At 65.2% G+C, this 55,965-nt stretch carries 49 protein-coding genes, 8 tRNA genes and 1 pseudogene (2 of these 58 cut by a window edge); 22 read left to right on the top strand and 36 right to left on the bottom strand.

What is annotated here, in order from left to right; translation table 11 throughout:
- The 3 genes from rpsF to rnr all read right to left on the bottom strand — a co-directional run.
- A protein-coding gene (gene rpsF / locus HOP52_RS07955; RefSeq protein WP_238976842.1) for a 30S ribosomal protein S6 crosses the window boundary here: on the bottom strand, window positions 1-275 show its 5' portion. The gene continues 106 nt to the left of window position 1, outside the view; only the first 275 of its 381 coding nucleotides appear in the window; its start codon is at window positions 273-275; its stop codon lies off the left edge, out of view.
- Window positions 276-427: 152 nt separating this feature from the next.
- Window positions 428-1,267 (bottom strand): 23S rRNA (guanosine(2251)-2'-O)-methyltransferase RlmB, encoded by an 840-nt coding sequence (gene rlmB, locus HOP52_RS07950; protein ID WP_275298108.1) that lies wholly within the window; start codon window positions 1,265-1,267, stop codon window positions 428-430.
- A complete protein-coding gene (gene rnr, locus HOP52_RS07945) occupies window positions 1,267-3,657 on the bottom strand; it encodes a ribonuclease R (RefSeq protein ID WP_238976841.1) in 2,391 nt (796 codons plus the stop codon). Before rnr ends, rlmB begins: the two co-directional genes overlap by 1 nt.
- Before the next feature lie 242 nt (window positions 3,658-3,899).
- Between rnr and HOP52_RS07940 the strand changes: the two genes are divergently transcribed.
- The 3 genes from HOP52_RS07940 to HOP52_RS07930 all read left to right on the top strand — a co-directional run bounded on the left by HOP52_RS07940 (window position 3,900) and on the right by HOP52_RS07930 (window position 4,268).
- Window positions 3,900-3,986 (top strand) — tRNA-Leu (locus tag HOP52_RS07940).
- A gap of 49 nt (window positions 3,987-4,035) precedes the next feature.
- Window positions 4,036-4,122: transfer RNA gene (locus HOP52_RS07935), tRNA-Leu, on the top strand.
- A gap of 59 nt (window positions 4,123-4,181) precedes the next feature.
- A tRNA-Leu gene (locus HOP52_RS07930) sits at window positions 4,182-4,268 on the top strand.
- 84 nt (window positions 4,269-4,352) lie between these two features.
- On the opposite strand, the gene HOP52_RS07925 is transcribed toward HOP52_RS07930, so the two are convergent.
- From HOP52_RS07925 to HOP52_RS07865, 13 genes are all read right to left on the bottom strand, one after another.
- Window positions 4,353-5,222, bottom strand: a complete 870-nt coding sequence (locus tag HOP52_RS07925) for a DNA/RNA non-specific endonuclease (protein ID WP_238976840.1) — start codon at window positions 5,220-5,222, stop codon at window positions 4,353-4,355.
- A gap of 95 nt (window positions 5,223-5,317) precedes the next feature.
- Window positions 5,318-5,593: an Lrp/AsnC family transcriptional regulator gene (locus tag HOP52_RS07920; protein WP_043510462.1), complete on the bottom strand. Its 276-nt coding sequence runs from the start codon at window positions 5,591-5,593 to the stop codon at window positions 5,318-5,320.
- Between the two features lie 148 nt (window positions 5,594-5,741).
- Entirely contained in the window at window positions 5,742-7,457 is a 1,716-nt protein-coding gene (locus HOP52_RS07915; protein ID WP_238976839.1) for a Na(+)/H(+) antiporter subunit D, read from the bottom strand.
- Window positions 7,458-7,469: 12 nt separating this feature from the next.
- Window positions 7,470-7,778: a hypothetical protein gene (locus HOP52_RS07910; RefSeq protein ID WP_238976838.1), complete on the bottom strand. Its 309-nt coding sequence runs from the start codon at window positions 7,776-7,778 to the stop codon at window positions 7,470-7,472.
- 25 nt (window positions 7,779-7,803) lie between these two features.
- On the bottom strand, window positions 7,804-9,282 hold the full coding sequence (locus HOP52_RS07905; protein WP_238976837.1) for a monovalent cation/H+ antiporter subunit D family protein: 1,479 nt from the start codon (window positions 9,280-9,282) through the stop codon (window positions 7,804-7,806).
- A complete protein-coding gene (locus HOP52_RS07900) occupies window positions 9,279-10,766 on the bottom strand; it encodes a monovalent cation/H+ antiporter subunit D family protein (RefSeq protein WP_238976836.1) in 1,488 nt (495 codons plus the stop codon). Before HOP52_RS07900 ends, HOP52_RS07905 begins: the two co-directional genes overlap by 4 nt.
- The gene (locus tag HOP52_RS07895) at window positions 10,766-11,119 is read right to left on the bottom strand and encodes a cation:proton antiporter subunit C (RefSeq protein ID WP_238976835.1); all 354 of its coding nucleotides are present in this window, start codon (window positions 11,117-11,119) and stop codon (window positions 10,766-10,768) included. Before HOP52_RS07895 ends, HOP52_RS07900 begins: the two co-directional genes overlap by 1 nt.
- On the bottom strand, window positions 11,119-11,538 hold the full coding sequence (locus HOP52_RS07890; protein WP_238976834.1) for a Na(+)/H(+) antiporter subunit B: 420 nt from the start codon (window positions 11,536-11,538) through the stop codon (window positions 11,119-11,121). Before HOP52_RS07890 ends, HOP52_RS07895 begins: the two co-directional genes overlap by 1 nt.
- On the bottom strand, window positions 11,535-12,077 hold the full coding sequence (locus HOP52_RS07885) for a DUF4040 domain-containing protein (protein ID WP_238976833.1): 543 nt from the start codon (window positions 12,075-12,077) through the stop codon (window positions 11,535-11,537). Before HOP52_RS07885 ends, HOP52_RS07890 begins: the two co-directional genes overlap by 4 nt.
- Before the next feature lie 23 nt (window positions 12,078-12,100).
- A complete protein-coding gene (mnhG, locus tag HOP52_RS07880) occupies window positions 12,101-12,430 on the bottom strand; it encodes a monovalent cation/H(+) antiporter subunit G (RefSeq protein WP_238976832.1) in 330 nt (109 codons plus the stop codon).
- On the bottom strand, window positions 12,427-12,714 hold the full coding sequence (locus tag HOP52_RS07875; RefSeq protein ID WP_238976831.1) for an MrpF/PhaF family protein: 288 nt from the start codon (window positions 12,712-12,714) through the stop codon (window positions 12,427-12,429). The genes mnhG and HOP52_RS07875 overlap by 4 nt, the downstream gene beginning before the upstream one ends.
- Entirely contained in the window at window positions 12,714-13,196 is a 483-nt protein-coding gene (locus HOP52_RS07870) for a Na+/H+ antiporter subunit E (RefSeq protein WP_238976830.1), read from the bottom strand. Before HOP52_RS07870 ends, HOP52_RS07875 begins: the two co-directional genes overlap by 1 nt.
- A gap of 359 nt (window positions 13,197-13,555) precedes the next feature.
- On the bottom strand, window positions 13,556-14,035 hold the full coding sequence (locus tag HOP52_RS07865) for a methylated-DNA--[protein]-cysteine S-methyltransferase (protein ID WP_238976829.1): 480 nt from the start codon (window positions 14,033-14,035) through the stop codon (window positions 13,556-13,558).
- Between the two features lie 209 nt (window positions 14,036-14,244).
- On the opposite strand from HOP52_RS07865, the gene HOP52_RS07860 reads away from it, so the two are divergent.
- Window positions 14,245-14,559 carry a high-potential iron-sulfur protein gene (locus tag HOP52_RS07860; protein WP_238976828.1) on the top strand — a complete coding sequence of 105 codons (315 nt, stop codon included), beginning with the start codon at window positions 14,245-14,247 and terminating at the stop codon, window positions 14,557-14,559.
- Window positions 14,560-14,681: 122 nt separating this feature from the next.
- On the opposite strand, the gene HOP52_RS07855 is transcribed toward HOP52_RS07860, so the two are convergent.
- From HOP52_RS07855 to HOP52_RS07825, 7 genes are all read right to left on the bottom strand, one after another.
- Window positions 14,682-16,238, bottom strand: a complete 1,557-nt coding sequence (locus HOP52_RS07855; protein WP_238976827.1) for a SpoVR family protein — start codon at window positions 16,236-16,238, stop codon at window positions 14,682-14,684.
- Window positions 16,239-16,256: 18 nt separating this feature from the next.
- On the bottom strand, window positions 16,257-17,540 hold the full coding sequence (locus HOP52_RS07850; protein ID WP_238976826.1) for a YeaH/YhbH family protein: 1,284 nt from the start codon (window positions 17,538-17,540) through the stop codon (window positions 16,257-16,259).
- 24 nt (window positions 17,541-17,564) lie between these two features.
- A complete protein-coding gene (locus HOP52_RS07845) occupies window positions 17,565-19,487 on the bottom strand; it encodes a PrkA family serine protein kinase (RefSeq protein ID WP_238976825.1) in 1,923 nt (640 codons plus the stop codon).
- Between the two features lie 284 nt (window positions 19,488-19,771).
- Window positions 19,772-20,404, bottom strand: a complete 633-nt coding sequence (locus HOP52_RS07840) for a hypothetical protein (protein WP_238976824.1) — start codon at window positions 20,402-20,404, stop codon at window positions 19,772-19,774.
- Between the two features lie 144 nt (window positions 20,405-20,548).
- Entirely contained in the window at window positions 20,549-21,535 is a 987-nt protein-coding gene (locus HOP52_RS07835) for a hypothetical protein (protein WP_238976823.1), read from the bottom strand.
- 109 nt (window positions 21,536-21,644) lie between these two features.
- Window positions 21,645-22,712, bottom strand: a complete 1,068-nt coding sequence (locus tag HOP52_RS07830) for a WD40 repeat domain-containing protein (protein ID WP_238976822.1) — start codon at window positions 22,710-22,712, stop codon at window positions 21,645-21,647.
- 12 nt (window positions 22,713-22,724) lie between these two features.
- Window positions 22,725-23,750 carry a hypothetical protein gene (locus HOP52_RS07825; RefSeq protein ID WP_238976821.1) on the bottom strand — a complete coding sequence of 342 codons (1,026 nt, stop codon included), beginning with the start codon at window positions 23,748-23,750 and terminating at the stop codon, window positions 22,725-22,727.
- A gap of 273 nt (window positions 23,751-24,023) precedes the next feature.
- On the opposite strand from HOP52_RS07825, the gene HOP52_RS07820 reads away from it, so the two are divergent.
- From HOP52_RS07820 to HOP52_RS07810, 3 genes are read left to right on the top strand one after another with little or no spacing between them, the layout of a single operon-like run.
- Window positions 24,024-24,557 carry a putative pterin-binding protein gene (locus tag HOP52_RS07820; RefSeq protein WP_238976820.1) on the top strand — a complete coding sequence of 178 codons (534 nt, stop codon included), beginning with the start codon at window positions 24,024-24,026 and terminating at the stop codon, window positions 24,555-24,557.
- Entirely contained in the window at window positions 24,554-25,897 is a 1,344-nt protein-coding gene (locus HOP52_RS07815; RefSeq protein ID WP_238976819.1) for a sensor histidine kinase, read from the top strand. Before HOP52_RS07820 ends, HOP52_RS07815 begins: the two co-directional genes overlap by 4 nt.
- Window positions 25,894-26,970, top strand: coding sequence for a response regulator (locus tag HOP52_RS07810; RefSeq protein WP_238976818.1), 1,077 nt, complete (start codon window positions 25,894-25,896; stop codon window positions 26,968-26,970). Before HOP52_RS07815 ends, HOP52_RS07810 begins: the two co-directional genes overlap by 4 nt.
- 7 nt (window positions 26,971-26,977) lie before the next feature.
- On the opposite strand, the gene HOP52_RS07805 is transcribed toward HOP52_RS07810, so the two are convergent.
- The 7 genes and pseudogenes from HOP52_RS07805 to HOP52_RS07775 all read right to left on the bottom strand — a co-directional run bounded on the left by HOP52_RS07805 (window position 26,978) and on the right by HOP52_RS07775 (window position 30,348).
- Complete coding sequence (locus HOP52_RS07805) at window positions 26,978-28,921, bottom strand: FAD-dependent oxidoreductase (protein WP_459076823.1); 1,944 nt, start codon at window positions 28,919-28,921, stop codon at window positions 26,978-26,980.
- A gap of 327 nt (window positions 28,922-29,248) precedes the next feature.
- Window positions 29,249-29,325: transfer RNA gene (locus HOP52_RS07800), tRNA-Asp, on the bottom strand.
- A 3-nt stretch (window positions 29,326-29,328) separates the two neighbouring features.
- A tRNA-Val gene (locus HOP52_RS07795) sits at window positions 29,329-29,405 on the bottom strand.
- A gap of 61 nt (window positions 29,406-29,466) precedes the next feature.
- A tRNA-Asp gene (locus tag HOP52_RS07790) sits at window positions 29,467-29,543 on the bottom strand.
- Window positions 29,544-29,571: 28 nt separating this feature from the next.
- Window positions 29,572-29,648: transfer RNA gene (locus tag HOP52_RS07785), tRNA-Asp, on the bottom strand.
- A gap of 40 nt (window positions 29,649-29,688) precedes the next feature.
- A tRNA-Val gene (locus HOP52_RS07780) sits at window positions 29,689-29,764 on the bottom strand.
- A gap of 42 nt (window positions 29,765-29,806) precedes the next feature.
- Window positions 29,807-30,348, bottom strand: a pseudogene (locus HOP52_RS07775) (alpha/beta family hydrolase).
- A 350-nt stretch (window positions 30,349-30,698) separates the two neighbouring features.
- On the opposite strand from HOP52_RS07775, the gene ccoN reads away from it, so the two are divergent.
- From ccoN to fnr, 11 genes are all read left to right on the top strand, one after another.
- The gene (gene ccoN / locus HOP52_RS07770; protein WP_238976816.1) at window positions 30,699-32,123 is read left to right on the top strand and encodes a cytochrome-c oxidase, cbb3-type subunit I; all 1,425 of its coding nucleotides are present in this window, start codon (window positions 30,699-30,701) and stop codon (window positions 32,121-32,123) included.
- A gap of 22 nt (window positions 32,124-32,145) precedes the next feature.
- Window positions 32,146-32,754, top strand: a complete 609-nt coding sequence (gene ccoO / locus HOP52_RS07765) for a cytochrome-c oxidase, cbb3-type subunit II (RefSeq protein ID WP_238976815.1) — start codon at window positions 32,146-32,148, stop codon at window positions 32,752-32,754.
- Window positions 32,755-32,756: 2 nt separating this feature from the next.
- Window positions 32,757-32,999, top strand: a complete 243-nt coding sequence (locus tag HOP52_RS07760; protein ID WP_238976814.1) for a cbb3-type cytochrome oxidase subunit 3 — start codon at window positions 32,757-32,759, stop codon at window positions 32,997-32,999.
- Complete coding sequence (gene ccoP, locus HOP52_RS07755; protein WP_238976813.1) at window positions 32,996-33,925, top strand: cytochrome-c oxidase, cbb3-type subunit III; 930 nt, start codon at window positions 32,996-32,998, stop codon at window positions 33,923-33,925. The genes HOP52_RS07760 and ccoP overlap by 4 nt, the downstream gene beginning before the upstream one ends.
- A 131-nt stretch (window positions 33,926-34,056) precedes the next feature.
- Entirely contained in the window at window positions 34,057-35,496 is a 1,440-nt protein-coding gene (gene ccoG, locus HOP52_RS07750; protein WP_238976812.1) for a cytochrome c oxidase accessory protein CcoG, read from the top strand.
- A gap of 2 nt (window positions 35,497-35,498) precedes the next feature.
- Window positions 35,499-36,014, top strand: coding sequence for a FixH family protein (locus HOP52_RS07745; RefSeq protein WP_238976811.1), 516 nt, complete (start codon window positions 35,499-35,501; stop codon window positions 36,012-36,014).
- Between the two features lie 28 nt (window positions 36,015-36,042).
- Window positions 36,043-38,544, top strand: coding sequence for a heavy metal translocating P-type ATPase (locus HOP52_RS07740; RefSeq protein WP_238976810.1), 2,502 nt, complete (start codon window positions 36,043-36,045; stop codon window positions 38,542-38,544).
- On the top strand, window positions 38,541-38,786 hold the full coding sequence (gene ccoS / locus HOP52_RS07735) for a cbb3-type cytochrome oxidase assembly protein CcoS (RefSeq protein ID WP_238976809.1): 246 nt from the start codon (window positions 38,541-38,543) through the stop codon (window positions 38,784-38,786). The genes HOP52_RS07740 and ccoS overlap by 4 nt, the downstream gene beginning before the upstream one ends.
- Window positions 38,786-39,484: a sulfite exporter TauE/SafE family protein gene (locus tag HOP52_RS07730; protein ID WP_238976808.1), complete on the top strand. Its 699-nt coding sequence runs from the start codon at window positions 38,786-38,788 to the stop codon at window positions 39,482-39,484. The genes ccoS and HOP52_RS07730 overlap by 1 nt, the downstream gene beginning before the upstream one ends.
- Window positions 39,485-39,586: 102 nt before the next feature.
- Window positions 39,587-41,002: an oxygen-independent coproporphyrinogen III oxidase gene (hemN, locus tag HOP52_RS07725; protein ID WP_238976807.1), complete on the top strand. Its 1,416-nt coding sequence runs from the start codon at window positions 39,587-39,589 to the stop codon at window positions 41,000-41,002.
- 150 nt (window positions 41,003-41,152) lie between these two features.
- Window positions 41,153-41,899, top strand: coding sequence for a fumarate/nitrate reduction transcriptional regulator Fnr (fnr, locus tag HOP52_RS07720; protein ID WP_238976806.1), 747 nt, complete (start codon window positions 41,153-41,155; stop codon window positions 41,897-41,899).
- Between the two features lie 103 nt (window positions 41,900-42,002).
- On the opposite strand, the gene ttcA is transcribed toward fnr, so the two are convergent.
- The 3 genes from ttcA to HOP52_RS07705 form a co-directional block, all read right to left on the bottom strand.
- Entirely contained in the window at window positions 42,003-42,941 is a 939-nt protein-coding gene (gene ttcA, locus HOP52_RS07715; RefSeq protein WP_238976805.1) for a tRNA 2-thiocytidine(32) synthetase TtcA, read from the bottom strand.
- Window positions 42,942-43,036: 95 nt separating this feature from the next.
- The gene (locus tag HOP52_RS07710; RefSeq protein ID WP_238976804.1) at window positions 43,037-43,663 is read right to left on the bottom strand and encodes a 3'-5' exonuclease; all 627 of its coding nucleotides are present in this window, start codon (window positions 43,661-43,663) and stop codon (window positions 43,037-43,039) included.
- 83 nt (window positions 43,664-43,746) lie between these two features.
- Entirely contained in the window at window positions 43,747-45,567 is a 1,821-nt protein-coding gene (locus HOP52_RS07705; protein WP_238976803.1) for a putative nucleotidyltransferase substrate binding domain-containing protein, read from the bottom strand.
- 650 nt (window positions 45,568-46,217) lie between these two features.
- Here HOP52_RS07705 and HOP52_RS07700 point away from each other — a divergent pair.
- The 4 genes from HOP52_RS07700 to HOP52_RS07685 all read left to right on the top strand — a co-directional run bounded on the left by HOP52_RS07700 (window position 46,218) and on the right by HOP52_RS07685 (window position 52,903).
- Window positions 46,218-46,478, top strand: a complete 261-nt coding sequence (locus tag HOP52_RS07700) for a DUF4212 domain-containing protein (protein ID WP_238976802.1) — start codon at window positions 46,218-46,220, stop codon at window positions 46,476-46,478.
- 6 nt (window positions 46,479-46,484) lie between these two features.
- Window positions 46,485-48,281, top strand: coding sequence for a sodium:solute symporter family protein (locus HOP52_RS07695; RefSeq protein ID WP_238976801.1), 1,797 nt, complete (start codon window positions 46,485-46,487; stop codon window positions 48,279-48,281).
- 97 nt (window positions 48,282-48,378) lie between these two features.
- The gene (locus HOP52_RS07690) at window positions 48,379-48,897 is read left to right on the top strand and encodes a hypothetical protein (protein ID WP_238976800.1); all 519 of its coding nucleotides are present in this window, start codon (window positions 48,379-48,381) and stop codon (window positions 48,895-48,897) included.
- A 61-nt stretch (window positions 48,898-48,958) separates the two neighbouring features.
- Window positions 48,959-52,903 (top strand): hybrid sensor histidine kinase/response regulator, encoded by a 3,945-nt coding sequence (locus HOP52_RS07685; RefSeq protein ID WP_238976799.1) that lies wholly within the window; start codon window positions 48,959-48,961, stop codon window positions 52,901-52,903.
- 51 nt (window positions 52,904-52,954) lie between these two features.
- Here the strand turns inward: HOP52_RS07685 and HOP52_RS07680 are convergent, their stop codons facing one another.
- The 3 genes from HOP52_RS07680 to HOP52_RS07670 all read right to left on the bottom strand — a co-directional run.
- A complete protein-coding gene (locus HOP52_RS07680) occupies window positions 52,955-53,617 on the bottom strand; it encodes a LuxR C-terminal-related transcriptional regulator (RefSeq protein WP_238976798.1) in 663 nt (220 codons plus the stop codon).
- A gap of 203 nt (window positions 53,618-53,820) precedes the next feature.
- Window positions 53,821-55,770, bottom strand: coding sequence for an acetate--CoA ligase (gene acs, locus HOP52_RS07675; protein ID WP_238976797.1), 1,950 nt, complete (start codon window positions 55,768-55,770; stop codon window positions 53,821-53,823).
- Between the two features lie 171 nt (window positions 55,771-55,941).
- Window positions 55,942-55,965, bottom strand: partial view of a SprT family zinc-dependent metalloprotease gene (locus HOP52_RS07670; RefSeq protein ID WP_238976796.1) — the 3' end only. 525 nt of this gene lie beyond the right edge of the window; the window shows 24 of its 549 coding nt (coding positions 526-549); the start codon falls outside the window, past its right edge; its stop codon occupies window positions 55,942-55,944.

Here is a 55,965-nt window from a genome sequence, read left to right as displayed (position 1 = left end):
CAGCGCACGACCAGGCTGCGGATGATGGCGTCGTTGAAGCGGAAGATGTTCTCGATTTCATCGAGGGTCTCGCCGCCGCACTCGACATTCATCAGCACATAGTGGGCCTTGTGGATCTTGTTGATCGGGTAGGCCAGGTGACGACGGCCCCAGTCTTCCAGGCGATGCACGGTGCCACCGCTATCGGTGACGATGCTGGAGTAGCGCTCGACCATGGACGGCACTTGCTCGCTCTGGTCCGGGTGGACCATGAACACGATTTCGTAATGACGCATGGGATCTCCTTGCGGGTTGGCAGCTTCCTCGTGAGAACCGCAGTCGCTCAGGGGAAGCAAGGAGGTGATAGTCAAAATGCAAACGCCCGCTCACGCAGGAACGGGCGCATGCATTGTAGTGAGGCGCGGCACCAGTTGCAAGAACAGCGCCGTCAGCCGTCGCTCGCGGGGGAGCCGGTGCGGCGCTGGCGCACCGCCTCGAACAGCGCAACGCCCGTGGCCACCGAGACGTTGAGGCTCGATACCGCGCCCGCCATGGGCAGCTTGACCAGGCTGTCGCAGGCCTCGCGGGTCAGCCGCCGCAGCCCCTTGCCCTCGGCGCCCATCACCAGCGCCACGGGGCCGGTGAAGTCGGCCTCATAGACCAGGATCTCGGCCTCGCCGGCGGTACCGATGACCCAGACGCCCAGCGCCTTGAGCTTGGCCAGGGCGCGGGCCAGGTTGGTGACCTGATAGACCGGCACGCTCTCGGCGGCGCCGCAGGCCACCTTGCGCACCGTGGCATTGAGCGGCGCAGCCTTGTCCTTGGGCACGATGACACCCTGCACGCCGGCGGCGTCGGCGCTGCGCAGGCAGGCCCCGAAATTGTGCACGTCGGTGACGCCATCCAGCACCAGCAGCAGCGGCGGCGCCGCCAGCGACCAGGCCTCCAGCCGGAACCACAGCGCCGCCTCGCTCTCGGCGGACAACGGCGGACACAGCGCCACCACGCCCTGATGGGCGGCCCCCTGGGCCAGGCGGTCGAGGTCATCGCGGGGCCGCGACTGGACCCTGGCGCCCAGCCGCCGGGCGGCCTCGACCAGCTCGGCGAGGCGCCGGCCGGCATCGCCCTCTTGCACCCAGAGCTCGCGCGGGGCCTCGCCGCGCTCGATCAGGGCACGCACCGCATGCACCCCGAACACGGCATCGAGCCCGCCGGGCACCCCGGAAGGCGGGCGCTGGGCACCCCGCCGGCCGGGCTCGCCACGCCGCCCCCGGGGCCCCGCCGCCATCAGCTGCGCCTCGGCTTGCGCGGCCCACGACGGCGCTTGCCGCCTTTCGGGCGCGGGTCGCCGGACTTGTCACCCGCGGCGGGCGTCGACGCAGCGGCCCCCTGCGCACTGCCGGCGCGACGCTTGCGCGGGGCCCGCTTGGGCCGTGGCTTGTCGTCGGCCAAAGCGAAGTCGATCTTGCGATCGTCCAGGTCGACCCTAGCCACCTGCACGGTGACGCCGTCGCCGAGCCGATAGCTCATGCCGGTGCGCTCACCCTTGAGGCGATGCTTCTCCGCCTCGTAGTGGTAGTAGTCCGAGGGCAGCGAGGTGACGTGCACCAGGCCCTCGACGTACACCTCATCGAGGCGCACGAAGATGCCAAACTGGGTCACCGAGGCGATAGTGCCGTCGTACACCTCGCCGAGCTTGTCGGACATGAACTCGCACTTGAGCCAGTCCTCGACGTCGCGGGTGGCGTCGTCGGCGCGCCGCTCGGTCATCGAGCAGTGCTCGCCGAGTTCGAGCATCTGCTCGAAGGTGTAGGGACACCACTTGCTGGGCGGCTCCACCTTGCCCCCCTCGGCCCGCAGCACGGTATTGGTCTGGCGCGGCCCACGAATCACCGAGCGGATGGCGCGATGCACCAGCAGGTCGGGATAGCGGCGGATCGGCGAAGTAAAGTGGGCATAGGCCGGATAGGCCAGGCCGAAGTGGCCCTCATTGTGAGGCGAATAGACCGCCCGGCTCATGGAGCGCAGCATCACGGTCTGGATCACGTCGAAATCGGGACGGTCCTTGATCACCTCGGCCAGATCGCGGTAATCCTCGGGGCTCGGATTATCACCGCCGCCCAGCGACAGCCCGAGCTCATTGAGGAACAGGCGCAGCTTGTCCAGGCGCTCCGGCGAGGGCTTCTCGTGGATGCGGTACAGCGCCGGCAGATCATGCTTGTCGAGGAAGCGGGCGGTGGCCACGTTGGCCGCCAGCATGCACTCCTCGATGATCTTGTGGGCATCGTTGCGGGAGCGCGGCACGATCTTCTCGATCTTGCGCTCCTCGTTGAAGAGAATCGCCGTCTCGGTGGTCTCGAAATCGATGGCCCCGCGGGCCTCGCGGGCCTCGCGGAGCAGCCGATAGAGCGAATGCAGGTTCTGTAACGAAGGTACCAGGGCGCGGTACTCCTCGCGCAGGGCGTCGCCCTCGGGATCGTCCTCGTCGAGGATCGCCGCGACCTTGTTGTAGGTCAGCCGCGCATGCGACTGAAAGACCGCCTCGTAGAAGCGGTAGCGGCTGATGGCGCCGGACTGGGAAATATTCATCTCGCAGACCAGTGCCAGCCGGTCGACGCTAGGATTCAGCGAGCAGAGGCCGTTGGAGAGCAGCTCCGGCAGCATGGGCACCACCTGCCCCGGGAAGTAGACCGAGTTGCCGCGGGTGATCGCCTCCTGATCCAGGGCGCTGCCGGGGCGCACGTAATGAGACACGTCGGCGATCGCCACCAGCAGCTTCCAACTGCCCGATTTGGTCTTCCAGGCGCAGACAGCGTCATCGAAGTCCTTGGCACTCTCGTCGTCGATGGTCACCAGCGGCACGTCGCGCAGGTCGATGCGCTGCGCCTTGTCCCCCTCGACCACCTCGGCGGACATGCCGGCGATCTGATCGTGCACCTCCGGGGGAAACTCAGCGGGAATCTCGTAGCTGCGGATGGCAATGTCGATCTCCATCCCCGGGTCCATGCGCTCGCCGAGCACCTCGACCACCTCGCCCACCGGCTGCACCCGGGTCTCGGGCTGCTGCACGATCCGCGCCGAGATCACCTGGCCGTCCTTGGCCCCGCCGCAGGCGCTATGGGGGATGATCACCTCCTGGGTGATGCGCGGATTCTCGGGGATCAGCACACCGAACTCGGGAGTGTTCTCGCGGTAGACGCCGACCATGGTCTGGGTATTGCGGGCCAGCACCTCGGCGACGGTGGCCTCGTCACGGCCTCGGCGGTCGCGCCCGCTGACACGCACCAGCACGTAGTCGCCATGAAAGACGCGACGCATCTGGCGCGGCGGCAGCACCAGGTCGGACTTCTTGCCGTCGTCACGCAGCACGAAGCCGAAGCCGTCGCGATGGCCGAGCACCTTGCCCTTGATCAGGTCGAGCTTGTCGATCAGCGCATAGGCCCCGGCGCGGTTGCGCAGGACCTGGCCGTCGCGCTCCATGGCCGCCAGGCGTCGCCGCACCGCCTCCTGGAGGTCCTCGTCCTCGAGGCCTAGCATGCGGCTCATGGCCTCATGGGTGATCGGCTTGCCGTACTCCTCCAGTCGCGCGAGCAGGTATTCGCGGCTGGGCGCCGGGTTGTCGTACTTGTGGGCCTCGCGGCTCGCGTGCGGGTCGTCGCTGAGCGTCCAGTGGGTCATGCGTCAGGCATCCTTGGCAACGTCGGAGAGAGCGTTCTCGGTAAGGCCGATGGGGCGCGGGCGATACGCCACGGGGGTGGGAACTTGCAATTCGGGTCTATTGTCATGACCGTAGTATAGCGCCGGCGAAGGCACGACCCAACCTTGGTCGTTGACACGCCCCTTCGGCAGCGGTTTTTTTCGCTCCACGGCGCTGCGCGGCCTTGCATTGAACGCGAAATTGGGTAATATACGCCTCGCCTGCCCAGATGGCGGAATTGGTAGACGCGCTAGCTTCAGGTGCTAGTGTCCTTACGGACGTGGAGGTTCAAGTCCTCTTCTGGGCACCATCGAACCCAGCCGACATGGTCGGGTCGAATCAAGGCATCGCTCGTGTTCGCCCAGGTGGCGGAATTGGTAGACGCGCTAGCTTCAGGTGCTAGTGTCCTTACGGACGTGGAGGTTCAAGTCCTCTCCTGGGCACCATGACCGAGACAGGCATGGCGCCGCGGACACGACGAACGACAGGCCGGATTGCATGATGCGCCCAGGTGGCGGAATTGGTAGACGCGCTAGCTTCAGGTGCTAGTATCCTTACGGATGTGGAGGTTCAAGTCCTCTCCTGGGCACCACCGCTTTAACACGGTCCCAGCCGCGTCATGTCGATCAAGGCAGATTATCGGAAACCGCGACAGCCTCGCGGTTTTTTTGTGTCTTCAGAAGCGGGCGGGCAGGCGAGCAACCTCCTCCAACGCCCACCCCTCGGCCACCACCTCCCCTTCCAGCGTTTCGGCCACTGCCTCAGGCAACTGGGGGAAGAAGTTCAGCCCGGTGCGCGCCTCGATCTCCTCGACGCTGACCAGGTAGTCGTCCAACGGCTCGTCGCCCCGCACGGACTGGGGCATGAGAAAGGCCACCACCATGGGCGCCTCGGCCGGCACCACGACGATCTTGTAGAAGGCCTCGGGAATCTCCACGAGCCCCACGCGATTGAGCACGTTGTCGAAGAACCGCTCCGGAAACACCGGCCCGGTGATCACCTGCACCACGCCGAAGCGCGGCACGAAATGGTCGATCACCACTTCTTCGAGCCGCTGCCAAAGCCGCCGATTGAGGTCCGGGCGCTGAGGCGAGATATTGCTCATCAGAAAGGTCTGGCGCTGCGCCTCGGCCCCGTGCACCGAGGCGATGGCGTAGTTGGGGGCCAGGTGGCCGCGGTCATAGCCGCTGCCGAAATAGCTGTCGGCGGCGATGGGCCAGAGGGTGCGCCAGTCGCGGCGGAAATCGGGCCGCGGCCCGATGCGGGCGTCGTCCACCTCGTACAGGAAGTAGCTGACCCACAGCGGATTGACCCGTACGTCGGACCAACCCACCAGAAACCCCTCGTTGCGCAGCACACGATGCGCAGTGAGCGGGGTCAGGCGCTCCCAGGTGGGTACGCCCATCCAGCTGAGCGAGTCGCGGTACTCCTGCTCCTGGGTATACCAGAGCCCGCTGCCCACCAGCACGAAGAGCAGGGTGATACCGAAGCGGCGGGTCTGGCGGCGCCAGCGTGACAGGGCGCGAGAGGGTCGGCGTCTGGCCATCCTTGGGGGTGTCTCGTCCGGTAAGCTGAAGCCGCCGGTGCCGGTCGGCCCGACGGCGGCGTAACGTCGTTGAAGGCGAAGGCGACGACTCGACGCTACCAGCCCAGCGAGAACATGGTCTCCAGGTCATGACGGGAATGCACCTGCATGGCGTTGAGGGTCTCGGTGTCGCGAATGCCCTCCACGGCGTTGAGCCGCTCGGTGACCAGCTCGGCCAGGCTCTCGAAGTCCCGGGTCCGCGCGATGGCCACCAGATCGTAGCGTCCACAGGTGGAGTAGACCTCGCTGATACCCTCGACGTCGGCCAGGCGCTCGGCCACAGCCTTGACCTGGCCCTTGTCGGTATTGATCAGGATGACGGCATTCTGCATCGGACACACTCCCGGGTCTGAAACCTCTCGCGGCAAGACAGTCGCCGCGACCTGGCGCGAGTATAGCAGCGCATTGGGCCGTGCTGAATCGCCGCCCATTCTCAAGGCTCTGTCCAGCCCCCAACTTCGACCGCACACAGGCCTTCGGTCAGATGTAGTAGAGCAACAGCGAGATGGTCAGCAATACGGCCACCCAGAGCACCATGCTGCCTGTCGGCCAGGTGCGAGCGAGAATCCCCCTGGGGCCGTGATAACGCATGGCCTGGGAGACGATGCGGCGCAAGGGCCAACGCAGGGCGGCAAGCAGGCTGCGCCATGCAACCGTACCGCGCTGGTGAATGAAGCGGACAGCACGCGGGGCCGCCACGCGATAGAACCAGTCCGTATCAAGGGTGATCCTGTCCTTTGGCGCCAGGAAGTTCAGCAGAAGGAAAAAGACCAGACCAACGAATGAAAGAAGCTGCAGGTCCCAGAACACATGGCCGGGCGTATAGGCGTTGTAGCCGACCGGCTGATGCGGAAGCAGCTGGTACAGCCACTGCGGATATACACCGATAAAAATACAGAAGAAGGCGGCAATCCCCATGGCGAGCAGCATGTTGGTCGGCGCTTCCCGGGGGCGCAGCCCGGTATCCCGGCCCAGGAAGGCGAACCACGGGAGCTTCAGGCCAACGCTCAGGAAGGTGCCCGCGGATGCCAACGAGAGCATCAGCCAGACAAGTGCCGCCTGATGGTCCGCATAGGCCTCCAGGATCATGCTCTTGCTGACAAAACCGCTGGTCAGGGGGAAAGCCGAGATGGAGAAGGCCGCGATCATGTAGAACAGGAACGTCAGCGGCATGGCGCGGTAGAGTCCCCCCAATTCCGTCAGCTTTGCGCGGCCGGTCATGTGGATAATGGCGCCGGCACTCATGAACAGCAGCGCCTTGTACAGGATATGAGTGAAGGCATGGGCCGCGGAGCCGTTGAGGGCCATGGCGGTACCCAGACCGATACCGGCCACCATGAAACCCACCTGGCTGACAATGTGGTAGGCGAGCAGCCGACGGATATTGTTGGCCAGCACCGCATAGGTCACCCCCCAGAGTGTCATGAGCGCCCCGAGCCAGATCAGGATTTCGGTTTCGGGAAACCCCCGCATCAGCGTGTAGACCGCCGTTTTGGTGGTAAAAGCACACAGAAACACCGCCCCGGTCACCGTGGCCTCGGGGTAAGCATCGGTGAGCCAGGCGTGCAGTGGCGGCACGGCGGCATTGATCATGAAACCGAGCAGGATCAGCCAGAATGCCGGGGTACCGGTCTCGATGACGTTGAAGCTCAGGCTTCCGACCTGAGCGTAATACACCACTATGCCGGCCAGCAGCAGCACACCGCTGACCGCGTGAACCATCAGATACCGGAAGCCGGCCGCCAGGGAGGCGGCCCGGCGATTTCGCCAGATCAGCCAGACCGATGAGAGCATCATCAGCTCCCAGAAGACATAGAGCGTGATCAGATCACCGGCAAACACGACCCCCATGGCGGACCCGGCATAGATCAAGCCGGCCATATGCTGAATAGCGTCATGCACATGGAGGGCATAGATGGCGCCGACCAGGGCCATGATGGCAAACACATGGGCGAAGACCAGGCTCAGCGAGTCCGCTCGGCCCAGGATTAGTTCCATGTTCAGAAATTGAACGCTGGCGTGAGTTCCCGCAGCGGTGCCCAGCACGGCCAACAGGGCCAGGGTGGGCACGACCAGGAGGAATACCTTCTGCACCACCCCACGGAAAATCGGCAGCAGCAGCCCGCCCAGAATCAGCAGCAGGGAGGGGGAGAGCCACTCGACGAAAGGCCAGTTGATCACGAACCATTCAGGCATGACGGCTGTACTCTATGTATCGGTTCGGTTGCGTTGATCGGAGGATTCATCGAGTGCCCGGTAGGGTTCCAGTTCCTCCTCATAATAGTCATCCCGTCGATAGACAAGCCCGAAGCCGAGACCCTTGGCCAGACCGATCAGGGTCAGGCACGCCAAGGCCCCAAAGAGGGCGCCGAATCCCCCCCACGACTCCCAGACGAAGCGATCATAGCCGGTCGGTATCAGCAGGTCGGCGATGATCAGTGCCGCCATGGCGACAAGCAGCGCCCCTTTCAGCCGTGAGGCGTTGTGCACCAGCAGGTCGAGCAGTTTGACGAGCATCTTTCCTCCCCACGGTGGATCCGTATCAGTTGGCGAAGAGGCCGCCGAGCAGGGCCCGCAGCGGATCCGCGGCCAGGAACAGCGCCATGCAGCCCAGCGCCGTGATACACAGGGGCACCACACACAGCAGCGGCGCCTCCCGGATACCCTCACGCCCACCATCCCTTGGCGGCATCAGGAAGGCCCTCACCACCGGCATCAACAGATAGGCGATATTGAGCAGCGTGCTGAGCATGAACACCAGGACAACGAAGAGCCGGCCGCTGTCGGCCGCCCCCAGCAACAGGTGCCATTTGCTCCACAGCCCGCCCATGGGAGGCGCGCCGATGACACACAGCGCCCCGAGCAGGAAGGCGCCCATGGTGAAGGGCATGCGTCGACCGAGGCCATCCATCTCGCTGATATGGGTCTTCCTGGTGGCCACGTAGATGGCGCCGGCACAGAAGAACAGCGTGATCTTGCCAAAGGCATGCATGACGATATGCATACCGCCCCCGATGGCCGCCAACTCATTGGCCAGCATCACACCGAGCGTGATGTAGGAGAGTTGGCTGACCGTGGAATAGGCCAGCCGCGCCTTGAGGTTGTCTTTCTGCAGGGCCACGAGTGACGCCGACAGCAGGGAAAAGGCGGCGATGATCAGCAGCAGATCCGCACTCCAGAGCTCGCGGAGGTAATCCTGACCGAAGATGTAGGTGCTCACCTTGAGCACGGTGAAGACCCCAGCCTTGACCACCGCCACCGCGTGCAACAGGGCGGAAACGGGGGTAGGCGCCACCATGGCGGCAGGCAGCCAGCGGTGAAAGGGCATCAGTGCGGCCTTGCCGATGCCGTAGATATAGAGCAGCAGCAACAGCGCCCCCAGACCGTGACCTACCCTCCCCTCCATGATCCCGCCATCGGTAAAGCTCAGGGATCCGGTCAGCCACCAGGTGGCGACGATGGCCACCAGTTGAAAGCCGATGGAGGTACCGAGCAGCAGCCCCAGGTAGGTTCGAGCCCCTGTCTGGGCTTCACGATTGCCCTTATGGGCCACCAGGGGATAGGTGGAGAGCGTCAGTACCTCGTAGAAGATGAAAAGGGTGAACATGTTTTCGGCGAAGGCAATGCCCATTACCGAAAAGAGCGCCACCGCAAAACAGGCGTGAAAGCGCGTCTGCTTGCGTTCGTTGGTGCTGCGCATATAGCCGATGGCATACAGCGAGGTGATGACCCAGAGGCCGGAGGCCACCAGGGAGAAGATCATGCCGAGCGGTTCAACTTCGAAGGCCATGTTCAGGCCAGGCAACAACTCGAACAGCGTAACGGCTGGGCGCTCTCCCGCCAGCACAGCAGGCAGTAGCTGCAGGACCGTAATGAACAGGGCAACGGCAGTGGCCACCATCAGGCCATCACGGAGATTGGGGCGGCGGCCGGTCAGCGCAATCAGCAGGGCCCCCAATGCCGGCACCACCAGGGCGAGCGGAATGGCGGCTGTGGATTCCAGGAACAGAAAGGGGCTCACCGGTAACCTCCCATCAGTGCCTCGGCGGCGCGCTCGGCCAGGCCCACCGGCAGCGATGTCTCGATACCGAAATAGAGGCAGGCAAGCGAGAGAAGCCAGGTGGGAACCAGTAGCGAGAGCGGCGCCTCACGTACCGGCTGGCGGTCATCGGGTTCATGGAAAAAAGCCACTTCCACCACTCGCCAGACATAGAGCAGGGCCAGTACGGACGTCCCCAGGATGAAAATGGCGATCGGCCAGAGCCCTCCGTCCAGGGCGGCGAGAATGAGGTGCCACTTGGTCACGAAGCCGGCCGTCAGCGGAACACCGATCAGCGACAGCCCTGCAATGACGAAGGCCGTCATGGTCCAGGGCATGCGCTGGCCGGCGCCGGCCAGGTGGCCGAGGGAAACGCCACCGAGCCGATAGGCGATGCAGCCCAGCGCCATAAACAGTGCCGCCTTGGTAATCGCATGGTTGAAGAGGTGCAGAACCGAAGCCATCAGCCCCAGGGTGCTGGCAAAGCTAATGCCCAGAATGATGTAGCCCACCTGAGCCACGCTGGAGTAGGCGAACATGCGCTTGATATCGGTATGAAAGATGGCAACGATCGAGGGAATCAGGATGCCGAGCATCGCCAGCGGCATCAGCAGCAGATTCATCTCAATGTCGATGAAGCTCAGCTCATGGCCAAAGACGCCGAAGATGAAGCGCAGCAGCACATAGATGGCTACCTTGGTCGCCGTGGCTGACAGGAACACGGTGACCATGGAGGGAGCATAGGCGTAGGCGTTGGGCAGCCAAAGATGCAGCGGAAACAGCGCCAGCTTCAGCGAGATGCCCACCACGATAAAGGCCAGCGCAGCACGCACCGTTCTGGTGTCATTGACTTCCGGCAGTCTATCGGCCAGGTCCTGCAGGTTCAGGGTGCCGGTCATGATATAGAGAAAACCGATGCCGATCAGCAGGAAGGTGGTCCCGATCGTTCCCATCATCAGGTACTGATAGGAGGCCATCACGGCTCGCCGATCACGGCCCGTGGCGATGAGCGAGTATGACGCCAGCGCGGCGATCTCGAAGAAAACGAAGATATTGAAGGCATCCCCCGTGATGGCGATACCCAGCAGCCCGCAATTGGCCAACAGGAAGGCAGCATAGAAGAACCCCTGCTTGTCTGCGGGCACCTCACTGGCCACGCTGAGCCGCGCAAAGGGCATGACCACCGCATTGATGACGCTGATCACCAGCAGCACCAGAATATTGACCGAGTCAACCCGGTACTCGATCCCCACCGGCGGCACCCAGCCGCCCATATGGTAGGCAACGACCCCTTCGGCCCGGACTCGCATCAGCAGCAGAAGAGAAATGGCCAGGGTGAGCCAGCTGGTCAGAGTGGTGGTGAGCCAGGCGGCGCGTGGCAAGCGGCTCATGAGCATCACCAGCGGTGCCGCCAGCATGGGGATAATGACCTGAAGCGCCGGCAGATGAAGCTGAAGCAGGCCCATCAATTCCCCTCGTCCTGAGCGTGAATCTCGTCCTCTTCGATAGTGCCGTAGAGCTCATGGATGCGTACCACCAGGGCAAGCCCCACGGCAGTCAGGGCCACCCCCACGACGATGGCGGTCAGGATGAGCACATGAGGAAGGGGATTGGAGTAGTCGCTCACACCCTCTACATAAATCGGCGCGGTGCCACCCTCCAGCTTGGCCAGACTGATGAAGAAGATGAACACAGAGGTCTGAAAGATGTTCAGCCCAACGATCTTCTTGATCAGGTTACCCTGGGCAATAACGATGTAGAAGCCCACCATCATGAGCACCACGACGACCCAGTAGTTATAGAACCCAATCCACTCCATTACTGCTGCTCCCGGCCAGCAAAGGCATAGAACAGGGTGAGAGCGACGGCAGCAACGGTAATGCCCACACCGAGTTCGATGCCGATAATCCCCAGGGTCTCGCCTGCCTGATCATTCGCAAGCAGGACCTTGTACTCCAGAAATTGCCCGCCCAGCGCAATGCAAGCCAGGCCGATACCGATATAGAGCAGGACGCCAAAGGCAGCCAGAAACCGGGCCACTTCCGGGGGGATGGCATCCTGTGCCACATCCAGCCCGAATATCAGGCTGAAGATGATAAAGCCAGCGGAAAAGATAACCCCCGCCTGGAAGCCGCCTCCAGGGCTGTACTCTCCATGAAACTGGATATACAGCGCGTAGATCACGATCAGAGGGATCATGATCTTGGTAATGATCCGCAGCACGATGTGATGTTTCACGAACGCCTCTCCCTGCGACTGGGCTTCTCCCAGCGACGCTTGCGCTGCCGAGCCCGGCCGCTGCCGATCACCAGCAGCACCGCCACGGCGGCAGTCAGCACAACCACGGCTTCGCCAAGGGTATCCAGCCCTCGATAGCTGGCCAGCACGGAGGTCACCATGTTGGGGATGCCGATCTCCTCCACCGACCGCTGGGTAAAGTGCGGCGCCAGATGGATATGGGCTGGCGCCTGAGGATCTCCCACCTGAGGCATATCCAAGGTGCCGTAGATAAGCGCTCCCCCGGTTATGACCACGACAACCAGAGCCAGCAGATTTTGCCGGGTGATACGGACTTTTTCTTCGCTAGTGGTCAGCGCCAGAGTGGCCAGCATGAGAATGATCATGATCCCGGCGCCAACGGCAGCCTCTGTCAGGGCGACATCGACGGCATCGAGCATCACGAACAGCGATGCCGCCAGCAGGCTGTAGATGCCGGTCAGCATGATCACCGCGAAGAGGTTGCGAATTCTCACCACCGCAATCGCTACCAGCGCCATGAAGGCCAGCAGTATGAGATCGATCAGGGCTGCGATGACTCATCCTCCTTGTCGGACCGCCAGGGGGACAGCTTGCACTGGCGAGCCGCCTTGGTCAGCGCATGGCTGGCGGCAGGCGCCGTAAAGAACAGGAACACGAGGGTGAACAGCAGCTTGGCGCCCACCTCCAGGGAGTCAGTACGCAGCATCAATCCGCCGAGGATCAAAATCATACAGAGGGTGTCGGTCATCCCGGCCGCCTGGATGCGGGAGTAGAAATCGGGAAAGCGCAGCAGACCAACGCCGCTTATGACCACCAGGATGGCGCCACTGACCAGCATAAGCCCGCTGAGAAGATTCAGTAACAGGCTCATGGCTTCTCCTCCTCACTGCCTCTTCGCGACGCACCGAAGCGGCCGGACTCGAAGAATTGCAGGACAGCCACAACGCCAATGTAGTTGAGCAGCGAATAGACAATGGCAATGTCGATGAACTCGGGACGACCGACAATGAAGCCAAGCAGGGCAATGAGCAGCACCGTTAGGCTGCCAACGGCATTCACCGCCAGAAGTCGGTCGAAGAGCGTAGGCCCCAGGTAGGCCCGGGTCAGAGCGCAGCCTATGCTGACGAGAACGGCCAGCGCGATGACAACCAGCATCAGGACTCTCCCTCAAGCCGAGTCACCCGCCGGTCCATCTCACCGCTCAGAACGCCCTGCTCCAACTCCTCGGTCAAGGCGTAGAACCAGACCTCCTGCTCACGGACATAGACGGTCACTGTGCCAGGCGTCAGCGTGATGGAGTTGGCGAGAAACACCCTGCCCAAGTCAGTTTTCTGAGTGGCATCTAGCCGACATAGCCGGGGGCTCAGGCTCTTGCGACCCCTGATGATGTGGCTCGCCACCACCAGGTTGGCTTTCACGACCTCCTTGAACAGCCAGGGCAGGTACTTGATGACAGGGACCAGCAGGTGCACAGGATGCCCTTCCCGGTCAAGGACCCGCATGCGGTAAGCAAGATATACCGTGAGAGCAACCGACACCGCGCCAAGCGGCACTAGAATGGGATGGGTCCAGTTGCCGGAGAACAGCAGCCAGATAACGGCCAGAATGACGGTCAGGCTGACGGCGTACTTGAGCACAGTAAGCTCCTTGAGTAACCGCGAGAGTTTCACCGAACAGGTTGCATCCATTCTGCCTGTTTCAGCAGCCGCATGGCTCTCTGAACGATTTATACTTTATTTTTATTACCCCGAATAGTCCTCCACATCCATCAGACAAACAAGGCGTTTCTTCAACGATCGTAAAGCCGCCCCACACCGATCTGAAAATGAATCTCAAGCAAGATCACGAATACATGCCACTCTCAAAAACCAGCAGCATCCCCTCCAAGAATGGGATTATCAAAGCGGCTCAACCCCACTGAACAGTGCCTTACCGCCACCTTTTCTTAACGAACCACCATGCGTGGAGCACCGATTGGCTTCGGGATCAACGAACCTCAAGGGCGAAGATCCTCCACGCCTTCCAGAGCGAGCAGACGACGCTTCAATTCGAGCCCGCCGCTATACCCCCCCAGACCGCTGGCGGCCACCACCCGGTGACAGGGAATCAGCAGCGGCAGCGGATTGGCCCCGTTGGCAGCCCCGATCGCCCGGGCCGCCCCTTCCCGGCCCAGCCGCCGGGCCAGCTCGCCGTAGGTGCGGGTCTCGCCATAGGGGATACGCTGCAGCGCCGACCAGACCTGGCGCTGGAACTCGCTGCCGCCGGGCGCCAGCGGCAGGCTGAAGCTGCGACGCCGCCCCGCCAGATAGGCCAGCAGCTGCTCGCGAACCTCCTCCAGCACCTGATCATCGCGCCGGGCATCGCCGGGGTCCGGCTGTTCACCGGCATCGAGGGTCAGCCGCGTGACCCCCAGATGCTCGTCGGCTTCGATCAACAGCTCGCCCAGCGGCGAATCCAGTCGCGTAAAGATTGCCATGCCCCCTCCCTTATCCATTGCGTTGCCGTCAAACGCTTGGGTCGCCCGCCCCAGGGTCGGCTCGCTCATCGACCGGCGAGCCGCTGCGAACTCCAGACCCCGATACCTGTCGGAGCAACAGACGGACGACCACCGTCTACACCATGATACCCGCCAACCGGGCTATCATGCCGTGACGATAACTCAGACCGTGACGATAAGGAGACTCCATGGGCAATCAGAGCCGTCGTGACTTCATGCGCAACAGCCTGCTGGGTCTGGCCGCCCTGCCCCTGGGCGCCGGTATCCTCTCGAAACAGGCCTTCGCCGAGACGCTGCCGCGCCTGGATCCCAGCGACGAGCAGGCACAGGCCCTGAACTATGTCGAGGTTGCCAGCGACGCCAGCGACCATCCCGCCTACGAGGAAGGCGAGGTCTGCGACAACTGCATGTTCTTCGAAGCCGATACGGAAGGCTGCCAGCTGTTCCCGCAGTACAGCGTGGAGCCTCAGGGCTGGTGCCAGTCCTGGGCCCCCATCACCTGATCGCCCCACCCCTCATGCGACCGGGCGCCGCCCCGGTCGTTTGCCCGGCTGACGCTCCGCCGCCCTGCTCGCCCCCCCTGCCTCGCTCGCTATCCACCCCTCCTGCCCCTCCAGGGGACGACTCAGTGGCTCCGGGACTCCTCTTCCGGCAGCGGCCACTGATAGCGTCGAGCGACGGTATCGTCGTCCATGGTCGACTCCAGGCGTACCGGAAAGCCCCACAGCTGGTGGAGATGGCGCATCACCGGGTAGACGCTGCGCGCCAGCGGCCGCCGGCTGTCCTGAACATGGCGCAGGGTAAGCGAGCGGTCCCCGCGGATGTCCGCCGAATAGACCTGGATGTTGGGCTCGCGCACCGCCAGCGCGTACTGGGTGGCCAGCGCCTCGCGGATGCGCCGGTAGCCGCGATCGTCATGGATGGCCGCCACCTCCAGCATCTCTTCCTGGTCGTCGTCGACCACCATGAACAGTTTCAGGTCGCGGATCACCTTGGGCGAGAGGTACTGCTGGATGAAGGACTCATCCTTGAAGTTGCGCATAGCGAAGTGCACCGCCTCGATCCAGTCGCCGCCGGCGGTATCCGGGAACCACTCGCGATCCTCCTCGGTGGGCGCCTCGCACATGCGCTTGATGTCGCTGAAGATGGCGAAGCCCAGCGCATAGGGGTTGATGCCGCTGAAGTAGGCGCTGTCGAAGGGCGGCTGGTTGACCACCGCAGTATGCGACTGCAGGAATTCCAGCATGAAGCCCTCATCCACCAGCCCCTCGTCGAACAGCCGATTCATCAGCGTGTAGTGCCAGAAGGAGGCCCAGCCCTCGTTCATCACCTGGGTCTGGCGCTGGGGGTAGAAGTACTGGGCGAGCTTGCGCACGATTCGCACCACCTCGCGCTGCCAGGGAGCCAGCAGCGGGGCGTTCTTCTCGATGAAGTAGAGCAGGTTCTCCTGGGGCTCGGGCGGGTAGCGCTCGCCACCGTGAAGGCCCAGCGGATCTTCCTCATCCTGGTCGGCGGCCAGCGTATCGCTCGCCACGGGGCCTGGAATGGTGCGCCACAGGGTGTTGACCTGGGCCTGGAGGTGCTCCTCACGCTCCTTCTGGCGCCGCATCTCCTCCTCGGCCGAGATCGGCGAGGGGCGCTTGTAGCGGTCGACGCCGTAGTTCTGCAGGGCGTGGCAGGCGTCGAGCAGCTGCTCCACCGCCGTGACGCCGTGGCGCTCCTCGCACTCCGCCACGTATTTGCGGGCGAACACCAGGTAGTCGATGATCGAACTGGCGTCGGTCCAGGTGCGAAACAGGTAGTTGCCCTTGAAGAAGGAGTTGTGTCCGTAGCAGGCGTGGGCCATCACCAGCACCTGCATCATCAGGGTGTTCTCCTCCATCAGGTAGGCGATGCAGGGGTCGGAGTTGATCACCAGCTCATAGGCCAGGCCCATCTGGCCGCGCCGATAGGCCTGCTCCACGGCAAGGAACTGCTTGCCGAAGGACCAGTGATGATAGCCCACCGGCATCCCCACGCTGGCATAGGCGTCCATCATCTGCTCGGTGGTGATGATCTCGATCTGGTTGGGGTAGGTGTCCAGGCGGTACTCGTCGGCCAGGCGCACCAGCTCCTGCTCGTAGGCCTCCAGCACCTCGAATGACCAGTCAGAACCGGTAGCGATGGGCTTGCGTCGGATCATGCTGCCTCCTCATCCGCATCAGGTTGCGGTTCGGCGCCGAAACAGGTCGCGGAAGACCGGGTAGATATCGCCGGCCTCGACGATCTGGCGCATCGCGAAGCGATCGGGGAACTCGGCGGCTACCGTCTCGTACTCCTCCCACAGCGCCTGGTGGGCATGGGGGGTGATCTCCACATAGGTGAAGTATTGCAGGCGCGGCATCAGAGACTTCATCAGCAGTTCACGACAGTTCACCGAGTCATCGTCCCAGTTGTCGCCATCGGAGGCCTGGGCCACATAGAGGTTCCACTGCCCGGGGGGATAGCGCTTGGCGATGATCTCGTCGACCAGGGTCAGCGCACTGGAGACGATGGTCCCGCCGGTCTCCCGGGAATAGAAGAACTCCTCCTCGTCGACTTCCTTGGCCGCCGTATGGTGGCGCACGAACACCAGCTCGACCTTCTCGTAGTTGCGCTCCAGGAAAAGATAGAGCAGCAGGAAGAAGCGCTTGGCGATATCCTTATGGCCCTGGGTCATGGAGCCCGAGACGTCCATCACGCAGAACATTACCGCCTTGCTCGACGGCTGCGGCTGGTTGATCAGGTTGTTGTAGCGCAGGTCGTAGGTGTCGATGAAGGGCACCGCCTCGAGGCGCTTCTCGAGACGCTCGATCTCGGCCTTGAGCTCGGCGATGCGCGAAGGATTGCGCAGCACCGGGTCCTTGTGCTCCTCCTCGGCCAGCGCCTCGCGGGCCTCCCGCAGGGCGCGACGGATCGGCGCACGCATGGCGATCCGTCGCGCATAGGCCTCGCGCATCGAGCGCACGATGTTGATGCGCGCCGGCACCCCCTCCTTGGAGACCCCGGCACGCACCGGGCGCACCTCATCGAGGTCGACCAGCGCCTTGCGCTCCAGGTGGGGAAGCTCCAGGCCGTCGAAGACGAAGTCCAGGAACTCCTCCCGGGAGAGGGTGAAGGCGAACTCGTCCATGCCTTCGCCCTGGTTGGAGGCGCCTCCCTCGCCAGCACCTCCTCCACCTCCGCCGCCGCCCGGGCGACGCAGCCGATCCCCCTCGACGAACTCCTTGTTGCCAGGCGCCACGATGGTTCGCTTGCCACCGGGGCCGTGCTGGAACACCGGCTCGGAGATATCGCGGGTCGGGATCGACACCTTCTCGCCGCGCTCCATGTCGGTGATCGAACGGCGGTTGACCGCCTCCTCCACAGAGCGCTTGATGTGGGTCCGGTAGCGATCGAGGAAACGCTGCCGGTTGACCGCACTCTTGTGCTTGGCATTGGCCCTTCGATCGATGAAATAGGTCATACAGACCTCCCGCCTTCGCGGCCGTTACTGCGATTTGCGCACCCGCAGGTACCACTCGGACAGCAGCCGCACCTGCTTCTCGGTGTAGCCGCGATCCTTCATGCGCGCCACGAAGTCCTCGTGCTTCTTCTGGTCCGCCGTGGACGCCTTGGCGTTGAAGGAAATCACCGGCAGCAGCTCCTCGGTGTTGGCGAACATCTTGTGCTCGATCACCCCGCGCAGCTTCTCGTAGGACTGCCAGCTGGGGTTCATGCCGTTGTTCTGGGCACGCGCCCGCAGCACGAAGTTGACCACCTCGTGACGGAAGTCCTTGGGGTTGGAGATCCCGGCCGGCTTCTCGATCTTCTCCAGCTCCTCGTTGAGGGCCTGGCGATTGAACAGCTCGCCGGTCTCGGGGTCGCGGTACTCCTGATCCTGGATCCAGAAGTCGGCGTAGGTGACGTAGCGATCGAAGATGTTCTGGCCATACTCGGAGTAGGACTCCAGGTAGGCGGTCTGGATCTCCTTGCCGATGAAGTCCACGTAGCGCGGCGCCAGGAACTCCTTGATGAAGCGCAGGTAGCGCTCGAAGGTCTCGCGCGGCAACTGCTCCTGTTCGAGGCGCTGCTCGAGCACATAGAGCAGGTGCACCGGGTTGGCAGCCACCTCATGGTTATCGAAGTTGAACACCTTGGAGAGGATCTTGAAGGCGAAGCGGGTGGAGAGCCCGTCCATGCCCTCGTCGACCCCGGCGGCATCGCGATACTCCTGAATCGACTTGGCCTTGGGGTCGGTATCCTTGAGGTTCTCGCCGTCGTAGACGCGCATCTTGGAGTAGATGCTGGAGTTTTCCGGCTCCTTGAGCCGCGAGAGCACCGAGAACTGGGCCAGCATGCGCAGGGTGTCCGGCGCACAGGGCGCCTGGTCGAGCGAGGAGTGCTCCAGCAGCTTCTGGTAAATCTTGATTTCCTCGGTCACTCGCAGGCAGTAGGGCACCTTGACGATGTAGACCCGGTCGAGGAAGGCCTCGTTGTTGCGGTTGTTGCGGAACGCCTGCCACTCACTCTCGTTGGAGTGGGCCAGCACCACGCCCTCGAAGGGGATCGCCCCCATGCCTTCGGTGGGGTTGTAGTTGCCCTCCTGGGTGGCGGTCAGCAGCGGATGCAGCACCTTGATCGGTGCCTTGAACATCTCGATGAACTCCATCAGCCCCTGGTTGGCCTTGCACAGCCCGCCGGAGAAGCTGTAGGCGTCCGGGTCGTCCTGGGAGTAGAGTTCGAGCTGGCGGATGTCGACCTTACCCACCAGCGAGGAGATGTCCTGGTTGTTCTCGTCGCCCGGCTCGGTCTTGGAAATGGCGATCTGGTTGAGTCGCGAGGGATAGAGCCTGACCACTCGGAACTGGGAGATATCGCCGCCGTACTCCTGAAGACGCTTGGCCGCCCAGGGCGACATCACGCTCTTCAGGTAGCGCTGGGGAATGTGGTACTCCTGTTCGAGCAGCTCACCGTCCTCCTCGGGGGAGAACAGCCCCAGCGGTGACTCGAAGACCGGAGAGCCCTTGATGGCATAAAAGGGAATCCGCTCCATCAACAGCTTGAGGCGCTCGGCCAGCGACGACTTGCCGCCGCCCACCGGCCCCAGCAGGTAGAGGATCTGCTTGCGCTCCTCCAGCCCCTGGGCGGCATGGCGGAAGTAGGCGACGATCTGTTCGATCGCCTCCTCCATGCCGTAGAACTCGGAAAAGGCCGGGTAGCGACGGATCACCTTGTTGGAGAAGATCCTCGAGAGCCGCGAATCCTTCGCCGTGTCAATCACCTCGGGCTCGCCGATGGCCTTCAACATGCGCTCGGCGGCGCTGGCATAGGCCATGGGGTCCTCGCGACACAGCTCCAGGTACTCCTGCAGGCTCATTTCCTCCTGCCGGACCCGTTCGTAGCGATTCTGCACATGATCAAAGATGCTCATCGAAGCCTCCTGTTTGCCCGCCCCTTTGGCCATCGCACGAATCATGGCCTCCGTGGGTTACCCTTCAGCCTAGACAGCATTCGGCCAATGGCGGTCTGCGAGCTATCAACGCAATATACGTGTACCCATGAGAACGCAGGGAGCGAGCAGGGTTCGATGAGACCAGGGGCCTGGAATTAAACGCTACAAGGACGCTTGGGGGGGCTTGGCGAGGGAAAAATCGGCGCGTGGTGGCCGCGCACAGGCAGACCACCACGATCATGCAGTATGCAACCAAAGGCGGGTCAGCGCGCTGCCTGCTCACGCACGGCGGCCAGGTCCCAGGCGCGCAGCAGCTCCACCGCGGTTTCCTGAGAGGCGATGTTCTGCCCCTTCACCTGCATCAGGATGCGCCCGTCGAGCAGCAGCGTCGCCTCGGCGCGGGAGCGGTCGGGCTCCCATTTGACGATGACCGACTCGCGCCCCAGGCGCACCCGCTCCATGTTGGGTTGGGCGGCGATCATCGCCGGATTGCTGAACATCGCTGCCATGCCCTGGACCATCGGGTTGTCGATCATCAGGGACGCCTCGAGCTGGCCGTTGCCGTCCTGTTCACGGTACTGACGCTGCAGCATGGTGCCTCCCGCTCCGCCCAGCATGGCCGCGGCACCGCCACCGGCCGACTCCACCTCACCGGCCGTCCAGCCGTCCGGTGCGTCGGGGAAGGTCGCACCGATGCGGCTCGACATCAGTTTGCGGATATCGTTGATAGCGAACTCCAGCTCGGTGATGGCCGCGCCATACTCCGCCTCCTGATAGAGTTCGAGTCCTAGTTCGATCTGCTCGACGACCTCGTCAGCCAGCGAGTGTCCGGCCACCGGCAGCAGCATGGACGCCGCGATAACGGCGCTGCTCAATGTTCTGCACCTGAGTTGCATGTTCCTTCTCCTTAGCGGTCATGACGACAAATGGATCGATGACTGTCGAAGATCGACGGCAAATGCCGTCACCTGCTGCCGGTAGCACCGCTTACCGGACCCAACCTCCAGCTTAGCTGCCCAACTGACCGCCGAACCGGTGCGTCACCCGGAGCTCTCGGCGGAAGCGGCCTCGGCCTGCCCCTGGCCACCGGCCTCCCTGGCACGCTCCTTGAGCTTGCGGAATGGCTTGGACATCCCATCGAGCTTGGCCTCCCACTCCGGGTCAGGCTGCTGGCCTTCAATGGTCTTGAAATAGGCCTGCATCAGGCAGGTGATAGCGAAGGGCTCGAGCAGCGCCACCTTGACACTCCAGGCAAACAGCAGCGCCACGACCACCCCAGTCGCCGACCAGCCGCCGGGAATCAGATAGGCCACCAGGGCCGCCGGCGCCAGCATCACCAGAAACACCACGAAGGAGAGCCCATAGACGATCAGCGCCAGCCAGGCGGCATTCTTGAGCATCGGCTTGTAATTCTGTCCATAGAGCACCAGCGCCTCGCGGGAAGAGGCCCAGGCGTTCTCGGAGCGGGTGCGAATGCAGTAGGCCAGGATCACCTCGTCGATAAAGCCGACGGCGATACGCAGGAACAGCTCGATCAGCCGAATGAACTGCCGGGCCCCGGGAATCGGCAAGAGGCGAAACACGCCGCGGGCCAGGCCGGTCAGGGTCTTCAACACCCCCTTGATCAGCTGGTCGACGCCGAACAGCACGCTAGCCTGGCCGAAGCGCTCCTTGACCACGGTGGCGGCATGGTCGATCTGGCCGCGCCCCTCGGGCAGTGGCTGCTTGTCGAGCAGTTCCACCAGCACGGCGATATGGCCGGCCTTGACCATGTAGAGCAGGTACTCGCGCAGCACATACATGATGGCGCCGACGATGCCGAAGCCCACCACGCCGCCCCAGAAGGTGGAAGCGGCACGAAAGCCCTCGTCACCGAAGCCGCCAATGCCCCAGCCGACCCCGGCACCGACGCCGGTCATCAACACATAGGCCAGGGCCACACCGAAGTAGACGGCCAGCCGGAAGAGCAGAAAGGGCAGCGTCTTGACCATCAGCCCTAAAGACTGACCGATCCGAAAGTCCCACATGGATCCCCCTATCGCATGAGCAGGTAATCAGGTACTAACAGACTAGTCGGACAACGGCCCAGAGACCCCCTTCATCCGAAGGGGGCCTTCGCAGAGCCTGGTTCGGCCCCTAAACGCAGGACCTGGTCGTCCACTCATCCGGCTCGGTGGGCCCGCGCCGGCACTGGTGCTTGCGCTCTACCCGGACCAGCTCCCAGCGACCATCCTCCCGCGGCTCGAAGGTCAGCCGATAGCGCCAGGCCCGTGAGGCATCGTCCTTGAGGTTGTTCAGGGTGAGCATGACGCGCACCTCCCCCGAGTCCAGCATCCACTGCTCGATACGCTCCTCGGTCACGGGATTGGGCAGCTCCAGGCTATAGTGCTCCCGGGCCAGGGACACGGGATCGCGCGTGGTGGTCATGCCGGGGAGGTCGAGGACGAGATAGTCCGCCTCGGCGGCCGTTTCGGCGTGCCAGACACGCAGGACCGGCGTGGGATAGGTGGGCGGCTGGCCGGCCCAGGCCAATCGTGTGCCATCCTCGCTCAAGGCGAGCGCGGCGGCGGGGCCCTGCCTGGGCATCGGCAGCTCGGCGGCCGCCGCCGCGGCGTCCCCCTGGGGCAGCAGCTCACCGGGGAAGTGCTCGGCGCGTTCGGCCACATCGCCGCTCTCCAGCGAGTAGCGCTGCACATCCCGGCCGCAGGCCGCCCATACGCTGTCACCCGTGGCCGAGAAGGCGACTTCCCGACACCCCTGGCCGCCGGCCAGCGCCTGGCGCAGCTCACCCGTTGCCGGGTCCCAGAGCTTGAGCGAGGCATCGGGCATTACGCCGGGGTTCCAGCTGGTGCTCGCCAGGACACTGCCGTCGGGACTGAAGGCCAGCCCGGTGACGGGCAGCGCCCGGTCCACCTCCGGAGAGCGGTGGCCATCCAGCCGGTGCTTGAGCCTGCCGGACGCCAGCTCCCATACCTTGAGGGACGACTCGGTGGCACTGGCCAGAAGCGTCCCGTCGGGAGAGAACGCCAGCTGGGTGACGCTCGCCTCCAGCTCAAGTTCGTGCTGCATGTCGGCGGCCGACCAGTCCGGCGAGCCGCCGCCTTGTGCCCAGGCCGGTGACGCGCTCACCGCCAGCCCCAGGGCGATGGCATAGCGCCACCGCTGCCGCTGGACGCCAGAGACACCTGACCGTCGATGAAACATCCTCACCTCCCGCTATTTTCCAAGCCCCTGCTGACCCTGCTGGCCATCCGGCGCCGCCACCGGGCCGGGGTCCTCGGCCTCCATGCGCAGATAGGCCTCCAGCTCGCCGCGAATCTCCGGGACGATGTCATCGGCGTGGGTGATGCGCATGTAGAAGATCGAGAAGTAAATCACCTTGACCGAGGCGGCAGTGCGCTCCAGCACCACGCTGAACAGCTTGGCGAGCCACAGGGCGATCAGAATGGGCAGGACCGTGATCGGCAGGGTTTCCGGCAGCGGTCCGGCACCGGCCAGCGTCGTACCCGCCAGGGGGTCGCCCACGTAGTAGGCGGACTGAGGATCGCCCACCCAGGCACCGATCAGCAGGCCCACGAACACCATCAGGGCATAGACCGGAAACATGATGGTGCCTACCGCTCGGGCCGCCACGTCGATCCCGAACACCCCGACCAGGGTCTCGGGGACGCTTTCCTTGAGGCGCTTCATGCGCGATACGCTCTCGCGAATGCCGTGGCCGTCGATGACCACCGAGGGCAGCAGATAGTGGTTGACCAGGTCCCACACCTCCCTCAAGCCGCGAAGCAGCAGCGACATCAGCGCCCCCACGGGGCCAAAACGCAGCGCCCAGCTCAGCATGCCGCTGAAGAAGATATCGATCAGGGCAATGCCTCTGGCCTTGCCCTTGAGCGTCTTGACTCGGGCCTTGGCCTCTGCGGCGGAGCGCTTCTCCCCCTTCAGCACCTCGCTCACCAGCCAGCTCTGCCGGAGCTCCTGACGCACATAGTAGAAGTATTTGTAGACAAACATTCCCAGACACAGCAGCAGCGCCGGGGTGCCGATATTGCCGTTGTTCACCCACAGCGCGATCACGCTGATGAAGAACAGGCTGGCCATCACCACCCCGTAAACGGACATGCGCACCCAAGGCCTGAGGATCCCCGGGTCACGGCCCACGAGAGCGAAGGTGTGCTTGAGCAAGTAACCCAGCTGAACGACGCGCTCCTTCACCGCGGGCTGGCGAAGCGTCTCAGCAATCATGCAGTCACCCCCTTAACCGGAAAGAAAATTGACGGGACCACGGCGCCGCGCAGAGCATGACCTGCTCGAGAATGAGCCACCGCCAGACTCAGCGCCATACGCCCCACCGTTGTCGTGTATGCGGTAAGTTGTTGTATGACTCAAGCCTAGTTCACTTGCATCAGGCTTCACCCGTTCGTTTGAACGGGGACAGTCATACCCCACGGTCGGAAGATAGGCCGAGTGATATTGGCTATGGTGACCGTGACCCCATCGCACCCTGAGGAGCCCACCATGCTGGAGCGCCATCGCGTCACACTCTGCGCCACTCCTGCGCCTTGGCTTGCCTTCGCGCTGTTGATGGCAGCCGCTCTACCCATCGCAGCCGACCCGCTGCCCGCCCCCGAGGAGACACCGCTGCTACGGGTCAGCGGCAACATCGCCCACCCCAACGTCGGCGAGGAAGCCCACTTCGACCGCCGCCTGCTGGAAGCCTTGCCACCACGGGAGCTGGCCACCTCCACGGTGGTGACCGATGGCGTCAACCACTTCGAGGGGGTCCTGATGCGCGACCTGCTGGAGCGGGTCGGTGCCGAGGGCGACACGGCAGTGGCAACGGCGCTCAATGACTATGTCGTCGATATCCCGCTCGAGGACTTTCACGACTTCGACGTCGTGGTCGCCACTCACATGGACGGCGAAAAGCTGACGCCACGCGACAAGGGGCCGCTGTGGATCGTCTACCCCCGCGACGACCACTCCGAACTGCAGGATATCCGCTATGACTACCGCTGGGTCTGGCAGCTGGAGCGCCTGGAGATTCAATGAGGTTCTGGCTGCGCCGCCGTCCACCCTATCTGTTGCCGATGGTCGCCGTCGTCACCTTCGCGGCCTTTCTCGGCTTTTCGCTGTTCCGGCTGTTTCAGGTGGAGCAGGACATGCGCAGCAATGTCAGCGAAAACATGCTGTGGGTCATCACCCAGGCGCAGGTCGCCAGCCACCGCCTGGACGAGGAAGTCCATCGGCGTGTGCTCGGCGATGAGCAGGCGCGTCCCGGGCTGCGCCATGATGTCCTGACCAGCCGGTTGGTACTGCTCGATGAAGGCCCTCAGCGCCGCTATCTCGCCGAGCTCGGCTTTGCCGCGGCGGTGGACGAGGCTTTCGACCGGCTGGAAGCCATCGAGCCGCTGCTTCAGGACCTCGAGCCGGGCCGCCATGAGGCCGCCGATGCCATCTACACGCTGCTCAAGCCCATGATGATGTCGCTCAATCGGCTCGCCAATGAGGTGATGATCGAGGAGTGGGAAAACACCGGCGAGCGGCTGGACGAGCATCGCAGCAATCTGCTGCAGGTGATCGCCTCGGTGGTGGGCATCCTGCTCAGTGGGCTGCTGCTTGCCATCCTGCTGATCGGGGCGTTACGGCAGCGCATGGCGGCTGAGCGGCTCGAGCGCTCGCTCACCCAGGAGCGTCAGCGCAGCGACTTCTATCGCAGCTTCGCCGCCATGGTCTCCCATCAGTTCCGCACGCCGCTGGCGGTGATCGACGCCAGCCTGCAGCGCCTGATTCGGCGCGGCGAGCGGATGTCGCCGCAGGAGCGGCAGGCGCGCTACGGCCGGGTTCGTGACGCTGTGGGGCAAATGACGCGCCTGGTGGACAGCTCGCTGACCACGGCGCGGCTGGACGGCGGCCAGGTAACCGTCACCCCGGCCAGGCATGATCTGCGCGAGATTGCCCAACAGGTCTGCCGGCTGCAGCAGGAAGCCACCGACATCCCTCGCATCAGCCTCACGGGGCCCCCACGACTCCCGGTACGCTGCGACCGTTCGCTGGCCGAGCAGATACTGGCCAACCTGATCGCCAACGCCCTGAAATACTCCTCCGAGGAGTCATCGGTGGAGGTGTATCTGGCCCGGCGCGGCGACCATGCCGAGTGTCGCATCGTGGACCACGGCATCGGCATCGCCAAGCAGGACCTGCCCCATCTGTTCGAGCGCTATTTCCGGGCCCGCAATGCCACCTCGTCGCAGGGTATCGGTCTGGGATTGCACATTGCCCGCCAACTGGCGCGGCTCCAGCACGGTGATATCACCGTGACCTCGAAGATAAACGCCGGCACGACCATGACGCTGACACTACCGCTCTCCGACCGGGAGGCCACACCATGAACGACTCGACGCAGGAAGTTGCCACGCCGCTGATCCTGCTCGCCGAAGATCACGCGGAGCTGCGCGGCGATATCCGCGACGAGCTGCATGAAGCAGGCTACGCGGTGATCGAAGCCGTCGACGGCGAGGAAGCCGTGGCCCAGATCCATGCCGTGGCGCCGGACCTGATCCTGTGCGACATCAACATGCCGGGGCGTAACGGCTATGAGGTACTGCGCGAGATTCGCGACACCCGCCCCGACCTGGCCGACATGCCCTTCGTGTTCCTGACCGCGCTCTCCGACACCCGCGACATCATCGACGGCAAGCGGCTGGGCGCCGACGACTATCTGGTCAAGCCCATCGATTTCGATCTGATGCTGGCCACCCTGGAAGCGCGCCTGCGCCAGGTACGGCGCATGCGCCACAAGGCCTCGCGAGAGATCGACGAGCTCCGCCAGGCCATGACCGACCTGCGCCAGGAAGCCAGCAGTCAGGCGTTTTCCGCCGCCACTCGCGCCCTGGACCTGGTCGCTCCCGGCATGGTGCTGCTGGGCCCGGACGGTCAGCTGCTGTACGCCAACCGTGCCGCTCGCCAGCTGGCCAGCGACACCGAGGGGCTCGAGGTAACCCATGGGCTGTCGATCGCCAGCGGCGCCGACAGCCAGGCCCTGCGCCGGACGCTACGCGCCACGCTGACGGCCAGCGCCGCCGGCCGGGAGGCCGTGAACTGCCTGCGCCTGGCGCGACCGGGAAAGCAGCGCGCCCTGCTGGTACTGGCCTGCTCGCTGGGCAATGCCGGCGGCCTTGCCCGGGAGCCGGCCGCGGTCATCCTGCTTGCCGACCCCGACAAGCGGGCTCGCGTCCCCCAGACGGTGCTCGCCAGCCTGTTCGGCCTGACCCCCACCGAGGCGCGCATCGCCCTGGCCCTGGCGGAGGGGCTGCGCAGCGACGAGATCGCCGAGCAGATGTCGGTGTCGACCACCACCATCGCCTTTCACCTGCGCAACCTCTTCCAGAAGACCGACACCCACCGCCAGGCCGAACTCATCGCCCTGGTGCTGTCGGGGTCGATGTCGGTGGCCTTGGACTGAGCCGGACTCAAAGCGCAGCTGCCACCCGGGTACCCTGCTCGATGGCACGCTTGGCGTCCAGCTCGGCAGCCTCATCGGCGCCGCCGATCAGGTGCACCGACACGCCGGCCGTGCGCAGCGGCTCGAGCAGCTCGCGCACCGGCTCCTGGCCGGCACAGACCACCACGCTGTCCACCTCCAGCAGCCTCGGCTCGCCGTCGAGGCGGATATGCAGGCCCTCGTCGTCGATGCCGACATACTCGCAGCCGGCCAGCGCCTCGACCCCACGGTGCTTGAGCGAGGCGCGGTGCACCCAGCCGGTGGTCTTGCCGAGCCCCTTGCCGGGCTTGGAGCGCTTGCGCTGCAGCAGGGTGACCTGGCGCGGCGTGGCCGGCCGCTGGGGCTCGGTGACGCCACCCCGCTCGGCGACGCTCAGATCCACGCCCCACTCGGCGCACCAGGCCTGCGGGTCCAGCGCCGGGTGCCCCACATGGGTGAGCAGCTCGGCCACGTCGAAGCCGATGCCGCCGGCGCCGATGATCGCCACGCGGCGGCCGACGCGCTCGGGATGCCGGATGGCCATCGGATAGCTCATCACCTTGGGGTGGTCGCTGCCGGGCAGCGCCAGCGGCCGGGGGCGAACCCCGCTGGCCAGCACCACCGCGTCGAAGTCCTTGAGCCGGTGGACATCGGCCTCGACGTTGAGGCGCACCGAGACACGGTGCTTGTCGAGCATCACCCGGAAGTAGCGCAGCGTCTCGTCGAACTCCTCCTTGCCGGGAATCTGGCGCGCCAGGTTGAACTGGCCGCCGAGCTCCGCGGTGCGCTCGAAGAGGGTCACCCGATGGCCGCGACGTGCCGCCGTGACCGCCGCTGCCAGACCGGCCGGCCCGCCGCCCACCACGGCCACCTCCCGGGGCGTCTCGGCCGGCTCGATGACAAGCTCGGTTTCATGGCAGGCCAGGGGGTTGACCAGGCAGGAAGTCAGCTTGCCCTGGAAGGTATGGTCCAGGCACGCCTGGTTGCAGGCGATGCAGGTGTTGATCTCCTCGTCACGCCCTTCAGCCGCCTTGCTCACCCAGGCGGGGTCGGCGAGGAAGGGGCGTGCCATGGAGACCATGTCGGCATGCCCCTCGGCCAGCACCCTTTCCGCCACCGCGGGCATGTTGATGCGGTTGGTGGTAATCAGCGGAACCGACAGCTCCGCCTTCATGCGCCGCGTTACCTCGGTGAAGGCCGCCCGCGGCACGCTGGTGACGATGGTGGGAACACGCGCCTCGTGCCAGCCGATGCCGGTGTTGATCAGGCTGGCGCCGGCGGCCTCGATGGCGCGCCCCAGGGTCACCACCTCCTCCCAGGTGCTGCCATCCTCCACCAGGTCGATCATCGAGAGACGGAAGATGATCAGGAAGTCCTCGCCCACCGCCGCGCGGATGCGCGAGACGATCTCGACGGCAAAGCGCATGCGGTTCTCGAAGGCCCCACCCCAGGCGTCTTCGCGCCGGTTGGTGCGCAGGCACAGGAACTGATTGATGAGATAGCCTTCCGAGCCCATCACCTCGACGCCGTCATAACCCGCCTCCCGGGCCAGCGTCGCGCAGCGCACATAGTCGTCGATCTGCTGCTCGACCTCCTCGGCGGTCAGCTCACGGGGGCTGAAGGGGTTGATGGGGGCCTGGATCGCCGAGGGCGCCACCAGCGCCGGCGAGTACGCGTAGCGCCCGGCATGCAGGATCTGCAGGCAGAGATGCCCGCCCTCGGCGTGTACCGCCTCGACCACCGAGCGATGGTCGGCCACCTGGTCGGGGCGCATCAGCGTCGCGGCGCCGTCGAAGACCGCGCCCTCGGGGTTGGGGGCGATGCCACCGGTGACGATCAGCCCCACCCCCTCCCGGGTCCGCTCGGCATAGAAGGCGGCGAGTCGCTTGAAACCCTCCGGGGCCTCCTCCAGATTGGTGTGCATGGAACCCATCAGCACCCGATTGGGCAGCGTCAGATGGCCTACCTCGAGCGGTTGGAACAGATGCGGGTAGCGCACGCCGGATACCTCCTCACGTCACGGTGTCGGACAGACTAAATTCAAACAACTGTATGACAGTCGGGCACGATGCGCAAAGGGAATGCACGCAGCATATCCCATAGCACCCCGCGGAAGCGCAGGCCAGGAAAAGCGCCCAGGCGAAAGCCGGGAGGAGAAAGAGCAGGAGGAGGAAGCCGCCAAGCGCTCGGCGCTGGCGCAAAATAGGAGGCGGCATACGAAAGACCCCGAGCCGTGGGCTCGGGGTCGGAATTCTTGCGATGGCGGACCGGACGGGACTCGAACCCGCGACCTCCGGCGTGACAGGCCGGCATTCTAACCAACTGAACTACCGGTCCGCGTGGTGGGTGATACCGGATTCGAACCAGTGACCCCCAGCATGTGAGGCTGGTGCTCTAACCAACTGAGCTAATCACCCACGTGAACGCAATTTTTTCGTACTGCCTTTTCGTACTGCTTACCGCATTGCCAGGCCATCGTGGCGGACCGGACGGGACTCGAACCCGCGACCTCCGGCGTGACAGGCCGGCATTCTAACCAACTGAACTACCGGTCCGCAAGATAGCTGCGGCAACGGAAACATGTGGCGGACCGGACGGGACTCGAACCCGCGACCTCCGGCGTGACAGGCCGGCATTCTAACCAACTGAACTACCGGTCCGCTGCGTGCTTCCTACATGATCGGTATCGCCTGACGGCGATGGTGGGTGGTACAGGGTTCGAACCTGTGACCCCCAGCTTGTAAGGCTGGTGCTCTCCCAGCTGAGCTAACCACCCCCGGTCACGTGGCGCTGCATTCTACAGGGCCGGCGCCGGTTGTCAACGCCTTTCGCACTCGTCCATGAATGCCGCGATCGCCGTGGCCGCCGCCTCGATATGCCCCTGCTGGGTATGACCCGACGCGCGCCGCGGCTTCCAGTCGTGATCGCCGTCCTCGAGCAGGTGCACGGCCACCGAGTCGGGCAACGCATAGCCCGCGATCTCGTCACGTGCGCCGAAGGGGTCGCGGCTGCCCTGCACCACCAGCGTCGGACAGGCGAGCAGTGGCCAGTGCGCCAGGCGCAGGGTGTCGGGTTTGCCCGGCGGGTGGAAGGGATAGCCGCACAGAATCAGGCCCGGCGCCTGGTCGCGCGCCGCCAGCAGGCTGGCGGCGCGCCCCCCATGGACTTGCCGCCCAGCCAGAGTGCGCCCAGCTCGGGGTGTGTCAGAATGTCGCACCAGGCGGCAAGTTCATCCACCAGGCGATCGATGCGCGGCGGCGGTCGACGCCGCGCCTCCCGCTGCATGCGCTGCATGTAGGCGAACTCGATGGCCAGGGTCTGGACGCCCCGCTCCGCCAGGGTATTGCGCAGCGTCTGCATGAACGCCGAGCCCTGCCCAGCGCCCGCCCCGTGGGCAATCAACAGCCTGCCAACGGTCGCCTTTCCCTGCACGTCGAGCGGCCCCATCCCCTCCACTTGCCAGCCGCCCGACTCGCCGGCACACAGCGATTCGATCACCCGTGCCGGAGCAATCGCCACCCGCTTAAGTCGTGCAAAATTCGACACCCGTCAAACTCCAGTGTGAGTTTTCACCAATGGCCATGTTTCAGTCTGTCACGCGGCTGCGCTAGAATCCGGGGTGTTTTGACCTGCATCACCTCTTCCGGGAGCGACGGCTGCGGCAACCTGCCACAGCCGGTTCTCGATACCGCGTTCGATGGGAACCTGACATGAGCACAGCATTAGAGCACCCGACCTACAATTACAAGGTAGTTCGGCAGTTTGCGATCATGACAGTGGTGTGGGGCATCGTGGGCATGCTCATCGGTGTCATCCTTGCCGCACAGCTGGTCTGGCCGCAACTCAACCTCAACCTGCCGTGGACGAGCTTCGGCCGTCTGCGACCGCTGCACACCAATGCCGTCATCTTCGCCTTCGGCGGCTCGGCACTCTTTGCCACCTCCTACTACGTCGTGCAGCGCACCTGCCAGACGCGGCTATTCTCTGACAAGCTGGCGGCCTTTACGTTCTGGGGCTGGCAGGCGGTGATCCTCTCGGCGGTCATCACGCTGCCGCTGGGCTACACCACCACCAAGGAGTACGCCGAGCTGGAGTGGCCGATCAACATCCTGATCGCCGTGGTCTGGGTGAGCTATGCGGTCGTTTTCCTGGGCACCATCAAGCTGCGCAGGACCTCGCATATCTACGTGGCCAACTGGTTCTTCGCCGCCTTCATTCTCACCGTGGCGGTCCTGCATATCGTCAACAATGCGGCGATTCCGGTCACCGCCATGTACTCCATCTCGCTCTACTCCGGCACCATCGACGCCATGGTCCAGTGGTGGTACGGCCACAACGCGGTGGGCTTCTTCCTGACCGCCGGCTTCCTGGGGATGATGTACTACTTCGTGCCCAAGCAGGCCGAGCGCCCGATCTACTCCTATCGCCTGTCGATCGTGCACTTCTGGGCGCTGATCATGATCTACATGTGGGCCGGCCCGCACCATCTGCACTACACCGCCCTGCCCGACTGGGCCCAGTCGCTGGGCATGATCATGTCGATCATCCTGCTGGCCCCCTCCTGGGGCGGCATGATCAACGGCATGATGACCCTCTCCGGCGCCTGGCATAAGCTGCGCACCGACCCGACCCTGCGCTTTCTGGTCGTCGCCCTGGCCTTCTACGGCATGTCTACCTTCGAGGGCCCGATGATGGCGGTGAAGACGGTCAACGCCCTCTCCCACTACACCGACTGGACCATCGGCCACGTTCACGCCGGCGCCCTGGGCTGGGTGGCGATGATCACCATCGGCTCCATGTATCACCTGATCCCGCGCCTGTTCGGCCGCACCGAGATGTACTCCGTGGGCATGATCGCCGCGCACTTCTGGCTGTCGACCATCGGCACCGTGCTCTACATCGCCTCCATGTGGGTCAACGGCATCCTGCAGGGCCTGATGTGGCGCGCCATCAACCCGGACGGCACCCTGATGTACACCTTCATGGAATCGGTCGAGGCCAGCGGCCCCGGCTACATCGTGCGCCTGATCGGCGGCATCTTCTGGGTCGTGGGCATGCTGATCATGGCCTACAACGTCTTCATGACCATCAAGCGCAGCGAAGCCGCGCGTCAGCCGATTCCGCAGACCGCCTGAGCAACCGGGGATACCGATACCGATGAAACACGAGATCGTCGAAAAGAACGTGGGCCTGCTCGCCGTGCTGATCCTGGTGGTGATCAGTTTCGGCGGCCTGGCCGAGGTCGTGCCGCTGTTCTTCCAGAAGCAGACCACCGAGCCGGTGGACGGCCTGCGCCCGCTCAGCGCCCTGGAGCTGGAGGGGCGTGACATCTATCGCCGCGAGGGCTGCGTCGGCTGCCACTCACAGATGATTCGTCCGTTCCGTGCCGAAACCGAGCGCTACGGCCACTACAGCGTGGCCGGCGAGTTCATCTACGAGCACAACTTCCTGTGGGGCTCCAAGCGCACCGGCCCGGACCTGGCCCGCGTCGGCGGCCGCTACAGCGACGACTGGCACCGTGCCCACATGTACAACCCGCGTGACGTGGTGCCCGGCTCGATCATGCCCGCCTACCCGTGGCTGTTCGAGCGCACCCTCGACGGCGAGGACACGCCCAAGAAGATGCGCGCACTGCGCGCACTCGGCGTGCCCTACACCGACGAGGACATCGAGAACGCCACCCGCGAGGTGCGCGGCCAGCAGGAGATCACCGCACTGGTCGCCTACCTGCAACAACTGGGCACCGTGCTCGAGGGCACGCGCTGATCATGGATACCGGCACCTTTCGAGGCATCATCACCGGGCTGTTGATCATTGCCTTCATCGGCATCACCTGGTGGGCCTACTCGAAGCGGCGCAAGCGTGACTTCGACGAGGCGGCCCACCTGATCTTCAACGAGGATGATGAGCGTCCCAACCGTGACCGGAGCGTCTCGCCGTCGAATGAATCGCGCGAGGCGGCATCCGGACAAGACGATTCCCGAACAAGCAAGGGAGACAAAAACACATGAGCAATCTTTGGGATGACTCCCTCTCCGGGTTCTGGAGCGCCTGGATCATCGTCATCACGCTGGGCTCCATCGCTTTCGCCACCTGGATCCTGTTCGCCAACCGCAAGACCGACAAGCGACCCGATGCCGAGGGCAACGTCGAGACCACCGGCCACGCCGCCGACGGGATCGAGGAGTACGACAACCCCTTGCCGCGCTGGTGGTTCCAGCTCTACGTGGGCACCGTGGTGTTCTCGCTGGGCTACCTGCTGCTCTACCCTGGTCTGGGCAACTTCGCCGGCCTGCTGGGCTGGACCCAGGAGGGCCAGTGGGAACGCGAAGTGGCTCGCGCCGAGGAGCGCTTCACCCCGATCTTCGCCCAGTACCAGGAGATTCCGATCCCGGAGCTGGCCCGGGACGGCGAAGCGATGCAGGTCGGCGAGCGCCTCTACCAGAACAACTGCGCGGTGTGCCACGGCACCAACGCCCAGGGCGGCTACGGCTTTCCCGACCTGACCAACGACGACTGGCTCTACGGCGGGGAGCCCGAGCAACTCCTCACCTCCATCGCCCAGGGACGCAGCGGCTTGATGCCTGCCTGGCAGCAGATCGGCGAAACCAACATCGAGAACGTCACCCAGTACGTGCTGGCGCTTTCGGACCTGCCCCACGAGGAGGAGCGCGCCGAGCAGGGCGCCTCGGTCTACGCCTCGGTGTGCGCCGCCTGCCACGCGCCGGACGGCACCGGCAACCAGGCCCTGGGCGCGCCTGATCTGACCAACGATATCTGGCTCTATCAGGCGCCGGGGCAGAGCGTGGCCGACTCGGTGCGCCAGACCCTGCGCAACGGCCGCAACGGTCATATGCCGGCACAGGCGGCCTATATCGGCGAGGAGCGGGTGCACCTGGTCGCCGCCTACGTCTACAGCCTGCGCTTCCGCGACTGAGGAGAACCGGGCGGCTGAGAAAGGGTGCGACCTCGGGTCGCACCCTTTCGCTTTGCGATGACCCCCCGATACAATGACCCAACTGCACTGCTCCCCTTCCGCGGGCCCTCCGCGCCCGCCACGAGATCGCCATGAGTGACAAGATACCTACCCGCGACGTGACCCCCGATCCCGTGGGCCACCACCCCTCGGGTGAGACGGTCCAGCAGGAGATGTACGCCAAGCGGCGCCATATCTATGTCCGCGAGATCAAGGGCCTCTTCCAGCGCCTGCGCCGCGGCACCAACTGGGTGCTGATGCTGGCGTTCTTCGGGCTGCCCTGGGTGCAGTGGGGCGACCGGCCGCTGATCTGGTTCGACCTGCCGGGGCGGGAGTTCCATATTTTCGCCGCCACTTTCTATCCCCAGGAGTTCATACTGCTCTCCTGGCTGTTGATCATCTGCGCCTTCGGGCTGTTCTTCATCACGGTATTCGCCGGCCGGGTGTGGTGCGGCTACACCTGCCCCCAGAGCGTCTGGACCTTCCTCTACATCTGGGTCGAGCACCGCCTGGAGGGATCCCGCAACCGGCGCATCAAGCTCGACAAGCAGCCGATGAACGCCGACAAGGCCTGGCGCAAGGGCGCCAAGCACGCTATCTGGCTGGCCATCGCCCTGGCCACCGGGGTGGCCTTCGTCGGTTACTTCACCCCGATTCGCGAGCTGGTGGTGCAGCTGCCCACCCTCCAGGCTCACGGCTGGGCCTACTTCTGGGTGGGCTTCTTCCTGGTGTTCACCTATCTCAACGCCGGCTGGCTGCGCGAGCAGGTCTGCATCTACATGTGCCCCTATGCCCGCTTCCAGGGGGTGATGTTCGACGCCGATACCCTGATCGTCTCCTACGACGCCGCCCGCGGCGAGCCCCGGGGCCCGCGCAAGCGCAGCCTCGACCACGCCCAGGCGCGTCAGGCGGGCTACGGCGACTGCATCGACTGCGACCTCTGCGTGCAGGTCTGTCCCACCGGCATCGACATCCGCGACGGCCTGCAGTACGAGTGCATCACCTGCGCGGCCTGCATCGACGCCTGCGACAGCGTGATGGACAAGATGGGCTACCCCAGGGGGCTGATCCGCTACACCACGGAGAACGCCCTGGAAGGCAAGCCGAGCCGGATCCTGCGCCCACGCCTGCTGGGCTATCTGGCCGCCCTGCTGGTGATGATCGGTCTCTTCGTCTGGGCGGTGGCCGACCGCACCCCCCTGGGGGTGGAGATCGAGCGCGAGCGCGGCCAGCTGTTCCAGATGACCCGCGAGGGGCGCATCAGCAACGTCTACACCCTGACGGTGCGCAACCTCGACCGTGAGGATCACGTCTTCCGCCTCGAGGTCAGCGGGCTGCCCGGCCTGGAGCTCGATACCGACACCCTCAGCGTGCCGGCGGGCGACTCCCGCAGCCGGGCGATCCAGATCACCGCCGACCCGGAGGTGCTCGACCGACCCAGCCACCCAATCCAGCTGCAGGTCACCTCGCAGAGCGACGCGCGCGTCGCCCTTGAGCGCGAGACCCGCTTTATCGGCGAAGTCCGGAGATAACCATGACAACCCAAGCCCCCTCCCCCTGGTACAAGCAGTTCTGGCCCTGGTTCCTGCTCGGCCTGCTGTTCACTTCAATCTTCGGCAGCTCGACCCTGGCCGTGATGGCGGTTCGTACCGCCGATGGACTGGTACAGCAGGACTATTATGAGCACGGCCGCGCCATCAACATGGTGCTGGCCAAGCAGCAGCGCGCCGAGGAGCTCGGCCTGGCCGCCAACCTGCGCATCGATCCGCTGACCAGCGACGTCATCGTCCAGCTCGACGGCGACGAGCGGCCCGAGCGGCTCTATGTGGAGCTGATCTTTCCCACCCTCGGCGGCCGTGACCAGTCCCTCACCCTGGAGCACGTGGGCAACGGGCGCTACCTGGGCCAGGCACCGGACAACCTGCGCTACCGCTGGTACCTGCAGCTTCATCCCAGTGCCGAGCAGCCCGAATGGCGCCTGGTCGGTGAAGGTAGCTTCCCCAGCGAGGAGGCGTTTGCGCTGACCCCGGGATTGCCGACACGTGGCTGATTGCCGCCGCGCCAGCCCATAGGATGCCATGACCGACACCGCCATCAGCGCCAGTCCCGACAGCGCTCCCGACTGCTACCACTGCGGCAGCCGGGTGCCCGAGGGCGCCCCCTGGTCGATCACCCTCGACGCGACCCGTCATCCGCTGTGCTGTCCCGGCTGCGAGGCGGTGGCCCACGCCATCGTCGACGGCGGCCTGTCGAGTTACTACCGTTTTCGCACCGAGCTGCCCGAGCGCCCCGACGATCGTGAGGCGGCCCGCGCCGAGACCTGGGCGGTGTTCGACGACCCGGGCCTACAGCGCCAGTTCGTCCACCCCGAGGGCGACGACAGCGGCCGCGTGCATGCCACCCTGGCGGTGGACGGCATCACCTGCGCGGCCTGCGCCTGGCTGATCGAGCATCGCCTCAACGCCATCGAGGGCGTCGACTCCAGCGCGGTCAACCTCAGCCACCACCGGGTGCGGGTGAGCTGGGACCCCAGCCGGCTTCTGCTATCGCAGATCCTCGCCGAGATGGCCGCCATCGGCTACCAGGCCCAGCCCTATGAGCCCGACGAGGCCCAGGCGCGCCTGCAGCGCGAGGAGCGCATGAACGTGCGCCGCCTGATCGTCGCCGCGGTGTGCATGGCCCAGGTGATGATGTTCTCCATCCCCATCTATGTGGCCGGCCCCGAGGGCATCGGCGAGGACTTCTACGCGCTCTTCCACTGGCTCTCCTTCGCCCTGGCCACCCCGGTGGTGTTCTTCTCGGCGATGCCCTTCTTTCGCAACGCGGTGCGCGACCTGCGCACCCGGGTGCTGGGCATGGACGTGCCGGTGTCGCTGGCCATCGGCTTCGCCTACGCCGCCAGCGGCTATGCGGTGATCACCGGCAAGGGTGAGGTCTACTTCGATTCGGCGGCCATGTTCACCTTCTTCCTGCTGTTCGGCCGCTACGTGGAGGCCCGCGCCCGGCGGCGCAGCGGCCACAGCGGCAACGCCATGGCCGGCGCCCTGCCGCTCTCGGCGATCCGCCTGACCGAGGCGGGCGAGGAGCGCATTCTGCCGGCCAGCGAACTCACCGCCGGCGACCGGGTGCTGATCAAGCCTGGCCACGGCGTGCCGGCCGACGGGGTGATCGAGGACGGCGAGTCGAGCCTCGACGAATCGATGCTCACCGGCGAGTACCTGCCGGTGACCCGGCGCCTCGGCGACACCGTCACCGGCGGCAGCCAGAACATCGAGAGCCCGCTGGTGGTGCGGGTGACCCATGCCGGGCGCGACGCCCGGGTCGCCGGCATCGTCGACCTCACCGACCGCGCCTTCGCCAGCCGCCCGCGCCTGGCCCAGCTGGCCGCACGCATGGCCCACCTCTTCGTGCTGCGTCTGCTGCTGGTCACCGCCCTGGTCACCATCACCTGGTGGTTCATCGATCCGGCGCGGATGCCCTGGATCATGCTCTCGGTGCTGGTGGTGACCTGCCCCTGCGCCCTGGCGCTGGCCACGCCCACCGCGCTCACCGCCGGCCACGGCCAGCTGCGCCGCCGCGGTGTGCTGGTGACCCGCGCCGACGCCATCGAGTCGCTCTCTCAGGTGGACCGGGTGATCTTCGACAAGACCGGCACCCTGACCCACGGCGAGATGGCGCTGGTGGAGACCCGCCCGCTGGGCGGGCTCGATGACGAACGCGCCCGCACCCTGGCCGCCGCCCTGGAGGCGCGCTCCGAACACCCCATCGCACGGGCCTTCCACCCTTTCCGCCTGGCCACGGTGCGCGCCTCCGAGGTAACCAGCCACACCGGCCAGGGGCTGGAGGGCACCCTGGACGGCCGTCGCTGGCGGCTCGGCAAGCCCGCCTTCGCCGCCCCCGAGGCCAGCCTCGAGGCGCCCGGCGGAGGCCAGTGGCTGCTGCTCGCCGAGGAGGGCGAGCCACGGGCCTGGTTCGCCCTGCAGGACGGAGTGCGCGAGGACGCCGCCGACACCTTGGCGGCGCTGAAAGCGCTGGGCCTGAAGGTAGAACTGCTCTCCGGCGACACCCCGGAGGCCGCCGGGGGACTGGCCGGGCGCCTGGGCATCACCGACTGGCGCGGCGGCGCCACCCCCGAGGACAAGCTCGCGCGGATCCGCGAGTGTCAGGCGGCCGGCGAGACGGTGGCCATGGTCGGCGACGGCATCAACGACGTGCCGGTGCTGGCCGGGGCCGACGTGGCCATCGCCATGAACGGCGCCACCGATCTGGCCCGCACCAGCGCCGACGCCATCCTGCTCAGCCCGCGCCTGACGCGCATCGTCGAGGCCATCGAGATCAGCCGCGCCACCCGGCGGGTGATGCGTCAGAACATGATCTGGTCGGTGTGCTACAACTTCACCGCCATGCCCATCGCCGCCATGGGCTTCGTACCGCCCTGGCTGGCCGCCATGGGCATGGCGGGCAGCTCCCTGGTGGTGGTGGGCAACGCCCTGCGCCTCAACCGCTTCCGCAGCCGCGTCATGGGGGCGACACCCCCCCAGCCCACGCCCTCCCCTGAACCGAAACGGGTGAACGCATGAGCATCCTCTATCTGCTGATTCCGCTGTCGCTGGTCCTGCTCGGCCTCGCCGTCTGGGCCTTCTTCTGGGCGGTCAAGCACGACCAGTTCGAGGACCTCGAGGGGCCGGCCCACCGCATCCTCTTCGACGAGGATGAAAACGACCTCACCGCCGATGAGCGCCGGCGGCGCCGCGAGGCGACCTCGGACGCCACCGAGCGTCCCGACGAGGCGGCGCGCCGCAACGACGACGCGGAGCGCTGATGGACCCCACCGGGCTCGATCTGCCGCCGTTTCTGGCGGCCTTCGTCTTCGGACTGCTGGGCGGCGCCCACTGCATCGGCATGTGCGGCGGCATCATGAGCGCCCTGACCTTTGCCGTGCCGCCCAGCATGCGCTCGCCCACCCGCCTCACCGGCCTGCTGCTCGGCTATAACCTGGGACGCATCGCCAGCTACATGGTCGCCGGCGCCCTGGTGGCGGGCCTCGGCACCCTGCTGACCCTGACCCCGGCCACGCGGGTGGCGCTGCAGCTGTTCGCCGCGGTGATGCTGATCCTGATGGCGCTCTATATCGCCGACTGGTGGAAGGGGCTGCTTCGGGTCGAGGCTTTGGGCAAGCGACTGTGGCGCCACCTGGAACCGCTGGGGCGGCGCCTGATGCCGGTGGTCAAGGTGCCCCAGGCGGTGGGGCTCGGCGCCGTCTGGGGCTGGCTGCCCTGCGGACTGGTCTACTCCATGCTGGCCTGGAGCCTGGCCATGGCCGACCCGCTGCGTGGCGCGGCGCTGATGGCCGCCTTCGGACTCGGCACCCTGCCGGCGCTGCTGGCCACCGGGCTGGCGGCCCGCCAGCTCGCCGGGCTGATCCGCCACCCGGCTACCCGCACAGTGGCCGCCCTCTCGATCATCGGCTTCGCCCTGTGGCAGCTCGGCTCACTGCTGCCGATTCACGCCACCCATTGATCGATCGCGCCCGCCATCGACACTTCGCTTGACGCAGCTCAATCCACTGTGCCCCCCGGCCCGCTAGCATGAAGGCAACTATAGAGCCGCCGGAGTGCCTTCATGTCCGTCCCCGCGATGTCCGTGCATCGAGCGATGGCCGACCCCTTCGCCTGGGACGAGTCGCTGCTGCGCCGCTACGCCACCCGTGGATCGCGCTACACCTCGTACCCCACGACTCTCGCTTTCCGGGAAGACTTCGGCGAAGTGGACTACCAGGCCGCGCTGGCACGCAGCAACGCCAGCGGCCGACCGCTGTCGGTCTATGTGCATATCCCGTTCTGCCGCAACATCTGTTTTTACTGCGCCTCCAACAAGGTCCCCGCCCGGGCCACCCGGCTCGCCGAACCCTACCTGTCGCGGCTCGACCGGGAAATGGTGCTGATCCGCCAGCGCCTGGACACCTCGCGGGAGGTCCAGCAGTTGCACTGGGGCGGCGGCACGCCGACCTTCTTGAGCCTCGACCAGATGAGCGACCTGATCGACCGGCTGGACGCCCGCTTCGGCCTCTCCGACTCCCGCGATCGCGACTATGCCATCGAGATCGATCCTCGCGAGGCCGATGTCCTTACCCTGCGCCATCTCCAGGCACTGGGCTTCAACCGCCTGAGCCTCGGCGTTCAGGAGCTCGATCATCGGGTATTGAAGGCCGTCAACCGCGTCCAGCCTCGGGCGCTTACCGAAGCGCTGATCGATGAAGCCGACCGTCTGGGCTTTCGCTCGCTGAACCTCGACCTGATCGTCGGCCTGCCCCTTCAGACCCGCGACAGCTTCGCGGCGACCCTGGAGCAGGTCATCGCCATGGCACCGGCCAGGCTCTCGGTCTACCACTACGCCCACCTGCCCAAGCGGTTCGCCCCCCAGCGGCGCATCCGCCGCGAGGAGCTGCCCAGCCCGGAAGAGAAGCTGGCGATCCTGCGCACCGCAGTGACCATGCTGACCGAGGCCGGCTACGTGCATATCGGCATGGACCAGTTCGCCCGGCCCGATGACAGCCTGGCGGTGGCCCAGCGCCAGGGCAGTCTGCAGCGCAATTTCCAGGGCTACACCAGCCACGCCGACAGCGATCTGGTGGGGCTCGGGGTTTCGGCCCTCTCGCGGGTCGACGATGTCTACACCCAGAACCATACCCGCCTGGCGGCCTACGAGACGGCACTGGATGCCAGCTGCCTGCCCGTCTCGGCCGGGCTGCGCCTCACCTTCGACGATCATGTCCGCCGCCATGCCATCGAGCGGCTGCTGTGCGACATGGCGCTGGACCTGGACGCCCTGGGCGAGCGCTTCGGTATCGATGCGCCTCGCTACCTGGCCGACGCCCTGTCCCGGCTGGAAGTGCTGGAGCAGGACGGCCTGGTTGGCTGGCGCGGCAACCGCCTGGAGGCGACGCCCATGGGCCGCCTGCTCATCGGCCACCTGGCCATGGCCTTCGATGCATACCGGCCTTCCGAGCCGGATCCAACCGACACGAATCCTCTCTAAGTTCGGCACTTACGACATTGGGCCCAGGGGCTTCGCGGGTTGGCCAATACCGCTCGATCCGCTTGCCTTGCGTCCAATCGTCGCAACCGGCATTTTCCCGCCCGGAATAATGCTACATAATGATGCCATGATCACGACGAGGAGGTGGCCATGGCTGTCAATGCGGCCAGTGCGGTCAACAAGCGGCGTTCGCTGCTGCACGAAACCCGCTGTCAGAACTGCAGCTTGAGTTCGCTGTGCCTGCCGTTGGCGCTCGAGCTCGAGGACATGGAGCAGTTCGACGCCATCATCCGGCGACGCGCGCCCCTGAAAAAGGGCGAGTCCCTGTTCCGCCAGGGTAGCGACTTCAACAGCGTGTTCGCGGTTCGCTCCGGCAGCCTCAAGCAGGTGACGACCGAGGGCTCCGGCGAGGACCAGGTCACCAATTTCTACCTGCCCAGCGAGCTGGTGGGGCTGGACGGCATCGACGAGGAGGCCTACCCCGGCAGCGTGATCGCCCTGGAAACCACCACGGTGTGCGAGATTCCCTTCGACCGGCTCGACTCGCTCTCCGAACAGCTTCCCGAGCTGCGCGGCCAGCTCTACCGCAGCATGAGCAAGGAGCTGCGCGACGACCGCCGGATGATGCGGCTGCTGTCACGCAAGACCGCCGACCAGCGCCTGGCCAGCTTCTTCGCCAGCCTCTCGGACCGCTTCCGGCGCCGCGGCTACTCCCCCTACAGCTTCCGGCTCTCCATGTCGCGGGCCGACATCGGCAACTACCTGGGACTGGCGGTGGAAACCGTCAGCCGCATCCTGGGCCGCTTCCAGCATCAGGGTCTGGTTGAAGTCTCGGGGCGCGAGGTCAATATCCTCAACCTGGAGGCCCTGCTCGAGCAGGCTCAGGAAGAGAGCTGAGCCACCGCTGAATGCGGGCTCAACCGCGCCCGGCCTGGGCCCCAGCAAAAACCCCGGTGAGCATGCTCACCGGGGTTTTTGCTGGCAGCTGCCGAGCGACATCTCAGCCGCCTTTGACCTCCAGGGCATCGATGCGCCGCGCCTGGCGCCGGGCCTGCTCCGCCTCCAGCCCGGCGAAGTCGAACAGCTTCCGGTCGGCCAGCTGGGAGGGCGCCACATTGGTCACCGCCTTGAACATCGTCTCCAGCCGCCCCGGATGCTTGGCCTCCCACTCGGCGAGCATCTCCTTGACCACCTGGCGCTGCAGGTTGGGCTGGGAGCCGCACAGGTTGCAAGGAATGATCGGGAAATCCATCAGCCGGGCGAACTCGGCGATGTCCGCCTCGCGGCAGTAGGCCAGCGGGCGGATCAGGATATTCTTGCCGTCATCGGAGAGCAGCTTGGGGGGCATGGCCTTGAGGCTGCCGCCGAAGAACAGATTGAGAAACAGCGTCTCGAGGATATCCTCACGGTGATGGCCCAAGGCCACCTTGGTGGCACCGATCTCCTCGGCGAAGCCGTAGAGGGAGCCGCGCCTCAGCCGCGAGCAGAGCGCACAGGTGGTCTTGCCCTCCGGGGTCTTCTCCTTGACCACCGAATAGGTGTCGCGCTCGAGGATATGGTAGTCGACGCCGATCGACTCGAGATACTCGGGCAGCACCTGCTCGGGAAACCCGGGCTGTTTCTGGTCGAGGTTGACCGCCACCAGCGAGAAGTTCACCGGGGCATTGCGCTGCAGGTTACGCAGGATCTCCAGCAGCGTATAGCTGTCCTTGCCCCCCGACAGGCAGACCATGACCCGGTCACCCTCATGGATCATGCCGTAGTCGATGATGGCGTTGCCCACCTGACGGCGCAGGCGCTTCTGCAGCTTGTTGAACTCCCGCCGGCCCTTGGCGTCCAGGGCGTCCAGTGGGGACGGCGAACGCTCGAAGGGCGCCTCGGAGGACGCATCGCGGGGGGAGGCGGAAGCGAGCGGGTCGAAGGTCACGGCGTCTTGCATGGTCGGGGCGCTGCCAGGGCGGGTGGTGGATAACGGCCGCCATCCTACCATCGCCGCCGCTGCCTGGCGACGGCATACCCCTACCGCGTCTCGTCTCAGGCCTCGCGACGCGTCGGCAGGGTGCCGCGCTCCAGGCGCAGGTACATCAGCGCCGTGGTCACGGCGTCCCCTAGGGCGGTATTGCGCCCCATCACCGGCACGCCGAGCGCCTTGGCGGCGGCTTCGAAGCGCGGCGCCGAAGCCGCCTCCAGGTGGCTGCGACGCAGCTGGCGATGGTAGAGCTGGGCCACGTCGATGCCGCTGTTGGGCAGATCGAAGCCGAAGCGCGGGCGTAGCTGGCGGTTGATGATCGCCAGGTCGAAATCCAGCCGCCAGCCGAGCAGCGGGCGATTGCCGATGAAATCGAGCAGCCGGGCGAGCGCCTGGTCGAGACACTCGCCGTCGTCCAGGTCGATGCCGCGCAGCCCGTGGATGCGGATCGACTCGCCGGACAGCGTCGAGGGGCGCTGCAGCCGCAGGTCCAGCGACTCGCTGGTCAGCACCCGCTCGCCGCGCACCTTCACCGCGGCGATGGAGACCGGCTCGGCGGAGCGCGGGTCGACCCCGGTGGTCTCGCAGTCGATGGCCACCAGCTCATCGCCGGTGTAGGGATTGAACAGCCAGCCGTACTCGCCTTCGGCATGACGGCGCCGGTCACTGGCTCGTCGCAGTGCGCGCAGCATGCAACACCTCCTTGATTGTTGTTGTGGATCGAAAACCGTTGTTGAGCGACACCCCTCGCCTCCGCGGGCCTGAATGCCCCGGCTCAGCTGTATTCCAGGTGGTAGCGCTGGGAAAGGTGCTGCTTGAAGTCCTTGACGATATGCAGGGCTTCTCGCAGCAGGTCGCGCTCCAGCGACGACAGCTGCTGCACCACTACGCGGTCGGGACTGGTGCCGTCATCGTCCCGATCGAGCCGTTCGAGCTGCTGCTTGAGGCGCAGCTCGGTGAACAGCGACAGCGCCTCTCCCAGGTTCTCGGCGGTACGCTCATCCAGGCGCCCGTCCTCGGCCAGGGCCTCCAGTCGCTCTAGCGTCGAGGTGGGCTTGATACGGCGCTCCAGGGCCATGGTCCGCACGCCGTGGACGATGGGGAAAATGCCCCCCTTCTTGATGTCGATGCCGTGCTGGGGCTTCTTCAGCGAACCAAACAGGGTTAGCGGCGTAGAGAAGCGCAGGGCGGCCCGAGCGAAATAGGAGAGCAGGAGCTCGTCGCGGGAACACTGCTCGAAGAGTCCCTCACGCAGCCGGTCCAGCAGCGCCGGGTTCCCCGCCACCGCGTGGGAGTCGAGCATGATGGCGAGCTTCATCAGGCTGTCGCCGTCGCGCGCCTGCACCCAGCGGGCGATACGCTCCCGCCACTGGGATTCGGTGCCTACCCACTCCGGGTTGGACACCATGATATTGCCGGGACAGGGCGGATAGCCCAGATCGATGAGGGTGCGGGTCAGCGCCTGCATGCGCTCATCGAGATCGGGCCACTCCAGATCGTCGGTCAGGATCAGGCCGTTGTCCTGGTCGGTCTTGAGGATCTGCTCCCCACGCCCCTCGCTACCCATCACCATCAGGCAGGCGTCCCGGTGATAGCGTTCATCGATCAGAAAGCCCCAGGCCTTGGCCATGATCCGACCGTTGAGCGCGGCCAGCAGTCCCATGGCGAAGCGCAGCTTGACGCCCTGGGCCATCAGCGCCTTGACCAGTTCGGGAGTCCGATGGCTGGCGCGCATCAGCGCCTCCAGGGTGTCGGCCTGCTCCACCTGGAGGCTGACCACATAGCTGCGGCTGGAGAAGAAGCTGAGCACATCGGTCAGCTCCACCACCCCGCTCGGTTTGTCCCCCTCCATGACCACCACCCGCTCGACCTTGAAGCGGGTCATGACCACCAGCGCCTCGAACAGGTACTGATCGGCACCCACCGTGATCAGCTCGAAGTGGGCGATGTCGACCACCGGGCTGTGCTTGTCGCGCTCCTCGAGGACCAGGGCATTGAGCAGGTCGGTCTTGGTGATCATGCCAACCCCCTGCTCGCCGTCCACCAGCAGGCTGTCGGCATGCCCCTCGTTGAGGGTATTCACCGCCTCGGCGATGGTGGCGTCGGGCGCCACGCACAGCGGCTTACGCATGCACTCGCTGACCTTGGCCAGCATGAAACCGGCCATGGTCACCCCCCCTTCGGCACGCTGCTCGGTCAGCAGGCGCGCCTTGTGAGAGAGGGTCTGACGGAAGAACTCGGCGAACGCCGGGTAGTCGTCGCACAGCTGCAGAAACAGGGCCTTGGGCAGCAGATAGCAGAGACTCTCCTGCTCGGCGCGGAAACGGTAGCGGCTCTTGCCATTGAGGATGCTGATCGCCCCGAACAGATCCCCCTGGGTATAGTGCCCGATGCGCTCGCGCGCCCCGGGCAAGGTGGTATCCAGCTCGGCGACTTCCCCCTTGTGGATGATGAACACGAACTCGCCGGGCTGGCCCATCTCGAGAATGATCTCGTCGCGGTCGAAGTATGCCAGGTCCACTCCGCTGCGAATGCGCTCACGCCCTTCATCGTCCAGGAAGGTAAAGGGGGGCTGTGAGAGATCGACCTCGACCATGGTGCTGTCCTCGTGTTGCGGCTACCCCTCTTTAGGCGTCTTTGCCGTCGAGGGTGGTCAGCCCGGTAGCAGAGCCTATCCGTGGGATGCCACTTCGTCCCTGATGAGATCCATGAACCACCATGAAGATGACATTCAAGCCAGAATAGCAACATCCACTTTTATGACGATACATAGACAATCGTTCAAGGCCAAAAAACCTAGACCAACGTCCAATAAGCACGCCCCATAGACCAAGGTACAAGAGCGCCCGACAAGGTCATCTCCACCCCCTGTCTCCCAGGCTATACCATCGTCCTATACGCTCCCGCATGGCGCCGAGAACCACTCCGATAACAATGGGTAAATTATTGAAATAAAAGCATTTATCCAGGAAGCGTTCAATCACAGTTAACTCATGATACCAAAGTCTGGGATTTAATTTCCGCCTTCATTGCCCACTATCCATTCGTGCGTCATGCAGGGTAATCGTACGTCGATAACCGCCTACGGCAGCATGCACTCATGGGTAGCCTCTGCTGCCTTTTCCAGCACCACTGCCGATCGTGTCATGCGGGGATTAAGGTTGTAGACGCTCGATTGCCCTGATGAGTCAGCCCAACTCTTCAGAGCAATTTCCAAACCTTTAACAACAAGTGGAGAGCAACACTATGGCAGATGAAAAATCCAATGCTGCTGCTTACTGGAAGGCGAACGTCCGCCTGATATTCGGTTGCCTGGCGGTCTGGGCGCTGGTCTCCTACGGCTTCGCCATCCTGCTGCGCCCCCTGCTGGCGGGCATTCCCATCGGCGGGACCGACCTGGGCTTCTGGTTCGCCCAGCAGGGCTCCATCCTGACGTTCATCGGCATCATCTTCTTCTACGCCTGGAAGATGAACAAGCTCGATGAAAAATTCGGTCTCGGGGAGTAAGCCGGCATGAGTCAGTTTGCAATCAACTTGTTATTCGTGGGGGCCTCCTTTGCCCTCTATATCGGCATCGCCATCTGGGCGCGCGCCGGTTCGACCAAGGACTTCTATGTCGCCGGCGGCGGCGTGCACCCCATTACCAACGGCATGGCCACCGCCGCCGACTGGATGTCGGCGGCATCGTTCATCTCCATGGCCGGCCTGCTGGCCACCGGCGGCTATGCCAACTCGTCGTTCCTGATGGGCTGGACGGGTGGCTACGTCATCCTGGCGCTTCTGCTGGCGCCCTACCTGCGCAAGTTCGGCAAGTTCACGGTGCCGGACTTCATCGGTGACCGCTTCTACAGCACCACGGCACGTACCGTGGCGGTTGTCTGCCTGATCGTGGCCTCGGTGACCTACGTCATCGGCCAGATGACCGGCGCCGGCGTGGCCTTCTCGCGCTTCCTCGAGGTCAGCAATACCTGGGGCATCTGGATCGCCGCCATCATCGTCTTCCTCTATGCGGTCTTCGGCGGCATGAAGGGCATCACCTACACCCAGGTGGCCCAGTACATCGTGCTGATCATCGCCTACACCATTCCGGCCGTGTTCATCGCCTTCCAACTGACCGGCAATCCCATCCCGATGTTCGGGATGTTCAGCACCCACAATGAGTCCGGGCTGCCGCTGCTGGAAAAACTGAGTGAGGTACTGGTCGAGCTGGGCTTCCGCGACTATGCCGCAGACGTGGACAACAAGCTCAACATGGTGCTCTTCACCCTGTCGCTGATGGTGGGTACCGCAGGCCTGCCCCACGTTATCATCCGCTTCTTCACCGTGCCCAAGGTGGCGGATGCCCGCTGGTCCGCCGGCTGGGCGCTGGTGTTCATCGCCCTGCTCTACCTGACCGCACCGGCCGTGGCCTCCATGGCACGCCTCAACCTGATGACCACGATCTATCCGGAGGCCGCCGGCCAGGTGGAGAACTACGAGGAAGCGATGGCCGAGCCGATCCTCTATGAGGAGCGCCCGGACTGGTTCCGCACCTGGGAAGAGACCGGACTGATCACCTTCAACGACCTCAACGACGACGGCCGCATCCAGTTCTACAACGATGCCAACCCGGACTTCGCCGACACTGCCGAAGCGCGCGGCTGGGCGGGTAACGAGCTCGAGGTCAACAACGACATCCTGGTACTGGCCAACCCGGAAATCGCCAACCTGCCGCCCTGGGTCATCGGCCTGATCGCGGCCGGCGGTATCGCCGCGGCACTCTCCACCGCAGCAGGCCTGCTGCTGGCGATCTCCTCGGCCATCAGCCACGACCTGATCAAGAAGACCATCAACCCCGGTATCTCCGAGAAGGGGGAGATGCTCGCGGCGCGGATCTCCATGGGGGGGGCCATCCTGCTGGCTACCTACCTGGGGCTCAACCCGCCGGGGTTCGCGGCACAGGTGGTGGCACTGGCCTTCGGTATCGCCGGCGCCTCCATCTTCCCGGCGCTGATGATGGGAATCTTCTCCAAGCGGGTGAATAGCAAGGGCGCCGTTGCCGGCATGCTGGCCGGCCTGATCGCCACCCTGCTGTATATCTTCACCTACCTGGGCTGGTTCTTCATCGGCGGCACCAACATGCTGCCCAATACGCCGGATAACTGGGTACTGGGCATCTCGCCGCTCTCCTTCGGGGCGATCGGTGCGATGATCAACTTCGCCGTGGCCTTCGCTGTCTCCAGCGTCACCGAAGAGCCGCCGCAGGAGATCCAGGACCTGGTGGAGAGTGTTCGTTCTCCCAAAGGGGCTGGTGCTGCGGTTGACCACTAAGCGATAATGGCATCCCGGCCCTGACGGTCAGGGCCGCGGAGCCGACACTCATCGGGCTTCCCCTCGGGAAGCCCGTTTTCATTCAGGATGACGCACTATGATTTGGCACTTGATCGCCGCCGGCTTCGCCGGCCTGGGTGCGGCGGGCATCGGCCTGCTACTGCGCTTTCTCAGCCGCAAGCGCCTGCCCCGCTGGATCATCCCCGTGTCTGCCGGCCTGGGCGTGCTGGGCTACCAGATCCATTACGAATACACCTGGTTCAGCCACAAGCAGCTTCAGCTTCCCGACTCGGCCGAAGTGGTCTCTCGTGAAGCCGGTGGCGCCATCTGGCGTCCATGGACCTACGCCTTCCCCATGACCACCGCCTTCAGCGTGGTGGACCAGGACAGCCTGATTCCCCGCCAGGCCGATGAACACCGGCTGGTGGAGTTCATCCTCTACCGCTTCGAGCGGCAGTACGTGGACCAGGTGACCCACCAGGCCTACCTGATGAACTGCACCACCCGGGAGCTGCTGCCGTTGGTCGGGGAGCCACGCCAGCCGCGCTTCGAATCACTCCGCCAGCTCGATTCGGATGATCCCCTCTATGGGGCGGTGTGCAAGGACAATGCATAGCGCTTGACGTGATGCCGTCCCGGCTGGGCTAGAATGGGCGCACACAGAAGAGGGGGCTCGCATGTTCGCTGGCTGGCTACTGGTCGCCGTTTCATTGTTGTATATCGCCGTGCTGTTCGCCATCGCCTGGCGCGGCGACCGCCACGCCCGCAAGCACGGCGCCAGCCGCCGCCGGCCGATCATCTATATCCTGGCGCTGGCCATCTACTGCACCTCCTGGAGCTTCTACGGCGCCGTGGGCCAGGCGGCCACCTCGGGCTGGTCATTCGCCAGCATCTACGTGGGGCCGATCCTCACCTTCCTGCTGTTCTGGCCGGTGCTGGCCAAGATGATTCGCGTCGCCAAGCGCCAGAACATCACCTCCATCGCCGACTTCATCGCCTCGCGCTACGGCAAGGCCCAGTCGCTGGCGGCCTTCGCCAGCCTGGTGGCACTGATCGGCACCCTGCCCTACATCGCCCTGCAGTTGAAGGCGGTTTCGACCTCCTTCGCGGTGCTCACCGACGCCACCGATATCACCCACGCGCCGCTGTTCGCCGACACCGCCTTCTACGTGGCACTGGTGATGGCCGCCTTCGCCATCCTCTTCGGCACCCGCCATACCGATGCCACCGAGCACCACGAGGGCCTGATCCATGCCGTGGCCTTCGAGTCGCTGGTCAAGCTGCTGGCCTTCCTGATCCTGGGTGCCTATGTGACCTGGGGCATGTTCGGCGGCCTGGGCGACCTGCTGGGCCGCGCCGATAGTCAGCTCGAGCTGCAGCGCCAACTGGCCGACCAGAACTTCGGCCATGGCTTCTGGGCCCAGACCCTGCTGGCCATGCTGGCCATCTTCTGCCTGCCCCGCCAGTTCCATGTGGCGGTGGTGGAGAACACCCATCCCGACGATGCGGCCAAGGCGCGCTGGCTGTTCCCGCTCTATCTGGTGGCCTTCGCCTTCTTCATCCTGCCCATCGCCGCCGCCGGCCTGGCGATGTTCCCCGACGGCTCGGTGGAGCCCGACACCTTCGTGCTGGCGCTGCCCATGGCCGCCGGCAACGAGTGGCTGACCCTGCTCACCTATATCGGCGGCTTCTCGGCGGCCACCGGCATGGTGATCGTCGCCACGGTCGCCGTATCGATCATGATCTCCAACGAGATCGTCATCCCGGCACTGTTCCGCCTGCACTGGCTCGACGCCCGGCCCCGCGACTACGGCCGCCTGGTGCTGCGCGCCCGACGCATCACCATCGGCGTCATCCTGGCGCTCGCCTACGGCTTCTACCACCTGATCGGCGAGTTCGGCTCCCTGGCCTCCATCGGCATGCTGTCGTTCGCCGCCGCGGCCCAGTTCGCCCCGGCGCTGCTCGGCGGGCTCTACTGGAAGCGCGGCAATCGCCTGGGGGTGATCATCGGCATGAACGCCGGCTTCGCCATCTGGGCCTACAGCCTGCTGATGCCGGCGATGATCTCCGCCGGGGTACTGCCGGCGGGCTGGCTCGACGGCGGCCCCCTCGGCCTGGCCTGGCTGACGCCCACGGCGCTGTTCGGCCTCAATTTCGGCGACGGCTTCACCCATGGGGTCATGCTCTCGCTGGGCGTGAACCTGTTCTGCTACATCTTCGTCTCCCAGATCACCTCCCAGCGGGTGGTGGAGCGCATCCAGGCCTCGCTGTTCGTCGACAGCGTGGAGACCCGCCAGACCTCGGTCAACCGCCCCTGGACCGGCGCCACCACCGTGGGCGACCTCAAGGTGCTGTGCGAGCGCTTCCTGGGCGCCGGCCAGGTCCAGCGCGCCTTCGAGGACTACGCCAGGCGCAGCGGCACCTCCCTGGACGATGGCGCCCGCGCCTCCATCGACGTGATCCAGTTCACCGAGCGCTTCCTGGCCTCGGTACTCGGCGCCTCCTCGGCGCGCATCGTGGTCAACTCGGCGCTGCAGGGCCGCGGCATCGGCATCTCCGACGTTATCTCCATCGTCGACGAGGCCTCCCAGGTGCTGGAGTTCAACCGCGCCCTGCTGCAGGCCACCATCGAGAACATCAACCAGGGCATCAGCGTGGTCGACCAGAATATGCGCCTGGTGGTATGGAACCAGCGCTACCTGGAGCTGTTCCGCTTTCCCGACCACCTGATCCGGGTCGGGGCGCCCATCGACAAGATCTTCCGCTACAACGCCCACAACGGCGAATACGGCCCCGGGGACCCGGAAGAGCACGTGCGCCTGCTGATCGACAACATCCGCGACGGCCAGCCCCACCGCTACGTGCGCTACCGCCAGGACGGCAGCGTGCTGGAGGTGCAGGGCAACCCCATGCCGGGCGGCGGCTTCGTCTACACCTACCAGGACATCACCCAGCAGAAGCGCATCGAAGAGGCGCTGATCCGCTCCGAGAACAACATCCGCATCTATACCGACAACGTGCCGGCGTTGATCGCCTACTTCGACAAGGAGTGCCGTTACCTCTTCACCAATCGCGCCTACGAGGAGGCCTTCGGTATCGACCGCAACGAGGTGATCGGCAAGCACGTGGACACCGTGATCACCGGCGAGATGGCCCGCGAGCGGGCGCCCTGGATCCGCCGTGCGCTGGCCGGCGAGCGGGTCAGTTTCGAGGTCTCCATGCAGGGCAGCGACGGTATTCGTTACATGCTGGTCACCTATACCCCGCACTTCGGCGACAGCGGGGCGATACTGGGCTTCTTCGCCCTCTACCAGGACATCACCGAGCGCCGCCTGGCGGAGATCGCCCTCGAGGAGACCAACGAGACCCTGGAGGAGCGGGTGCGCGAGCGCACCCAGGCGCTCTCCGAGGCCAACGCCGCGCTGCGCCAGGAGAACCGGGTGCGCGCCGAGGCGGAGCAGGCGCTGCGCCAGGCCAAGCAGCTGGCCGAGAACGCCAACGCCTCCAAGACGCGCTTCCTGGCCGCGGCCAGCCACGACCTGCTGCAGCCGCTCAACGCCGCACGGCTGTTCACCTCGGCGCTGGCCCAGGAGATGGACGCCGCCGACATGAAGCGCACGATCGGCCACATCGACAACTCCCTGCAGGCCGCCGAGGAGCTGCTGGGCACCCTGCTCGACATCTCCAAGCTGGACGCCGGCGCCCTGACCCCGCGGCGCAGCCACTTCGCCCTGGCCGACATCTTCCAGCCGCTGCGCGCCGAGTTCGAGGTGATGGCCGAGGATCGCGGCCTCGACCTGGTGGTGGTACCGACCCGCCAATGGGTCGACAGCGACCCCCAGATGCTCAGGCGCATCGTGCAGAACTTCCTCTCCAACGCCGTTCGCTACACCCAGGAGGGCCGCGTGCTGCTGGGCTGTCGCCGCCAGGGCGAGCGGCTCTCCATCGAGGTGTGGGACTCGGGCCCCGGGATTCCCGAATCCAAGCAGGCGGAGATCTTCCAGGAGTTCCGTCGCCTCGATCAGGCCTCACGCCACAAGGAGAGCGAGAAGGGACTGGGGCTGGGCCTCTCCATCGCCGATCGCATGAGCCGGGTCCTCGACCACCCGATCCGGGTGCGCTCCTGGGAGGGCTTCGGTACCGTCTTCGCGGTCAGCGTCCCCATGGCGGAGGCGCGCAGCCCGGCCCAGCAGGCCGAGGAGGCCGCCTCGCCCCGGCGGGCCGGCAACAAGCTGGCCGGCACCCGGATACTCTGCATCGACAATGAGACGCTGATCCTCGAGGGCATGAAGGCGATGCTCTCGGGCTGGGGCTGCGAGGTATTCACCGCCACCAGCATCGGCGGCGCCAAGTCGGTGCTGCGCCACCTGGACGGCGACCCGGACGCGATACTCGCCGACTATCACCTGGACAACGAGGTCACCGGGCTGATGGCCCTCGAAGCCCTCGCCGAGCGCCTCGAAGGCGCGGTGCCGGGCATCGTGATCACCGCCGACCGCACCGAGGAGGTCGCCGAGGAGATCCGCCGCTCGGGCTATCACCTGCTGCAGAAGCCGGTGCGCCCCGCCGCCCTGCGCGCCCTGCTGACGCGCACCCTGCAGGCCAGCCGGGCGACGCAGTAATTCGAGGGGCGAGGGCCTCGAACCTCGAACCTCGAACCTCGAACCTCGAACCTATGATTCAACCTTGGGCGGCTCCACCTCGAGCTTCTGGGCGGCGATCACCGCCTGGGTGCGGGAGTGCACGCCCAGCTTGCGCAGGATGGCGGTGACGTGGGCCTTGATGGTCGCCTCGCTGACGTTGAGCTCGTAGGCGATCTGCTTGTTGAGCAGCCCCTCGGTGAGCATGTTGAGCACCCGGAACTGCTGCGGGGTCAGGGAAGCGATCGCCTCGGCAAAGCGGGTTTCATCCTCGTTGGCATCGCCCATGGCGTCGGCCAGCTCCGCCGGCAGCCACACCTCGCCGTCGAGGATCTCGCTGACCGCTTCGGCGATCAGCGCCAGCGACGACGACTTTGGAATGAAGCCGGACGCCCCGTAATCGATGGCGCGACGCACCACGTGGGGCTCATCGCTGCCCGAGACCACCGCCACCGGAATGTCCGGGGTCTGGCCGCGCAGCTGGATCAGGCCGGAAAAACCGTGGGCGCCCGGCATGTGCAGGTCGAGCAGGATCAGGTCGGCATCGGGATGTCGCGTCACCACCTCGTTGGTGGCCTCCATGGTGTCGGACTCGACGATCTCGGCCTGGGGCGCCAGCTGGCGCAACGCCTGGGTCAGGGCTGCGCGGAACAGCGGATGGTCATCGGCAACGATGAATTTCTGGGCAAAAGCCATGGATTTTCCTCCGGTTCCTCGAGCAGCGGGGCTTGGCCGGCTGCACGACGCTGGGCACTATCGATGAAGCTAGGGTCAGGGAATGTTACCCCATGGACAAAGCGATTCCCAAGCTCTGCCGGCCGCACATCCCGATTCCCTGTCCTGAGACCGCAAAAAGCCGGCCCGAAGGCCGGCAAAGGGGGTCAAACGGCTAACCGCATTCAGCGCGAGGCGCGATTTTCGATGAGTTCATCGACCACGCTGGGATCGGCCAGGGTGCTGGTATCGCCCAGGCCATCGCACTCGTTGGCGGCGATCTTGCGCAGGATACGGCGCATGATCTTGCCCGAGCGGGTCTTGGGCAGGCCCGGCGCCCACTGGATGACGTCCGGCGAGGCGATCGGCCCGATATCCTTGCGCACCCACTGGGTGAGCTCTTTCTTGAGCTCGTCGGAGGGCTCGTAGCCGTCGGCCAGCGTCACGTAGATATAGATCCCCTGGCCCTTGATGTCGTGGGGGAAGCCCACCACGGCGGCCTCGGCCACGGATTCGTGGGCAACCAGCGAGGACTCGATCTCGGCGGTGCCCATGCGGTGGCCGGAGACGTTGAGCACGTCGTCGACGCGGCCGGTGATCCAGTAGTAGCCGTCCTCGTCGCGGCGACAGCCGTCGCCGGTGAAGTACATGCCCTGGTAGGTCGAGAAGTAGGTCTGGATGAAGCGCTCGTGGTTGCCCCAGATGGAGCGCGCCTGGCCCGGCCAGGAGTCCAGGATCACCAGGTTGCCCTCGGCCGCGCCCTCGAGCAGGTTCCCCTCATTGTCGACCAGCGCCGGCATCACGCCGAAGAACGGCAGGGTCGCCGAGCCGGGCTTGAGATCCATGGCGCCGGGCAGCGGCGAAATCAGGATGCCGCCGGTCTCGGTCTGCCACCAGGTGTCGACGATCGGGCACTTGGAGTTGCCGATCACCCGGTAGAACCACTCCCAGGCCTCGGGGTTGATGGGCTCACCCACGGAGCCGAGCACCCGCAGGCTGTCGCGCTTGCTGGAGTCCATGACGTTGTCGCCGTGGGCCATCAGGGCGCGAATCGCGGTGGGGGCCGTGTAGAGGATGGCGACGTTGTGCTTGTCGACGATCTCGCCCATGCGGCCATGGCTCGGGTAGCTCGGCACGCCCTCGAACATCAGCGTCGTGGCGCCGTTGGCCAGCGGGCCGTAGACGATGTAGCTATGGCCGGTGACCCAGCCCACGTCGGCGGTGCACCAGTAGACCTCGCCATCCTGGTAGTCGAAGACGTACTGATGGGTCAGGCTGGCATAGGTCAGGTAGCCGCCGGTGGTGTGCTTGAGGCCCTTGGGCGCCCCGGTGGAGCCCGAGGTGTAGAGGATGAACAGCGGGTCTTCGGCGTTCATCTCCTCGGGCTGGCAGTCGCTGGACTGCTTGTCGACCAGCTCGTGGTACCAGACGTCGCGGCCGTCCTTCCATTCGATCTCGCCGCCGGTACGCTTGACCACCAGCACCTTCTCGCACACCTCGGTGCCTGGCCGGGTCAGGGCGGCGTCGACGTTGTCCTTGAGCGGCACCTGCTTGCCACCGCGCACCGACTCGTCGGCGGTGATCACCAGCTTGGAGTCGGCGCCGATGACCCGCTGAGCCACGGCATCCGGCGAGAAGCCGCCGAACACCACCGAGTGCACCGCCCCGATGCGGGCGCAGGCCAGCATGGCCACGGCGGCCTCGGGGATCATCGGCATGTAGAGGGTCACCACGTCGCCCTTGCCGATGCCCAGTTCCTTCAGCGCATTGGCCAGCTGGCAGGTCTGGGCATGCAGTTCGCGGTAGCTGACGTGCTTGGATTCGTTGGGGTCGTCCCCCTCCCAGATGATCGCCGTCTGGTCACCGCGGGTGGCCAGGTGGCGGTCGAGGCAGTTGGCGCTGGCGTTGAGCGTGCCATCCTCGAACCAGCGGATATCCACGTTGTGGGAGTCAAAGGAGGTATGTTTGATCTTGGTCGGTGCCTGGATCCAGTCAAGGCGCTTGGCCTGCTCGGCCCAGAAGCCCTCCGGATCGTCCAGGGACTGCTGATACAGCGCCTGATATTTTTCTTTATCGATCCACGCCTTGGCGGCAAAGTCGTCGCTTACCGGATGGACTTTTTGCTGTTCGGTCATTGAATAGCCTCTTCCAGGAGATGCACCTACTCAGTGTATGACACCGGCTCTGTTTATTGTTGGTGAGCCGGAACCTTGATACCCACCCAGCATATACCGCCTGGGACGGCCTTCCCTTTAGACATTGGTATCAAGAATTTTCTTTTTCATATCAATTAGTTGTAGCGACTTTCAGCGATCCGCCAACGGTTGATA

It is taken from the genome of Billgrantia campisalis, from assembly GCF_022341425.1.
GTDB classification, from domain to species: Bacteria; Pseudomonadota; Gammaproteobacteria; order Pseudomonadales; family Halomonadaceae; genus Halomonas; species Halomonas campisalis.
Note: the sequence above shows the minus strand (reverse complement) of the source record. Positions and strands in the feature narration are given on the sequence as shown.

Excerpts from the sequence above, each read along its gene's own strand:
- rlmB (WP_275298108.1), bottom strand. The coding sequence starts at position 1,267 with ATGGCGGCGGGGCCCCGGGGGCGGCGTGGCGAGCCCGGCCGGCGGGGT.
- rnr (WP_238976841.1), bottom strand. The coding sequence starts at position 3,657 with ATGACCCACTGGACGCTCAGCGACGACCCGCACGCGAGCCGCGAGGCC.
- HOP52_RS07925 (WP_238976840.1), bottom strand. The coding sequence starts at position 5,222 with ATGGCCAGACGCCGACCCTCTCGCGCCCTGTCACGCTGGCGCCGCCAG.
- HOP52_RS07920 (WP_043510462.1), bottom strand. The coding sequence starts at position 5,593 with ATGCAGAATGCCGTCATCCTGATCAATACCGACAAGGGCCAGGTCAAG.
- HOP52_RS07915 (WP_238976839.1), bottom strand. The coding sequence starts at position 7,457 with ATGCCTGAATGGTTCGTGATCAACTGGCCTTTCGTCGAGTGGCTCTCC.
- HOP52_RS07910 (WP_238976838.1), bottom strand. The coding sequence starts at position 7,778 with ATGCTCGTCAAACTGCTCGACCTGCTGGTGCACAACGCCTCACGGCTG.
- HOP52_RS07900 (WP_238976836.1), bottom strand. The coding sequence starts at position 10,766 with ATGGGCCTGCTTCAGCTTCATCTGCCGGCGCTTCAGGTCATTATCCCC.
- HOP52_RS07895 (WP_238976835.1), bottom strand. The coding sequence starts at position 11,119 with ATGGAGTGGATTGGGTTCTATAACTACTGGGTCGTCGTGGTGCTCATG.
- HOP52_RS07885 (WP_238976833.1), bottom strand. The coding sequence starts at position 12,077 with ATGGCGCTGGTAGCGATTGCGGTGGTGAGAATTCGCAACCTCTTCGCG.
- mnhG (WP_238976832.1), bottom strand. The coding sequence starts at position 12,430 with ATGAGCCTGTTACTGAATCTTCTCAGCGGGCTTATGCTGGTCAGTGGC.
- HOP52_RS07875 (WP_238976831.1), bottom strand. The coding sequence starts at position 12,714 with ATGCTGGTTGTCATCGCGCTGGCCGTTCTCGTCAGCATAGGCTGCGCT.
- HOP52_RS07865 (WP_238976829.1), bottom strand. The coding sequence starts at position 14,035 with ATGGCAATCTTTACGCGACTGGATTCGCCGCTGGGCGAGCTGTTGATC.
- HOP52_RS07860 (WP_238976828.1), top strand. The coding sequence starts at position 14,245 with ATGGGCAATCAGAGCCGTCGTGACTTCATGCGCAACAGCCTGCTGGGT.
- HOP52_RS07855 (WP_238976827.1), bottom strand. The coding sequence starts at position 16,238 with ATGATCCGACGCAAGCCCATCGCTACCGGTTCTGACTGGTCATTCGAG.
- HOP52_RS07850 (WP_238976826.1), bottom strand. The coding sequence starts at position 17,540 with ATGACCTATTTCATCGATCGAAGGGCCAATGCCAAGCACAAGAGTGCG.
- HOP52_RS07845 (WP_238976825.1), bottom strand. The coding sequence starts at position 19,487 with ATGAGCATCTTTGATCATGTGCAGAATCGCTACGAACGGGTCCGGCAG.
- HOP52_RS07840 (WP_238976824.1), bottom strand. The coding sequence starts at position 20,404 with ATGCAACTCAGGTGCAGAACATTGAGCAGCGCCGTTATCGCGGCGTCC.
- HOP52_RS07835 (WP_238976823.1), bottom strand. The coding sequence starts at position 21,535 with ATGTGGGACTTTCGGATCGGTCAGTCTTTAGGGCTGATGGTCAAGACG.
- HOP52_RS07830 (WP_238976822.1), bottom strand. The coding sequence starts at position 22,712 with ATGTTTCATCGACGGTCAGGTGTCTCTGGCGTCCAGCGGCAGCGGTGG.
- HOP52_RS07825 (WP_238976821.1), bottom strand. The coding sequence starts at position 23,750 with ATGATTGCTGAGACGCTTCGCCAGCCCGCGGTGAAGGAGCGCGTCGTT.
- HOP52_RS07820 (WP_238976820.1), top strand. The coding sequence starts at position 24,024 with ATGCTGGAGCGCCATCGCGTCACACTCTGCGCCACTCCTGCGCCTTGG.
- HOP52_RS07815 (WP_238976819.1), top strand. The coding sequence starts at position 24,554 with ATGAGGTTCTGGCTGCGCCGCCGTCCACCCTATCTGTTGCCGATGGTC.
- HOP52_RS07810 (WP_238976818.1), top strand. The coding sequence starts at position 25,894 with ATGAACGACTCGACGCAGGAAGTTGCCACGCCGCTGATCCTGCTCGCC.
- HOP52_RS07805 (WP_459076823.1), bottom strand. The coding sequence starts at position 28,921 with ATGGGTTCCATGCACACCAATCTGGAGGAGGCCCCGGAGGGTTTCAAG.
- ccoN (WP_238976816.1), top strand. The coding sequence starts at position 30,699 with ATGAGCACAGCATTAGAGCACCCGACCTACAATTACAAGGTAGTTCGG.
- ccoO (WP_238976815.1), top strand. The coding sequence starts at position 32,146 with ATGAAACACGAGATCGTCGAAAAGAACGTGGGCCTGCTCGCCGTGCTG.
- HOP52_RS07760 (WP_238976814.1), top strand. The coding sequence starts at position 32,757 with ATGGATACCGGCACCTTTCGAGGCATCATCACCGGGCTGTTGATCATT.
- ccoP (WP_238976813.1), top strand. The coding sequence starts at position 32,996 with ATGAGCAATCTTTGGGATGACTCCCTCTCCGGGTTCTGGAGCGCCTGG.
- ccoG (WP_238976812.1), top strand. The coding sequence starts at position 34,057 with ATGAGTGACAAGATACCTACCCGCGACGTGACCCCCGATCCCGTGGGC.
- HOP52_RS07745 (WP_238976811.1), top strand. The coding sequence starts at position 35,499 with ATGACAACCCAAGCCCCCTCCCCCTGGTACAAGCAGTTCTGGCCCTGG.
- HOP52_RS07740 (WP_238976810.1), top strand. The coding sequence starts at position 36,043 with ATGACCGACACCGCCATCAGCGCCAGTCCCGACAGCGCTCCCGACTGC.
- ccoS (WP_238976809.1), top strand. The coding sequence starts at position 38,541 with ATGAGCATCCTCTATCTGCTGATTCCGCTGTCGCTGGTCCTGCTCGGC.
- HOP52_RS07730 (WP_238976808.1), top strand. The coding sequence starts at position 38,786 with ATGGACCCCACCGGGCTCGATCTGCCGCCGTTTCTGGCGGCCTTCGTC.
- hemN (WP_238976807.1), top strand. The coding sequence starts at position 39,587 with ATGTCCGTCCCCGCGATGTCCGTGCATCGAGCGATGGCCGACCCCTTC.
- fnr (WP_238976806.1), top strand. The coding sequence starts at position 41,153 with ATGGCTGTCAATGCGGCCAGTGCGGTCAACAAGCGGCGTTCGCTGCTG.
- ttcA (WP_238976805.1), bottom strand. The coding sequence starts at position 42,941 with ATGCAAGACGCCGTGACCTTCGACCCGCTCGCTTCCGCCTCCCCCCGC.
- HOP52_RS07710 (WP_238976804.1), bottom strand. The coding sequence starts at position 43,663 with ATGCTGCGCGCACTGCGACGAGCCAGTGACCGGCGCCGTCATGCCGAA.
- HOP52_RS07705 (WP_238976803.1), bottom strand. The coding sequence starts at position 45,567 with ATGGTCGAGGTCGATCTCTCACAGCCCCCCTTTACCTTCCTGGACGAT.
- HOP52_RS07700 (WP_238976802.1), top strand. The coding sequence starts at position 46,218 with ATGGCAGATGAAAAATCCAATGCTGCTGCTTACTGGAAGGCGAACGTC.
- HOP52_RS07695 (WP_238976801.1), top strand. The coding sequence starts at position 46,485 with ATGAGTCAGTTTGCAATCAACTTGTTATTCGTGGGGGCCTCCTTTGCC.
- HOP52_RS07690 (WP_238976800.1), top strand. The coding sequence starts at position 48,379 with ATGATTTGGCACTTGATCGCCGCCGGCTTCGCCGGCCTGGGTGCGGCG.
- HOP52_RS07685 (WP_238976799.1), top strand. The coding sequence starts at position 48,959 with ATGTTCGCTGGCTGGCTACTGGTCGCCGTTTCATTGTTGTATATCGCC.
- HOP52_RS07680 (WP_238976798.1), bottom strand. The coding sequence starts at position 53,617 with ATGGCTTTTGCCCAGAAATTCATCGTTGCCGATGACCATCCGCTGTTC.
- acs (WP_238976797.1), bottom strand. The coding sequence starts at position 55,770 with ATGACCGAACAGCAAAAAGTCCATCCGGTAAGCGACGACTTTGCCGCC.